Origin of the sequence: Kineococcus arenarius subsp. arenarius, from assembly GCF_050871845.1 — a bacterium.
In the GTDB taxonomy this organism is placed as follows: domain Bacteria; phylum Actinomycetota; class Actinomycetes; order Actinomycetales; family Kineococcaceae; genus Kineococcus.
Window position 1 is genome coordinate 1 of the sequence record NZ_JBJLSE010000020.1, and the last position, 49,495, is coordinate 49,495.

Here is a 49,495-nt window from a genome sequence, read left to right on the forward strand (position 1 = left end):
GCATCCTGAGCCTGGATCCCTCATCCACGTGGACGTCAAGAAACTGGCCCGCATCCCCGATGGGGGCGGCTGGCGTGTCCACGGCCGCCGCGAAGACGTCCGCGGCCGCGGCATCGGCTACGACTACATCCACGCCGCCGTGGATGATCACTCCCGATTCGCCTACGCCGAGGTCCTGGCCGATGAGAAGGGCGCCACCTGCGCCGGGTTCCTGCTGCGCGCCGCAGCTGCCTTCGCCACCGCCGGCATCCAGCGCATCCAGCGGGTGCTGACGGACAACGCCTTCGCCTACCGGCAGTCCTTCGCCTTCCGTGAGGCGGTCACCGCGATCGGAGCGCGACAGAAGTTCACCCGCCCGCACTGCCCCTGGACCAACGGCAAGGTCGAGCGCTTCAACCGCACCCTGGCGCAGGAGTGGGCCTACCGGCAGCCTTTCACCAGCAACATCCAGCGCACCACGGCCCTGAGTCCCTGGCTGATCCACTACAACACCACCCGAGCCCACTCCGCCCTGGCCGGGCAGCCCCCGACCAGCCGCCTGTCACCAACGTGATGGCCGAGTACACCTAGCGCCGCAGCCGCGGCTCGTCGCCGTCGCGGTGCTCGGTGCCGTCGTTGGGCGCGGGACGCTCGGGCGCCAGCGGCGCGTCGGACCCCTCGATCTCGGCGACCTCCTCCGTGCGCCGGCCGCCGCGCGCCAGCGCGCTGACCCCGGTGTTCAGCACGGCGACCAGCGGCACGGCGAACAGCGCCCCGACGATGCCGAGGACGGTCGCACCGGCCGCGACGGCGAGGATGACGGCCAGCGGGTGCACCGCCACGGCCCGGCCCATGAGGAACGGCTGCAGCACGTGGCTCTCGATCTGCTGCACGGCGATGACGACCCCCAGCATGATCAGCGCGGTGACGGGGCCCTGCGCGACGAGCGCGACGAGGACCGCCACGGCCCCCGAGAGCAGGGCGCCGACGATGGGGATGAACGCGCCGAGGAACACCAGCAGGCCCAGCGGCACCGCCAGCGGGACCTGCAGGACCGCCGCTCCGATCGCGACGCCGGCGCCGTCGGCGAACGCCACGACGATCGTGGCGCGCATGTAGTGCGTGAGCGTGACCCAGGACTGGCGGGCGGCGCCGTCGAGGCGCTCGCGCGCCGGCGGCGGGAACAGGCGCAGCAGCCACGACCACAGGCGCCGGCCCTCCAGCAGGTAGAAGAACGTCGCGAACAGGGCGATGAACAGCCCGGCGACGACGTGCCCGGCGGTGGTGACGACCCCGGTGGCGCCGGAGACGATGGTGTCGCGGTTGGCGGCCAGCGCGTCCTGGGCCTGGTCCACGTAGCCGGACAGGGCCGTGGACGACACCTGCAGCGGCCCGCTGGCCAGCCACTCCTCGACCTCGTCGATGCCCTGGCTGGCGGAGTCGGACAGGTCCGCGAAGCCGTCGGCGGCCTGGGTGCCGATGAGGGTGAAGAGACCGGCCACGACGGCCAGGGTCAGCAGCATCGTCAGCGCGGTCGCCAGCGCCCGCGGCACCCCGCGGGCGTCGCCCCAGGCGACGAGGGGGTTGAGCAGGGCGGTGATCAGCAGCGCCACCAGGACGGGGATGAGCACCGTGGAGACGTAGCTGAGCCCGTACGCGACGACGACGACGGCCGCGGTGATCGCCACCACCCGCCAGGACCACTCCGCGGCGGTGCGCAGGGCGGGGCTGACGTAGGGGTGGTGGGGGCGCGGGTGCAGGGCGTCGGCCGGTTCGGGGTCGGGGCGCTGCTCCACCAGCGCGTCCGCGCGGTCGGCGGCCCGGTCGGCGGTGCGGATCCGTGGCATGCGCCCCATCGTGCTGTCCGCGGTCGGGACGGGCGCGTCGAGCGCTGCGGGCGGGCGGCGGGGTGCGGGCGGCGGGGTGTGGGCGGGGCGGAACGGACGTAGGTTCGGCGGGTGAGCAACCGGGACTCCACCGCGACGACCGCCGCCCTCCCCCTCGAACCCCCCGCGCACCTGCCGCGCACGCTCGGTGAGCTGCGCTCGTCCGGGCACGAGCACGTCGGCGTCAAGGCGGAGCTGCGCCGCAACCTGCTGGCCCGCATGCGCGCCGGCGAGGACCGCTTCCCCGGCGTCCTGGGCTACGAGGACACCGTCGCCCCGGAGCTGGAGCGGGCGCTGCTGGCCGGGCACGACGTGGTGCTCCTGGGCGAGCGCGGCCAGGGCAAGACGCGCCTGCTGCGCTCGCTGGTGGGCCTGCTGGACGAGTGGACGCCCGTGATCGAGGGCAGCGAGCTGAACGAGCACCCGTACGCGCCGCTCACGCCCGCCTCGCGCCGCCAGGTGCGCGAGCAGGGCGACGACCTGCCGGTGCGGTGGCTGCACCGCTCGCTGCGCTACGGCGAGAAGCTCGCCACGCCGGACACCTCGGTGGGTGACCTCATCGGCGACGTGGACCCGGTGAAGGTCGCCGAGGGCCGGGCGCTGGGCGACCCCGAGACGATCCACTTCGGCCTGGTGCCGCGCACCAACCGCGGGATCTTCGCGATCAACGAGCTGCCGGACCTCGCCGAGCGCATCCAGGTGTCGCTGCTGAACGTGCTGGAGGAGCGCGACATCCAGGTGCGCGGCTACCAGCTGCGCCTGCCGCTGGACCTGCTGCTGGTGGCCAGCGCCAACCCGGAGGACTACACCAACCGCGGCCGCATCATCACGCCGCTGAAGGACCGCTTCGGCGCGGAGGTCCGCACCCACTACCCGCTGGAGGTGGAGCTGGAGGTCGACCTGGTGCGCCAGGAGGCGCAGACCGTCGCCGAGGTGCCCGAGCACCTGCTGGAGGTGCTGGCCCGGTTCACGCGCGCGGTGCGCGAGTCCCCCGCGGTGGACCCGGCGTCGGGGGTCTCGGCGCGGTTCTCCATCGCGGCGGCGGAGACGGTGGCGGCGGCGGCGCTGCGCCGCTCGGCGCTGGCCGGGGAGGACGGCGAGCCGGTGGCCCGGGTGGGCGACCTGCACACGGTCGTCAGCGTGCTGGGCGGCAAGGTGGAGTTCGAGCAGGGCGAGGAGGGCCGCGAGGCGGAGGTGCTGGAGCACCTGCTGCGCACCGCGGTCGCGGAGACGTACCGCTCCAGGCTGGGGGGCGCGGAGCTGTCGGGGTTCAGCGCGCTGGTCAGCGAGGGACGCACCGTGGAGACCGGTGACCTGGTGCCGGGGCGCCGGCTGCTGGAGCAGGTGGGCACCGTCCCCGGTCTGGCGCAGGTCCTGGACCGCCTGGGGCTGGGTGACGAGCCGACGGCGGAGCGGGCCGCGGCCGGCGTGGAGTTCGTGCTGGAGGCGCTGCACCTGACCCGGCGCCTGGACAAGGTGGTGCTGGAGGACGGGCGCACCGTGTACGGCAGCTGAACCCTCCCAGTGACAGCCCTTCACTGTCCGTGAGTCCCGGCCTGCTCCCGGGGGACCCGGTGTGCCCGAACGGGTGCAGCTCGTTTGCTGTGCGCACCACCCGGAAACCAACCTCTCCCTGTCACCCGGCTGTCACCGAGAGCAGCGTTTCCCGGGTGTCCTGACGCCGCGGCCCCGCGCCGCCGCCAGCGGCTCGGACAGAGAGACCCCGATGAGCAGCCCCAGCAGTTCCCCGCACGCCTTCACCGTCCGCGCCTGCGCCTTCCGCGCGGTCCCGCCGTTCGTCGCCCTGGCCCTGGCCGCCGGGATCGCCGGCCCGGCCGCGGCCGCCGCGCCCGTGCAGGTCGAGCGCGCCGAGCGCGGGGTGGACGACGCCGTCGCGGCCGGGACGTGGACCCCGACGACGTCCGCCTCCCCCACCACCGCGCCCACCGAGACCGCCGCGCCCACCGAGACCGCCGCGCCCACCGCCTCCCCGACGACGGGCACGGCCACCGGCGGCGGCTCGGGCACCGTGACCCCCGCCCCCACCGGCGACACCACCGCCCCCGCCGCCGTGCGCTCGCTCACGGCGAAGGGGTCCACCAGCAGCATCACGCTGAGCTGGAAGAAGAACTCCGAGCAGGACCTCGCCGGCTACCGCGTCTACCGCGCCGTCGACGGCGCCTTCCAGCTCCTGGCCACCACCACGTCGGCGAAGTTCACCGACAAGGGCGCCCCCGCGGGGTTCACCAGCACCTACCGCGTCACCGCCGTGGACCGCACGGGCAACGAGTCCGCCCCCGTGGACGCCACCGCCCTGCGCCGCGACAAGACCGACCCGGGCACCCCGACCGGCCTGGTGGCGACCGCCGCGACCGACGGCATCGCCCTGGACTGGGCCGACGGCACCGACGCCGACCTCGCCGGGTACGTCGTCTCGCGCGCCACCGGCACCAGCAGTTCGTACAAGGCCCTGACCGGCACGCCCGTGACCGCCTCGGCGTGGACGGACACCACCGCCGTGGCCGGCACCGCGTACACCTACCGGGTCACCGCCGTCGACCTCAGCGGCAACGACTCGCGCGCCGCGTCCACGAGCGCCGTGCTGCCCGACGGCGTCGCCCCCGCCGCGGTGCGCTCGCTGAAGGCGAAGGGCTCCACCAGCAAGGTGTCGCTGAGCTGGTCGAAGAGCTCGGAGAAGGACCTCGCCGGGTACCGCGTCTACCGGTCGTCCACCGCCGACGGTGCGTTCGAGCTCGTCGGCACCCCGACCTCGGCGAAGTTCAGCGACAGCACGGCGCCCGCCGGGGTGTTCTCGCACTACCGGGTCACCGCGGTCGACGTCAGCGGCAACGAGTCGGCCGCCGCCACGGTCAGCGGGCTGCGCGAGGACCGCACCGCTCCCGCCGCCCCCGCGGAGCTGACGGCGACGCCCGACCTCACGAGCGCCGCCGTCGTCCTGGACTGGGCCGACGGCGCCGAGCCCGACGTCGCCACCTGGGTCGTGCAGCGCGCCACCGGGACCAGCGGGTCCTTCAAGACCCTGGCGAAGACGCTCACCGCCTCGACGTTCACCGACACCACCGCCGTCGCCGGCACCGCGTACACGTACCGGGTGGCCGCCGTGGACCTCAGCGGGAACACCGGCGCGCACACCGCGGTCACCGCGACGCTGCCCGACGAGGCGGCGCCCGCCGCGGTGGGCTCGCTGAAGGCGACGACCTCCAGCAGCGGTGTCACGCTGAGCTGGTCGAAGGGCCCGGAGAAGGACCTCGCCGAGTACCGCGTCTACCGGTCGGCCACGGCCGACGGCGTGTTCGAGCCCGTCGGCACCACCACGTCGGCGAAGTTCCGCGACGGCAGCGCGCCCTCCGGCGTGTTCTCGTACTACCGGGTCACCGCCGTGGACCACAGCGGCAACGAGTCCCTGCCCGCCGCGGTGAGCGTGCTGCGCACCGACCGCGTGGCGCCGGCGGCACCGGCCGGTCTGGTCGCCACCGCGACCGCGGACGGCGTGGCGCTGGACTGGGCCGACTCGACCGAGGCCGACCTCGCCGGGTACGTGGTGCAGCGCGCCACGGGCACGAGCACGGCGTTCGAGACCCTGACGGCGGCCGTGCTGACCACGTCGGCGTTCACCGACACCACCGCCGCGGAGGGCACCGGGTACACGTACCGGGTCCGCGCCGCCGACCTCAGCGGGAACCTGTCGACCCCCGGCACCGGTGTCGCCGTGCTGCGCCCGGACACCGCCGCCCCGGCCGCACCGCAGGGCCTGAGCGCCACCGCGGCCACCGACGGCACCGCGCTGGTCTGGAGCGCGGGCACCGAGGCGGACCTCGCCGGTTACCTGGTGTTCCGCGCGCAGGCCCCCGAGGGGCCGTGGGCGCAGCTGACCGCGGACGCCGTGACGGCCGCCGCGTACACGGACACCACCGCTCCCGAGGGGGTCCTGGCGCACTACCGCGTCGTGGCCGTCGACACGGCCGGGAACGCCTCGGCTCCCGCGACCGCGCAGGCCCTGCGGCCGGTGGCCGCTGCGGTCCCGGACGCCGACCTCACGGTCGCCGCCGACGGCAGCGCCGACTTCACCACCGTCGCCGCCGCTCTGTCCGCCGCGCCCGCCGGCACCGCCGCCGACCCGACCGTCATCGCGATCCGACCCGGCACCTACCGCGAGCTCCTCACCGTGGACCGGCCGTACACCACCCTGATCGGCACGACCGGCGACGCCTCCGACGTGGTCATCACGTACGACAACGCCGCGGGGACGCCCAAGCCGGACGGCTCGGGCACCTACGGCACCACGGGGAGCGCCACCGTGCTCATCAAGGCGAACGACGTCACCGCGAAGAACCTCACCATCGAGAACTCCTACGTCGAGACCGGCGCGGGCAGCGAGCAGGCGGTGGCGCTGAAGACCACCGGCGACCGCCTGGTGTTCGACAACGTGCGCCTGCTGGGCGACCAGGACACCCTGTACGCCGACTCGCCGAAGGCCGGGGCGCTGGCCCGCTCGTACTACGTGAACTCCTACGTCGAGGGCGACGTCGACTTCGTCTTCGGCCGCGGCACCGTCGTGTTCGACCGATCCACGCTGCACGCCTCCACCCGCGGCAGCAGCAGCAACAACGGATACCTCACCGCGGCCAGCACGGACAAGAGCCTCGCCTACGGCTACCTGATCACCGATTCGACCGTGACCAGCGACGCGCCCGACAGCACGTTCCACCTGGGCCGGCCGTGGCAGCCCAGCGGTGACGTGAACGCGGTGGCCCAGGTCGTCATCCGCGACACGGAACTGCCGGCTGCCATCAAGTCCTCCCCGTGGACGGACATGCAGGACGCGTCGTGGCGGGAGGCCCGGTTCGCCGAGTACCGGAACACCGGCGCCGGCGCGACGGTGAGCGCCGACCGCCCGCAGCTCAGCGACCTGGACGCGGCGAAGTACACGAAGTTCACCTACCTCGCCGGGACCGACGGCTGGAACCCCACCGGGGAGGCCGCCCCGGCCGACACCACCGCCCCCGGGTCGGTGGCCGGGCTGACCGCCGCGCCGAGCGACAGCTCCGTCACCCTCACCTGGACGGCGGGGACCGACACGGACCTGGCCGGGTACGCCGTGTACCGCTCCACCGCCGAGACGGTGGAGCCGACCGCGGCGAACCGCATCGCCACCGGCGTGACGGGCACCTCCTACACCGACCGCACCGCGGCCAACGGCAGCACCTACCGGTACGTGGTCACCGCCGTGGACACCAGCAGCAACGAGTCGCCCGCGTCCGCACCGGTCACGGCCGCCCCGGTCGGGGTCCCGCTGCCCGCCCACGACGTCCTCGTCGCGGCCGACGGGACGGGCCAGTACACCAGCGTGCAGGCCGCGCTCGACGCCGCACCGGCGGGCACCGCGGCGGAGCCGACGGTCATCGCCGTCAAGCCGGGCGTCTACCGCGAGATGATCACGATCTCGAGGAGCGGCGTGACGCTGATCGGGACCACCGGCACGGCCACCGACGTGGTGCTCACCTACGACAACGCCGCCGGCACCACGATCCCGGGGACGACGTCGGCGTACGGCACCGGCAAGAGCCAGTCGGTGATGGTCAAGGGCAGCGACGTCACCGTCAAGGACCTCACCATCGAGAACTCCTTCCAGGAGACCGGCGCGAACAGCGAGCAGGCCGTCGCGCTGCAGACCACCGGGGACCGGCTCGTCTTCGACAACGTCCGCGTGCTCGGCAACCAGGACACGCTGCTGGTCAACTCCCCCGACGCGAACGTCGTCGCCCGCTCCTACTTCGTGAACTCCTACGTCGAGGGCGACGTCGACTTCATCTTCGGCCGCGGCACCGCGGTGTTCGACCGCAGCACCATCCACGCCCTCTCGCGCGGCTCCAACTCCAACAACGGCTACATCACCGCGGCCAGCACCTCGGACCAGAACCCGTACGGGATCCTCATCACCGATTCCACGATCACGAGCGACGCCCCTGCCGGGACGTTCTCGCTGGGCCGGCCCTGGCGCGGCTGGAACGACGGCTACACGAAGAACGGCGTCGTGTACAACTCGCGCGGTCAGGTGACGATCCGGGACACCGAACTGCCGGCGGCGGTCCGGACCACCCAGCCCTGGGTGGACATGTCCCCCAACCTGTGGACCGACGGGCGCTTCTCCGAGTACCGCAACACCGGCGCCGGAGCGGTGGTCACCGACCCGGCGACGCGTCCGCAGCTGAGCGACGAGGAGGCCGAGCGGTTCACCGCGCGCGCCTACCTCGCCGGCACCGACGGCTGGGACCCCACCGCCGCCTGACGCGCGGCACGCAGCTCCGCAGGACCGCAGCACGACCACGAGGCCCCGCCCGGACCACCGGGCGGGGCCTCTCGTCGTGCACGGCGCCGCGCCCGGCGCCCGTCAGGGCAGGGACGTGGTGGGCACCAGACCGGAGACCCCGTTCAGCAGGGTCCGGTCGGCCGGACGAGCGTCAGACCGTGCGCGAGCGCCGCCGCGGCGATCAGGTGGTCGACGACACGAGGCCGGGGCTGCTGGCCGGAGGCGACGACGTCGGCCACGACGCGGGAGCACGCCGCCGGCTCGACGGGAACAGACCCGCGTGCCACCCTGTTCACCAGGTACCCCCCAGGGGTACGGGGCGAGCGATGGAGGAGGCGGCCGTGGCCGGCTACGACGACGACAAGGAGCAGGTGCTCAAGCGCCTGCGCCGCATCGAGGGCCAGGTCCGCGGCCTGCACCGCATGGTCGAGGAGGACACCTACTGCATCGACGTGCTCACCCAGGTGTCCGCGGCCACCAAGGCCCTGCAGGCCGTGGCGCTGCAGCTCCTCGACGACCACCTGGCGCACTGCGTCGTCGACGCCGCCCGCCAGGGCGGTGAGGCCGCCGACGCCAAGGTCAAGGAGGCCTCCGACGCCATCGCCCGCCTCGTGCGGTCCTGACCGACCACCCGCCCCGCAGCACCAGCGACACCCAGGAGGAACCGTGAACCAGCAGTCCTACGAGGTCACCGGCATGACGTGCCAGCACTGCGTGAACGCCGTGCGCACCGAGGTCGGCGCGATCGAGGGCGTCACCTCCGTGGACGTCGACCTCGTGACCGGCGGCGCCTCCACGGTGACCGTGATGTCGCAGGCCCCGCTCGACGAGGCGGCCGTGGCCGCGGCCGTGGACGAGGCCGGGTACGAGCTCGCCGGGAGGCGGCCGTGAACGGCGAGCCCCCCACCTCCGCGGGCTCGCCCGTCGCGCTGCGCACGGTCGAGCTGGAGATCGGCGGCATGACGTGCGCCTCGTGCGCGGCCCGGGTGGAGAAGAAGCTCAACCGGATGCCGGGCGTGGAGGCCAGCGTCAACTACGCCACCGAGAAGGCCCGCGTGGCGCTGCCCGAGGGCACCGACGTCGCCGACGCCATCGCCGTGGTCGAGGCCACCGGGTACACCGCGGCGCTGCCGCCGGCCCTCGAGCCGGCCCGGCCCGCTCCCGGTGGCACCGCGGCCGCCCCGGCGGCCGGTGGCGAGCGCGACGCGGCGCAGACCCGCACCGCCGAGCTGCGCCACCGCGTGCTCGTCTCGACGGCGCTGACCGTCCCGGTGGTGCTGCTGTCGATGGTGCCGGCCCTGCAGTTTCCGAACTGGCAGTGGCTGGCGCTGACGCTGGCCGCACCGGTCGCGGTGTGGGGCGCCTGGCCGTTCCACCGGGCGGCGTTCACCGGCGCCCGGCACGGCGCGGCCACCATGGACACCCTCGTCAGCCTGGGCGTGCTCGCCGCGTTCGGCTGGTCGCTGTACGCGCTGTTCCTCGGCCACGCCGGGATGCCGGGCATGCGGATGGAGTTCTCCCTGCTGCCCGCCCGCGGCGGCGCGGAGGAGCTGTACCTCGAGGTCGCCGCCGCGGTGACCGTGTTCCTGCTGACCGGCCGCTACCTGGAGGCGCGCGCCAAGCGCCGCTCCGGCGAGGCCCTGCGCGCCCTGCTGGACCTGGGCGCCAAGGACGTCGCCGTCCTGCGGGACGGGCGCGAGGAGCGCGTGGGTGTGGACGCCCTGGCCGTCGGCGACGAGTTCGTCGTGCGGCCGGGCGAGAAGATCGCCACCGACGGCGTGGTCGTCGAGGGTTCCGGCGCGGTGGACACCGCCCTGCTGACCGGCGAGCCGGTGCCCGTGGAGGTCGGCGTCGGCGACGCCGTCACCGGCGCCACCGTCAACGCGGGCGGGCGCCTGGTGGTGCGCGCCACCTCCGTCGGCGCCGGCACCCGCCTGGCGCAGATGGCGCGGATGGTGGAGGACGCGCAGTCCGGCAAGGCGGCGGTGCAGCGCCTCGCCGACCGCGTCTCCGGCGTGTTCGTGCCGGTCGTGCTGCTGATCTCGCTGGCCACGCTCGTCGGCTGGCTGCTCACCGGGCACGGCGCGGAGGCCGCGTTCACCGCGGCGGTCGCGGTGCTCGTCATCGCCTGCCCGTGCGCGCTGGGCCTGGCCACCCCCACGGCGCTGCTCGTGGGCACCGGCCGCGGCGCCCAGCTCGGCGTGTTCGTCAAGGGCCCCGAGGCGCTGGAGTCCACCCGCCGGGTGGACACCGTCGTGCTCGACAAGACCGGCACGATCACGACCGGCCGGATGGCGCTGGCCTCGGTGCACCCCGCCGCCGGCGTCGACGAGGCGGAGCTGCTGCGCCTGGCCGGTGCGCTGGAGGACGCCTCGGAGCACCCGGTCGCGGCGGCCGTGGCCGCCGGCGCCCGCGCTCGGGGGCTGCGGCTGCCGGCCGTGGAGTCCTTCGCCTCCACCGGCGGCCTGGGGGTCGCCGGCGTGGTCGAGGGCCGCGCCGTCGTCGCCGGCCGCGCGTCCTGGCTGGAGCGGGAGTGGGCGCAGCCGCTGCCAGCGGAGCTGGCCGCGGCCCGCGACGAGGCCGAGGCGGCCGGCCGCACCGCCGTGGCCGTCGGCTGGGACGGCGCGGCCCGCGGGGTGCTCGTGGTCTCCGACACCGTGCGCCCCACCAGCGCCGAGGCGGTCGCCCGGCTGCGGGGGCTGGGCCTGCGCCCGGTGCTGCTGACCGGCGACAACACCCGCGCCGCGCACGCCGTGGCGGCCCGCGTCGGCATCGACGAGGTGATCGCCGAGGTGCTGCCCGAGGGCAAGGTGGACGTGGTGCGCCGCCTGCAGGCCGAGGGCCGCACGGTCGCCGTGGTCGGCGACGGCGTCAACGACGCCCCCGCCCTGGCCGCCGCCGACCTGGGTGTGGCGATGGGCACCGGCACCGACGTGGCCGCGCGCGCCGCGGACCTGACCCTGGTGCGCGACGACCTGCTCGTGGCCGTGGACGCGCTGCGGCTCTCGCGGGCGACGCTGCGCACGATCCGGGCGAACCTGTTCTGGGCGTTCGCCTACAACGTCGCCGCGATCCCGCTGGCGGTGGCGGGGTTGCTGAACCCGCTGCTGGCGGGGCTGGCGATGGCGCTGTCGTCGCTGTTCGTGGTGACGAACAGCCTGCGGCTGCGCCGGTTCCGGCCCACCGCGGGCTGACCGCGAACCGGTCGGGAGCACCGTGGACGACCTCCTCGCGCGGTTCAGGGCCGCCTGCGACCGGCACGCCGGCCGCGGCGGCCCCGAACTGCGGGCGACCGCGCTGGCCGCCGCGTGCCGCGACGTGCTGGCCGCGGACGGCGCCACGATCAGCGTGACGAGCGGCGGCCGGTGGCACCTGCCGATCGGGGTGAGCGACGGCGCGGCCGCCGCCGCGGAGCGCTGGCAGTTCACGATCGGGCAGGGCCCCGGCTTCCGCGCGTGGGCCGAGGGCGCCCTCGTCGTGGCCGGTGAGGCGTCGCTGCGGCGCACGTGGCCCGCGCTGCACGACCAGCTGCACCGCCGCACCCCCTTCCGCAGCGCGATCGCCGTGCCGCTGCGGCCGGGCCCGGGACCGGCCGGGGTCCTCGACCTGCACCTGCGCCGGCCGGAGCCGGCGGCGTCCTGGGACGCGGAGCGCGCGCAGCTGGTGGCCTCGCTCATCGGCACCGAGCTCCTCGGCCCCGCCACCGGCCCGGGCGAGCCCGCCTGGCTGGACGCACCCGCCGCCCGGCGCCGCCAGCGCGTGTGGATGGTGATCAGCATGTGCCGGCAGGTGCTGGGCCTGCCCGACGCGGACGCCCTGGCGCTGCTGCGCGCCCGGGCCTACGCCCGGGACCGCACCCTGGAGGAGCTGGCCGACGACGTCGTCGAGGGGCGCACCCCCGTCCGGGCGCTGCACCACAGCGCCGAGGACTGACCCGCCGCCCCGCCCGCGCGCCGGGCGGGGCGGGGCGGGGCGGGCGCCCTCACGCCGGCTGCAGGCGCAGCAGCAGGTCCCCGGCGTCCACGGACTGCACCGGGTCCACCGCGACGTGCACGACCGTCCCGGCGCGCGGGGCGGTGATGGCGGCCTCCATCTTCATCGCCTCGATGGTGGCGAGCACCCGCCCGGCCTCCACGGCCTCGCCCACCGCCACGGCGAGGGTGACGGTGCCGGCGTAGGGGGCGGGCAGGTGCGTGGGGTCGCCCGGGTCGGCCTTCTCCGCGGTGCGGGTGCGCACGTCCACGGAGCGGTCGCGCACCTGCACCGGGCGCACCTGCCCGTTGAGGCTGGCCAGCACCGTGCGCATCCCGCGCTCGTCCGGGTCGGAGACCGCCTCCAGCACCACGATGAGCTGCACGCCCTGCTCCAGGTGCACGACGTGCTCCACGCCCGGGCGCAGCCCGTACAGCGCGTCGAGCGTGTCCAGCACCGAGGTGTCGCCGAACGCGGCGCGGTGCTCGGTGAACGCCTTCGTGGGGGCCGGGAACAGCAGCCGGTTCAGGGCCTCGCGGCGCCGCGGCCCCGGCGAGGCCAGGTGCTCGGCCTCCTCGGCCGGCACCTCCGCGGACGTCCTGCGGGCGGTGCGCCCGGCCAGCGCCTTCGAGCGGAACGGCTCGGGCCAGCCGCCCGGCGGCGTGCCCAGCTCCCCGGCGAGGAAACCCACCACCGAGTCCGGCAGGTCCACCCCCGAGGGGTCCTCGGCGAACGCCGCCACCGCCTCCGGGGTGTCCACACCGGCCGCGACCAGCTGCAGCGCCAGGTCGCCGACCACCTTGGAGCTGGGGGTGACCTTCACCAGCCGGCCCAGCACCCGGTCCACGGCCGCGTACGCCGTCTCGATCGCCTCGAACCGCTCCCCCAGGCCCAGGGCGATGGCCTGCTGGCGCAGGTTGGACAGCTGCCCGCCGGGGATCTCGTGCTCGTACACGCGCCCGGTGGGTCCGGCCAGCCCCGACTCGAACGGCGCGTACACGCGGCGCACCGCCTCCCAGTACGGCTCCAGGTCCATCGCCGAGCGCAGGTCCAGCGGCGTCTCGCGCGCGGTGTGCTCCGTGGCGGCCACCAGCGCCGACATCGACGGCTGACTGGTGGTGCCAGCCATCGAGGCCACCGCCACGTCCACGGCGTCCACGCCGGCGTCCACCGCGGCCAGGAGCGTGGCCAGCTGACCGCCGGCGGTGTCGTGGGTGTGCAGGTGCACCGGCAGGTCGAACTCGCGGCGCAGCGCACCGACCAGTTCCCGGGCCGCCGCCGGGCGCAGCAACCCGGCCATGTCCTTGACCGCCAGCACGTGCGCACCGGCCGCGGCGAAACGCTCGGCCAGCCGCAGGTAGTACGACAGGGTGTAGAGGTCCTCGGCCGGGTCCGAGAGGTTCCCCGTGTAGCACAGTGCCGCCTCGGCCACCGCCCCACCGGCCTCGCGCACCGCGCGGATCGCCGGCTCGACCTGGCCGGCGTCGTTGAGGGCGTCGAAGACGCGGAACACGTCGACTCCGGTGGCGACGGCCTCGGCGACGAACGCGTCCGTCACGGCCAGCGGGTAGGGCGTGTAGCCGACCGTGTTGCGCCCGCGCAGCAGCATCTGCAGGCACACGTTCGGCACCGCCTCGCGCAGCGCGGCCAGCCGCGCCCACGGGTCCTCGCCCAGGAACCGCAGCGCCACGTCGTAGGTGGCCCCGCCCCAGCACTCCAGGCTCAGCAGCCCGGGCAGGGTCCGGGCGACCGTCGGGGCCACCGCCAGCAGGTCGGCGGTGCGCACCCGCGTGGCCAGCAGGGACTGGTGGGCATCGCGGAACGTGGTGTCGGTGACGTGGACGCGGTCCTCGGCGCGCAGCCAGGCGGCGAAACCCTCCGGGCCCAGCTCGTCCAGGCGCTGCTTCGAGCCCGCCGGCGGCGCCGCCGCGGCGAGCCCGGGGTCCAGGACGGGCAGCTTCCGGCGCGGGTGCACGCTCACCGGCGCCGTCCCGTGCGGGGTGTTGACCGTGACGTCCGCCAGGTGGGTCAGCAGCCGCGTCCCGCGGTCGGCGGGGGTCCGCGCGACCGCCAGCTCGGGGTGCTCGGCGATGAACGAGGTGTCCACCCGCCCCGCGGTGAAGTCGGGGTGGTCCAGCACCGCCTGCAGGAACGAGATGTTCGTCGCGACACCGCGGATGCGGAACTCCGCCAGCGCCCGGCGCGCGCGGGCCACGGCCGTGGGGAAATCCCGGCCCCGGCAGGTCAGCTTGACGAGCATGGAGTCGAAGTGCGGGGACACCTCGGCACCGGCGTTGGCGGTGCCGCCGTCCAGGCGCACCCCGGCGCCACCCGCGGAGCGGTACGCGGAGATCCGGCCGGTGTCGGGGCGGAAACCGTTCGCGGGGTCCTCGGTGGTGATGCGGCACTGCAGCGCCGCACCGTTGACGCGCAGCGCCTCCTGGTGCAGCCCCAGGTCCGCCAGGGACTCCCCCGCGGCGATGCGCAGCTGCGACTGCACCAGGTCGACGTCGGTGACCTCCTCGGTCACCGTGTGCTCGACCTGGATGCGCGGGTTCATCTCGATGAACGCGTGCTCCCCGGCCCGCTCTCCCGCGGTGGCCACGAGGAACTCCACGGTGCCGGCGTTGACGTACCCGATCTCGCGGGCGAAGCGCACCGCGTCGGCGTGCAGGGCACGGCACACGTCCTCGTCGAGGTTCGGCGCGGGAGCGATCTCGACGACCTTCTGGTGCCGGCGCTGCAGGGAGCAGTCGCGCTCGAACAGGTGCACCACCTCGCCGGTGGCGTCGGCGAGGACCTGCACCTCGACGTGCCGGGGGCGTTCCACGGCGCGCTCCAGGAACACGGTGGGGTCGCCGAACGCGCCGTCGGCCTCGCGCATCGCCGCGGCCAGCGCGTCGGGGAGCTCACCGGGCGTGCGCACCAGGCGCATGCCGCGCCCGCCACCACCGGCGACGGCCTTGACGAACACCGGGAACCCGACGGCCCCCGCGGCCGCGACGAGCTCGTCGGGGTCGGCGGAGGGGGCGGAGGACTCCAGGGTCGCGATGCCCGCCGCGCGCGCGGCGGCCACCGCCGACACCTTGTTCCCCGCCAGTTCCAGCACCCGCGCCGGCGGCCCCACGAACGCGATGCCGGCCTCGGCGCACGCCCGCGCCAGCTGCGGGTTCTCCGACAGGAACCCGTACCCGGGGTAGACCGCGTCGGCTCCCGACTCCCTCGCCACCCGGACGATCTCCGCGACGTCCAGGTGGGCGCGCACCGGGTGACCGCGCTCACCGATGAGGTACGCCTCGTCCGCCTTGGAGCGGTGGATCGAGTTGCGGTCCTCGTGGGCGTAGACCGCGACGGTGCGCGCCCCCAGCTCGTACGCGGCCCGGAAACCCCGGACCGCGATCTCCCCCCGGTTCGCCACCAGCACCTTGCGGAACACGGCCTGCCTCCTTCGTGGGTCGGTCCGGGCCCGGGCCGACCCTGACGGGCCGCCCGGCCGGCGTCAAGGCCGCAGCTCGAGGGGGTTGTCGGCGCTGGAGGTGGTGCGGGTGTCCAGGTGGCCGCGGCCCCACGAGGCGTCGCTGCCGCGGTGCGTCGCGAGCAGCCCGGCGGCGAAGTCCTGGTCCAGGTCGCGCAGCACGGTGTGCAGGTGGTTCCCGCCGGCCACGGCGTTGACGGCCTCCACGAGGAAGCGCGGGGTCTGCACCCGGAAGTAGTGCGGCGCACCGCGGCGCTGGGCCCCGGCCCAGGCGAAGTGCACCGACCCGATCCCGGCGGCCCGCACCGCCGCGCGGTGCTTGAGCCAGGCCTCCTCGGGCAGGCGCGCCAGGTAGCAGTCCAGCAGCCGCCACAGCAGCTCCTGCTGCTGCGGGCCCAGCGCGTCCCCCGCCAGGCCGGACGGCTCGTCGCGGCTGAACCGCAGCGCCACCCGGTCCTCGTCGGTGATCGTGTACTGCGGCATCCCCAGGTCGTAGTGGTCGGGCTGCTCGAAGGCCCCGATGCGCGGCACCTGGCGGGTGACGAAGTCGGCCGGCGCGACGTCGTGGATCACCGCGGCGGCGCGCTGCGCGTCGTCCAGGGACGCCAGCAGCTCGAAGGCGGTGCCCTCGTCGTCCGCCAGGGGCTTGAGCACCCCGTCGTACTCGGTGGGCTGCTGCCCCAGCGCCACCGGCGTCGCGCACACCCACCGCTCGTCGACGACGGTGACGTTCAGGCACACGTGGTGGCCGAGGAACCGCAGCGTCCAGGTGTCCTCGAAACCGGGTCGGCCGAAGAACGTGACGAAGTAGGAGTCCGAGGTGCGCCAGGCCTGCAGGGCGGGCCCGAGGAAGTCGTGCTCGTAGTCGCGCAGCACGTGCTCCAGCTGCGGGATCGCCAGGACCTTGGTGAAGGTGCGCATCGGCAGCGCGGTGCGCACCAGGTCCCACAGCAGGACCTTCTGGTGGCGGTCCAGCCGGTGCAGCGGGACCCCGGTGCGGTCCGGGCGCGGGATGATGTCCCAGTCCAGGCGGCGCGGGTCGTCGAAGTCCTCCACGACGGCGGCTGCGCGCTGCTCCGGGGTGAACGTGTCCAGCAGGCCCATCGCGGTCACCAGCATCCGGGTCGCGGTCCGCGGGGCCTCGTAGGCCGCCGCAGCGTCGGTGGGCTCGCCGCCGGGCGCGCGGGTCGGTGCGGTGATCAGGTCGTGCGTCACGAGGTCTCCTCCAGGTCTCGCGGGGTGGTCCCGTGGCGCCCCAGGCGTCGCGGGGTGGGGTGCCGCTGACCGCGGCCGGCGGCGAGTTCGGCGCCCAGCGCGTCGCACAACCGCTGCACGAACCCCTCGGGGTCCTCCGCGGCGTCGCGCGGCTCGGGCACCAGGACGTCCACGAACCCGGCGCGCCGCAGCGCGCTCGCGTCGATCCCCTGGCAGCGGGCCAGCTCGGGAGCGTGCGCGGTGTCGCGGTGCACCACCGCGCTGGCGCCCTCCGGCGGCAGCGGCGCCAGCCAGCTGTGGCTCGCCGCCAGGACCCGGTCCGCCGGCAGCAGCGCGAGCGCCCCGCCGCCGGCGCCCGCGCCCAGCAGGACCGAGACGGTGCGGGTGCGCAGGCGCACCAGGTCCGCCAGGCACCGGGCGATCTCCCCGGCCAGGCCCTGCTCCTCCGCGGCCGCGGACAGCTCGGCGCCCGGGGTGTCGACGACCGTGACCAGCGGCAGCCCGAGCTCCTCGGCCAGGCGCATCCCGCGGCGGGCGGTGCGCAGGCCCGCCGGTCCCAGCGCCGTCCCGTGCGCCTGGGCGTACCGGTCCTGCCCGACGAGGACGCAGGAGGTGCCGCGCAGGCGCACCAGCGCCAGCAGCAGCGCCCCGCCGCTCTCGCCCTGCCCGGTGCCGCGCAGCGGCAGCACGTCGTCGGCGGCGGCCAGCACCTCGCGCAGCCCCGGCCGTCCCGGTTCGCGCGAGCGCTGCACCACCCGCCACGGGTCCGGCGCCGCGGCCGGGTCCGGCTCGACGGCCGGGCCCGGGACGCGGGTCGGCACCGGTGCCGGCGGGTCGCCGAGCACCGCCAGGGCGCGCGAGGCGACGGACCGCAGCCGGTGCAGCGGCACGACGGCGTCCACGAGCCCGTGCCGCAGCAGGTTCTCCGCGCTCTGCACCTGCGCGGGCAGTGCGGCGCCGGACAGGGCCTCCTGCACGCGCGGCCCCAGGAAACCCACCAGGGCACCGGGTTCGGCGGTCGTCACGTGCCCCAGGGAGGCCCAGGAGGCGAGCACGCCGCCGGTGGTGGGGTGGCGCAGGTGCACCAGGAACGGCAGTCCAGCGGCACGGTGGTCGGCGACGGCCGCCGTCACCGGCACCATCGCCAGGAACGCGGCCGTGCCCTCCTGCATGCGGGTGCCGCCCGAGGCGGGCGCCACCAGCAGCGGCAACCGCTCGGCCGTGGCCCGGCGCACGGCGGCCACCAGACGGGCGGCGGCAGCGGACCCCACGGAGCCGGCGAGGAACGCGAACTCCGAGACGGCCACGGCCACGCGGCGCCCGGCGACCGTCCCCGCGCCGGTGAGGACCGACTCGTCGGCCCCGCAGCGCGCCTGGGCCTCCAGCAACCGGCGCCGGTAGGCCGGGTCCGCGCCGGACAGGTCCACGGGGGCGTCCCAGGAGCGGAAGCTGCCGGGGTCCAGCACCGCCGCCAGGACGTCGCGGGCGCCGGGGCGAGCCGTCCGCGCCGCCGGCGGGGCGCTGGTGGTCACGCTCACGAGTCCTCCCCCAGCCAGCGGCGAACGGCGGCCGCGTCGGCGTCCAGCACCGGCGGAGCCCGGTGCTCGCGCCGGGTCGTCTCGGCGCCGTCGGCGTCGAAGAAGCGCAGCGGGACGCCGGGCAGGGTGATGGTGCCCAGGGTGGCGTGCTCGACGTCCAGGAGCAGTCCCTGGCTGGCCGTCTGCTCCCAGGAGTAGACGTCCGCGACGTCGCGGACCCTGCCGGCGGGGACACCCGCCTCGGCGAGCCTGTCCAGCAGGTCGGCGGCCTTCCAGTCGGCGAAGACCTCCTCGACGACCCGGACCGTCTCCTCGCGGTGGCGGACCCGCTCGGTGTTGCTCGACAGCCCGTCGGCGGCGGCGTCCAGCCCGAACGCCGCGCAGAACCTGCGCCACAGCCCCTCGCTGCCGACCGCGATCTGCACCGAGCCGTCGGCGCAGCGGAACAACCCGTACGGGCTGATGGAGGGGTGGTGGTTGCCCTGCGCCCGACCCACCTCACCGGCCACCGTCCACCGCGTCCCCTGGAAGGCGTGCACGCCGACGACCGCCGCCAGCAGGGAGGTGCGCACCACCTGCCCGCGGCCGGTGCGCTCGCGCTGCACCAGGGCGGCCAGGACGCCGTTGACACCGGTCAGCCCGGCCAGCAGGTCCGCGATGGGCACCCCGACGCGCTGCGGGTCCTCCGGCGCCGAACCGGTCAGCGACATCAGCCCGGCCTCGCCCTGCGCGATCTGGTCGTACCCGGCGCGCCCGCCCTCGGGACCGTCGTGCCCGAACCCCGTGATGGACAGCACCACCAGCCGGGGGTTGAGTTCCAGCAGTTCCCCGGCGCCGAACCCCAGCCGGTCCAGGACGCCGGGGCGGAAGTTCTCCACCAGCACGTCGGCGCGGCGCAGCAGCCCGGTGAGGACCTCCCGGCCGTCGGCGGACTTCAGGTCCAGGGCGATGGACTCCTTGTTGCGGTTGCACGAGAGGAAGTACGTGGACTCCCGCTGCCCCTGCCCGTCCGGTTCGGCGAACGGGGGTCCCCAGCCGCGGGTGTCGTCCCCGGCGCCGGGGACCTCGACCTTCACCACCCGGGCCCCCAGGTCGCCCAGGACCATCGCCGCGTGCGGGCCGGCCAGGGCCCGCGAGAGGTCCACGACGACCGTGCCCGCCAGCGGCCCGGCGCCCGGGCGCTCGCGCGTCGCGGTGCTCACGCGCCCTTCCTCCCGCCGGCGTCGACGATCGGCGTGCGCAGGACGCCGAGCCGCTCGACGTCCACCTCGACGACGTCCCCGGGCTGCAGCAGCCACGGGGGGTTGCGCACGTAACCGACGCCCTCGGGGGTGCCGGTGGCCACCACGTCGCCGGGGTGCAGGGTGAGGGTGCGGCTGACGAGCGAGAGCAGCGTGCCGACGTCGAACACCATGTCGCGGGTGTTGCCGTCCTGGACGGTCTCGCCGTTGACGCGGGTGCGCACCGCCAGGCCGTCGCGCAGGTCGCCGACCTCGTCGGCGGTGACCAGCGGACCGGTGGGTCCGCTGCGGTCCGCGTTCTTGCCGAGCGTCCACTGCGCGGTGAGCTTCTGCGCGCGGCGGGCGGTGAGGTCGTTGAACGTGGAGTACCCCAGCACGGCCGCGCGGGCGTGCTCCGGGTCGGCGTCGGCCAGGTCCTCGCCCACGTAGGCCAGGACCTCGCCCTCCCAGTCCAGGCCGCCCTCGCCCTGCGGGACCGGTGCGGGAACCTCCCCGGCGGTCAGCGACGCCGTCCACCTGCCGAAGACGGTGGGGAACTCCGGCGGGGTGAAACCCCCCTCGGCGGCGTGCGCGCGGTAGTTCAGCCCGATGCACAGCACCCGCGCCGACGGGGGCACGACGGGACGCAGCTCGACCTCCTCGACCGCCACCGCCGGGCCGTCCCCCGGCCGGCCGGGCACGGCCCAGCGGCGCGGTGCGGCCCAGAACTCCGCGAGGCTCGTCAACGGGCGGACCGCCCCGTCGAGCAGTTCCCCGACGAGCACCTCGGCGCTGCCGGGCCGGGCGAATCCGACGATCTTCACGATCGACCTCCGTGGTGGTTCTTCGGCGTCCAGGGGGCGGCCGGCACGCAGGGGGTGCACCGCACGGGGACCGAGCGTCCCGGCGCGGCTCGTCCTCGAGCCGTCCGGCGACTGTGGCACCCGGCGATCGGCAGCGGAACGCCCCGTCCCATTGGACGGGACGCCCGGGGCGGGACGAGCCGGGTGGGGTAGCGTCGCGGAGCCGGGTGGAGCGGCCGGCGCGCAGGGCTGCGCGCGGCGCCCGGGCCCCCGGCAGCCCGGCGACGGGCACACCGACGAGGAGGTCACCGCGATGCCGCCGTCCCCCGAAGCACCGGCGCCGGGAGCACCGGCGCCGGGAGCACCGGCCCCCCGAGCACAGACCCCGCCGGCGCGGCGCGGCCACCGCCCCGCGAACGGGGACCCGGTGGTGGACAGGGCGTTCGCGCTGCTGGCGGCGTTCGGCGCCGACCGGCGCGCGCTGACGCTGGCCGAACTGTCGCGCCGCAGCGGGGTGCCCACCAGCACGGCGCACCGGCTGGCGGGCAGGCTGCTGGCCTGGGGGGCGCTGGAGCGCGACGCGGACGGCCGGTACGTCGTCGGCCTGCGGTTGCTGGAGGTCGCGTCGCTGGCGCCGCGCGGGCACGGCGTGCGCGAGGCCGCCATGCCGTACATGGCGGACCTGGCCGAGGCCACGCACCAGCACGTCCTGCTGGCGGTCCCCGAGGACGACACCGCGCTCCTGGTGGAACGGCTCTCGCACCGCTCGGCCCCCGAGGTCCACTACCGCGTGGGTGGACGCGTCCCGCTGCACTCCACGGGTGTCGGGGTCGTGCTGCTCGCCCACGCCCCGGCGGAACAGCGCGAGCGCCTGCTGCAGAACCCGCTCGTGCACGAACCCGAGGGGGTGCCCGCCGACCCGGCGCAGTTGCGCCGCCGGCTGGCGGAGGTGCGCCGGCAGGGTTTCGCGGAGTTCCGGCGCTCGTCCCCCGGCCCGGTCCTGGCCGTGGCGGCGCCGGTGTGGAACTCCGCCGACCGCTGCTGCGCGGCCGTGTCCGTGCTGGTGCCGGACTCCGGGGTGAGCGCGGGTTCCCTCGTCCCCGCGGTGCAGGCGACCGCGCGGGCCGTCTCGCGCGCGCTGGGCGCCCCGCGGGCGTCGGTGCGTCCCGCGACCGTGCACGGCGGCTGACGCCGCGCACGGTCGCGGGAGGGTGCGGGTGCCCTCAGGCCACCGTCGTGAGGCGGCGGCCGCCCGGGGCGGGCGCGGTCCCGGTGGCGCGGGCGAGCGCGGCGGGGACCTCGCCGAGGTCGCAGCCGCGCCAGGCGACGTGCTGGTCCGGGCGCACCAGCACCGCGGGCGCGCCCCACACGCGGGTGAAGGTTCCGCCGACGGTGGGGTGGCGCACGGTGCGCACCTCCAGCGGTGCGCCGGTGGGCACGGCCCCGGGGGCCGGGGCGGCGGGGAACGCGTCGGCGTCGAGCAGGAGGGTGAAACCCGGCCCCAGGACGTCGTAGAGGGAGGTGCGCTCGTCGAGCCACGCGTGCGGCAGCAGGCACCCCGGGACCGCGCAGGGGTGGTAGGCCACGGGGTCGGGCGCCGGCGCCGGCTCGGGGTCCGGTGAGCACAGCGGCGACCCGGTGTACGCGTAACCCAGCACCAGGCCCAGCGCGTGGAACTCGCTCTCCTTGACGGCCAGGGCGCGCGCCGCCCGGTCCCGGGCCCGCTCCCCCGCCTCGCCGTCCTCCTCGAGGTGCGGGTCGAGCAGGTCGTCGGCCAGGAGCGTGCCGTTGCGCGCGGCCTCGTCGACGGTGCGCCGGGCGACGGGCCGGCGCTCGGCCTCGTAGCTGTCCAGCAGCTCCTCCCCCGCCCAGCCGTCGAGGACCGCGGCCAGCTTCCACGCCAGGTTCGCGGCGTCGCCCACGCAGGTGTTGAAACCGTGCCCGCCCCAGGGCGGGTTGGCGTGGGCGGCGTCGCCGAGCAGGAAGGTGGCGCCGCGGCGGTAGGTCGGCGCCAGCAGCATGCGCGCCGTCCAGGGGTCCTGGGCGACGACCTCGACGTCGACGTCGGCCCCGACCAGGGCGCGCAGGACGTCCTCGACGGGCACGTCCGCGAACTTCGGGGCGTCCGGGTCGTACCCCTGGACGATGGCCCACCACAGGTCGCCGAGGTCCAGCCGCCCGAGCATGCCGGCGTACTCGGCGCCGGTGACCCAGTACTGCACCGCCGGGTCCAGGGCGACGGCCCCGGCGGTGCGGCGCGAGCGGAACACCACGCCGAGGTTCGACTTGGCGGCCGAGGAACCCTCCAGGCGCACGCCCAGGTCCGCGCGCACGGCGGAGGACACGCCGTCGGCGCCCACCAGGTAGCGGGCCCGGACGTGCGCGCGGTTCCCGGAGCCGTCCTCCACGGTGACCAGGGTGCCGTCCTGCGCGCCGGCAGCGGTGGACGAGCGGGCGAAGCGCGCGCCCAGGTGCAGGGCGGTGCGCTCCTCGCGGGCCACCGCCGTGCGCAGCACCTGCTCGACGACCGGTTGCGGAACCTGCTGCCCGCACTCCGGCTGGGGTTCGTAGCGCCCGTCCTGCAGCTGGAAGGCGCCGGTGAACCGGGTGAGTTCCCGGCCGGCCAGCGAGGTGCAGAACAGGACGCTGTCGGAGTAGGACACCGGCAGCGGTGCGGCGGCGCGCAGCTCGTCGGCCAGGCCGAGGCGGCGCAGGTGCGTCATGGTCCGGGCGTTGGTCGTCTTCGAGCGCGGGCGGGTCCAGTCGATCTCGACGCGGGGTTCGAGCACGACGGAGCGCACCCCGCGCCGGGCCAGGTCCAGGGCCAGGAACAACCCGCTGGGGCCTCCCCCGGCGATGAGGACGTCGACCCGCTCGGGCAGGTCCGCGAGGGAGGTGGGGATCACGATGCTCCTCCGGTGGCGCCCAGGGGCTCGCGCGGTCCTCCGGCGGGCACCGCCGGCCCCTCGGGGGCGCGCCGCCGCGCGGGCACGAAGAGGACGACGAGCGCGCCCGCGAGGGCGGTGGCGGCGAACGCGGTGGTCGTGGCGCTGAGCGGCTCGTCACCGGCGACGGCCCAGGCTCCGAAGGTGGGACCGACGATGGCGCCGAGCCGGCCCACGCCGAGCGCCCAGCCGAGGCCGCTGGCGCGGTGGGCGGCGGGGTAGTACCGGGAGATGAGGTCGTTGAGCACGTTCTGGGTGCCCAGCCCCCCGAAGCCCGCGAGCAGCACGAGGACGACCAGCAGCGGCGTCGGCGGCCGCAGGGAGATAGCCAGCAGGGCGGCTGCGGCTGTGAGGTAACCGGTGAGCACCAGGGGTTTGGGGCCGACGCGGTCCGCGACCGCGGAGGCGGCGAGGGTCCCGACGACCGCCCCGGTGCAGTACACGCCCAGCAGGACGATGGACGAGCCGAGCCCGTACCCGGACCGGGCCATCACCTGCGGCAGCCAGGTGCTGATGCCGAACACCGTGAGCAGGCTGAAGAACGTCGTGCCCCAGATCAGCAGGGTGGGCCAGCGGTCTCGGCCGCTGAGGAGGCTCCTGAGGGGGTTGTTCCCGCCCGCCGCTCCGGGAGCGGTCGCGGGGACCTGCTCGGGCGGCAGCCCGTAGCGCGCGCGCAGGGCCGCGGCGAGCTCGTGCCGGCCGCGCGCGGCGTGGAACGCCGGCGACTCCGGCTGCAGCTTGACCAGCACCGGGACCAGCAGCAGCACCGCACCGCCGGCGACGTACACGGGGCGGAAACCGTGGGCGGGCACGACCTGGGAGGCGACGGTGGAGGCCAGCAGCATGCCCAGCGGCGGGCCGGTGAGGACCAGCCCCAGCGTGCGGGAGCGGTTGCGCGGGTGGGCGAACTCGGAGGCGAGGGCCACGGCGGTCGGCAGCAGCCCGCCCACCCCGAAGCAGGTGAGGGTGCGGAACACCACGAACACCTCCAGCGTCGGCGCCAGGCCCGTCACGAGCGTGCCGGCCGAGAACAGCGCCACGCTGGAGATGAAGATGCGGCGGCGGCCGACCACGTCGGTGAGGGTCCCGGCGACCAGCGAACCGGCGAGCATGCCGGCCAGGGCCAGGCTGCCGATGTGCCCGCCCTGCTCGACGGTGAGGGAGAACGGGGGCTGCCCGATGAGGCTGGGCAGCGTGGCGCCGTAGGCCAGCAGGTCGTACCCGTCGGCCATGAGGCACAGCCAGCACAGGACGAACAGGGGTGCCCGCGAGCGGGCGGTCGGGGTGGGGGCGAGCGACACTGCGGCCTCCTGGGACGGACGGGTGGGGTCGTCCGGTCCGCCTCGCGGTGACGGCGGCTCCGGCGTCAGCCCGACCGTGGCACGCGTCACCGACCCCCAGAAGTGCGGCGCCCGCTCAATGGGACGGCAATCCGCGGTCGGCGGCGGACGGCGCCGTCCCGGTCCCCGGGACCGCCCGGTCGTGCACGGGGTGCGGTCCGGATCGGCGCTGCCCGCGTAACCTGGAGCTCCTGCCGGTTCGACCAGGGGATCCCTTGAGCACACCGTCACGACCGCGGCCGGGCTCCGTCGCACCGTCGGCCACCGACCCCGCCACGACCGGGACGGCACCGGCTCCCGGCCCTCCCGTGCCGTCGGTGCACGTGCGCGCTGCGCTGACCTGGCTGGTGATCTTCCCGAGCGTGGCGGCGGGTCAGGTCCTGCTGGAGCCGCTGACCGAGGGCTGGCCCGCCCTGCTGCGCACGGCGCTGCTCACCGCGCTCGTCGTGCTGTTCGCCGTCCACGTCGGCGTGCCCCGGCTGCTCGGGCTGCACGCCCGCGCCACCGCCCGTGCCCGCGGGCCGGAGGTGCCGCACGCGCTCCCGCGACGGGCGGCACCCCCGGAGGTGGGCGTCAGGAGTTCTGCGGGAAACCCAGGTTCAGCCCGCCGTGGGAAGGGTCGAGCCAGCGCTCGGTGACGACCTTGCCGCGGGTGAAGAAGTGCACGCCCTCGGTGCCGTGGGCGTGGGTGTCGCCGAACAGGGAGTTCTTCCAGCCGCCGAAGGAGTAGTACGCCACCGGCACCGGCACCGGCACGTTGATGCCGATCATGCCGACCTGGACCTCGTTGCGGAACCTGCGGGCCGCGCCGCCGTCGTTGGTGAAGATGGCCACGCCGTTGCCGTACCTGTTGGCGTTGATCATCTCCATGCCGTCGTCGTAACCGTTCACGCGCAGCACGGACAGGACGGGACCGAAGATCTCGTCGGTGTAGATCGACATGTCCGTGGAGACCTTGTCGAAGAGGGTGGGGCCCAGCCAGAAGCCGTCCGCGTCGCCGTCGGGGACGACCTCGCGGCCGTCGATGACGAGCTCGGCGCCCTCGCGCACGCCCGCGTCGACGTACCCGGTGACCTTGTCGCGGTGCGCGCCGGTGACCAGCGGGCCCATGTCGCAGCCGCGACGGCCGTCGCCGGTGCGCAGCGTCGCCACGCGCTCCTGGATCTTCGCGATGAGCTCGTCGGCGATCGAGTCGACCGCCACCAGCGCGGACACCGCCATGCAGCGCTCGCCCGCGGAGCCGAAACCGGCGTTGACGGCGGCGTCGGCGGCCAGGTCCAGGTCCGCGTCGGGCAGGACCAGCATGTGGTTCTTCGCCCCGCCCAGGGCCTGCACGCGCTTGCCGTGCGCGGTGCCCGTCTCGTAGACGTACTGCGCGATCGGCGTCGACCCCACGAAGGAGATCGAGGCGACGTCGGGGTGGGTCAGCAGCCCGTCGACGGCGACCTTGTCGCCGTGCAGGACGTTGAACACCCCGTCCGGCAGCCCGGCGTCCTTCCACAGCTGCGCGATGAAGTTCGCCGCCGAGGGGTCCTTCTCGCTGGGCTTGAGCACCACGGTGTTGCCCGCGGCGATCGCGACGGGGAAGAACCACATGGGGACCATGGCCGGGAAGTTGAACGGCGAGATGATGCCGACCACGCCGAGGGGCTGGCGCACCGAGTACACGTCGACCTTCGTGGAGGCGTTCTCGGTGAACCCACCCTTGAGCAGGTGGTTGATCCCGCACGCGAGCTCCACGACCTCCTGCCCGCGGGAGACCTCGCCCAGGGCGTCGGAGAGGACCTTGCCGTGCTCGGCGGTGATGATCTCGGCGAGCTCGCCCTTGCGGGCGTTGAGCAGCTCGCGGAACTTGAAGAGCACCGTGGTGCGCCGGGCGAGCGAGGTGTCCCGCCAGGCCGGGAACGCGGCGCGGGCGGCGGCCACGGCGGCCTCCACGTCCGCGGGCGCGGCCAGCGCCACGTTCTTCGTGACGCGGCCGGTCGCGGGGTCGTAGACGTCAGCGAACCGGTCGCCGGACCCGGCGGTCGGGGCACCGCCGATCCAGTGCTCGACGAGCGGGTGGTCGCTGCGCTGCGGCGCGGCGCTGCCAGCGGCGGCGGTGGAGCTGGCGGTCGTGGTGGTCACGAGGGAGCCTCCTCGGTCACGGTTCGGCGGACCGCGCCATCATGCCACCGCGGGACCCCCTTTTGTAAAGACAAGCTGTCATGCAGGCCCTACGGCAGTCGCGCCCAGGGGCGTGGCGCCGCAGCGGCACCGGACGTAGCGTCAGGCGCATGAGCGATGCGGGGAGCCGATCCTGGGCGCGGCGGCGCGGCGGGCGCTACCGGTACGGCGAGTGGGCCGGCGGCCCCGACCCCCTCGCCCCGCCCTACGACGTCCGCGCCGCCGTCGACCGCGTCGGGCAGGAGGTGCTGGGCGGGGGGTCGCTGCGCGAAGCGCTGCGCGACCTGCTGCGCCACGGCCCCGACGGTCGCTCCGGGCTGGAGGAGCTGCGCGCCCGCGCCGCCCGCCTGCGCCGCGAGGCCGCCCGCCGCGGCGACCTCGACGGTGCCCTGACGAAGGCGCGCGCCCAGCTGGACCAGGCCCTGGCCGCCGAGCGCGAGGAGCTCGCCACCCGCACCGGCGACGACCCCCGCGCCGACGACGCCCGCTTCGCCGAAGCCCGCCTCGACGCCCTGCCCCGCTCCACCGCCCAGGCCGTGCGGGACCTGGAGGACTACGACTGGGCGTCCGAGCAGGCCCGGCAGCAGTACCGGCAGGTCCTCGACGGGCTGCGCGACGACGTCCTCGGCCAGCAGTTCCGGGGGGTGAAGCAGGCCCTGCAGAACGGCGACCCGGCCGCGCTGCAGGCGGTGAAGGACATGGTCGCCGACCTCAACGACCTCCTGGCGAAGCGGGCCCGCGGCCAGGACACCCGGGCCGACTTCGACGACTTCATGTCGAAGCACGGCGAGACGCTGGGCGCGGACGCGGAGGGCGTGGAGGACCTCGACGGCCTGGTCGACCTGCTCGCCCGCCGGGCCGCCGCCGCGTCCCGCCTCATGCGTTCGCTGTCCCCCCAGCAGCGCGAGGAGCTCGGGCAGTTGGTGCAGCAGGCGTTCGGCGACGACCTGGACCTCCAGGCCCAGGTGGCGCAGCTCTCCGACAACCTGCGCGCCCTGCGCCCCGACCTCGACGCCGGCCGCGGCGAACGCGTCCGGGGCGCCCGCGGCAGCGAGCCCCTCGGCTACGGCGAGGCCGCCGACGCCCTGCAGGACATCTCCGAGCTGGACGACCTGCTCGACTCCCTCGGCCAGGAGCACCCCGGCGCCACCCTCGACGACGTCGACGTCGACGCCCTGGAACGTCAGCTCGGCCGCGGCGCCGCCGACGACCTGCGCCGCCTGAAGGAGCTGGAGCGGGAACTGCAGCGGCAGGGCTGGCTCACCCGCTCCGGGCAGGGCCTCACCCTCTCCCCCAAGGCGCTGCGCCGCCTCGGGCAGTCCGCCCTGCGCGACGTGCTGAACCGCGTCACGAGCGGCGGCCGCGGCGACCACGAGAACACCAGCGCCGGTGCCGGCGGCGAACCCACCGGTGCCACCCGCCGCTGGGAGTTCGGCGACGAGCAGCCCCTCGACGTGGTGCGCACCGTCTCCAACGCGCTGCGCCGCACCCGCCCCTCCGCCGGCGGCGCGGTGCGGCTGAGCTGGGAGGACTTCGAGGTCGTCGAGACCGAGCGCCGCGCCTCCGCAGCCGTCGCCCTCTGCGTGGACCTGTCGTTCTCCATGGCCGCCGAGGGGCGGTGGGGGCCCATGAAGGAGACCGCGCTGGCCCTCAGCCACCTGGTGTCCACGAAGTTCCCGGGCGACGCCCTGCAGATCATCGGCTTCGGCCTGCACGCCGCCCCCATGACCCTCGGCGAGCTGGCCGAGGTCGAACCCGACTTCGTGCAGGGCACGAACCTCCAGCACGCCCTGAGCCTCGCCCGCCGCCACCTGCGCCGGCACCCCGACGCCGAGCCCGTCGTCCTCGTCATCACCGACGGCGAGCCCACCGCCCACCTCGACGACAGCGGCGGCACCCCCGAGGCGGTGTTCCAGTGGCCCCCCACCAGCGCGACGATCCGCGCGACCGTCGCCGAGGTGGACCACCTCACCCGCTTCGGCGCCACGATCAACCTGTTCATGCTCGGCGAGGACCCCGGCCTGCGCCGCTTCGTCGAGGCCGTGGCCCGCCGCAACGGCGGGCGCGTCCTGAGCCCCAGCCCCGAGCGCCTCGGCCAGTTCGTCGTCGACGACTACCTCCGCTCGCGGTCGGGGCGCTCCTCCCGGCGGCGCGCCTCGTAGGGTCCCGGTCCGGGCGTTACCGGGCGTGAGCAGGCGTGACCGGGCGTGGCGGACGACCGGTCGCACCCCTCCCGCCCGGGTCGTGAGACCTTGAGGCATGGCCGAACGCACCGCCGAGCAGCTGGAGCCGGACTTCCTCGACGTCCGGCGACGGTCACCGGTCACCGCCGACACCGTCCGGCGTCAGATCGCCGACCCGGACTCGCCCGTCCTGGTCGACTTCGACCACACGATCTTCGCCTGCAACAGCACCGAGCTCTTCATCTCGCGCTGCCGGCCGTCCCTGGTGGTCGCCGTGATCGACTTCCTGGTACGGGTGTGCCTGCCGTGGCGGCTGGTACCCGGTCGCCGCGGTTACCGCGTCCGCGACTACCTCTGCGTCGTCCTCATCGTCGTCCTGACCCCCTGGAACGTGCCCCTGTGGCGCAGGGCGGCACCGGCTCTCTTCGAGCGGTACCGCGCCACCGGAGTCTCCGCCTTCTTCGCCGACGTCGACCGCTCGCGGCTCACGATCATCTCCTTCGGCATGGCCTTCGTGATCCGGGGCCTGCTGAGGGGCAGCGAGCACGAGTCCACCGCCCTGCTGGCGACACCGCTGCTCCCCCGGCCGTCCTGGTTCACCGGGGGCAAGACGACGACAGCGGTCGGGGGCGTCGGCGAGGGCGGGGTCGCCCGGGCCGTCTTCGTGTCCGACTCGCTCGACGACGCCGACCTGCTCGAGGTGTGCCGCTCGGGTCTGCTCATCCGGCCGCAGGGCCCCCCGATGTCCGCCCGCGAGCGTCTCTACCTCCCGCTGCGCTACACGGCCCAGGTCAAGTACTCGCGCTGGTACACGCTGGACCAGTTCCTCCTGGTGGACGCCCTCGTCATCGCCATCGCCGTCACCCGTGACGTGACGAGCCTGGTCCACTTCGCGGTGATCGTGCCGCTGCTGCTGCTGTCGGTGATGTCGGTCTACGAGATCGGCTACTTCGAGAACGACATGCACGCCGCGAAGTTCGAGGAGCGCCCGGTCCTCGACCCGAGCGTGTCGCGGTACCGGGACTACCCCATCCGGGTCCAGGCCTGGATCTGGAGCGCGGCCTCCGCGGCGGCCGGCCTGGGTGCGGCCGTCCTCCTCGGCGAGCTCGACGCCGACGAGCTCCTGCGGGCCGGCACCTCGTGGGCGCTGCTGCTGGTGGTGCTGCGCGCGGTGTTCTACCTCTACAACCGGATGAAGACCGGGGCGCGGGTGTTCGTCTACCCCGTGCTGCAGGTGCTGAAGTACGGAGCCGTCTTCCTGGTCTTCGTCCCGACCGCCCTCGGGGTGGCCCTGGTGATGGGCCAGATCACGGCGATGTGGGCGACCTACGTCGTCTACCGGCTCGGCGGGCGCAAGGGGGCCCTGGACCGTGACCTCTTCGCTGTCGCGGCGTTCCTGGTCGGTGCCGGCCTGCTGGGCATGGCGAGCGTCACGCACGGCAGGGTGCTCGAGGACGACGGCCGCGGGTTGGAGAACCCGGTCCCCCTGGTCGCCGCCCTGCTGTGGTCGCTGGCCCGGGCCGGCAAGGCGCCGGTGATGCGCGCGGTCAGGGCCGGGCTCGTGTCCCGCTCCTGACCGCGCGCACCCCACCGGCCCACCACGGCGACTGCGCTCAGGCGAACGCCGCCCGCACGGCGTCGAGCACCGCGTTCGCCGCCGCGAGCGCCCCCTCCTCGTCGGAGGCGACAGCGTTCGGCAGTGCCGTCACCGCGATCGTCACCGCGCGCCCGTCCTCGGTCGCACCGCCGCGCGTCTCGAACCCGGGGATGTCCCCGCCGTGCCCCCACAGGAGCGTGCCGTCCGGCAGGGGTGAGCTGGACAGCCCCAGCCCGTAGCGCGCCCCCTCCCACAGGTCCGGGGACGGGACCGTGGTGCGCATCTGCTCCAGCGCGTCCGCGGACAGCAGGTCGCCGGACAGCAGCGCGAGCGTGAACCGGTTGAGGTCGCTGGGCGTGGCGACGAGCGCCCCGGCCGCCCACCCCCACGACGGGTCGAGCAGCGTGATGTCCCGCCACGGCTGCGCGGCGGAGTCGCGGTGGAACGCCACGGGGTGCTCGCCGCGGAACCCCTGCTCCCCAGGGTGCGGGAAGAAGGTCTCGCACAGCCCCAGCGGCTCGGTGATCCTGGTTCGCAGGAGCTCGGCCAGGGGCCGGCCGGCGACCCGCTGCGCGAGCAGCCCGGCGACCACGTACCCGGTGTTGCTGTACGCCCACTCCTGCCCCGGCGCCGCCGTCGCGGGCTGCTCGGCGACGAGGTCGAGGAGCCGGCGGGGCTCGTAGTAGCGGTCGCGCAGCTCGAACCAGTCGGCGGTGCCGAAGTGGCCGGTGTAGTTCGGCAGGCCCGCGGTGTGCTGCAGGACCTGCCGCACCGTGATCTCACGGCCGTCGCCGCCGGGACCGCGCAGCAGCCCGGGCAGGTGCGTCTCGACCGGTTCGTCGAGGCCGACCAGGCCCTCGTCGACGAGCTGGAGCACGATCGTCGCCACGTACGTCTTGGTGTTGCTGCCCACCCGCACCCGGCCGTCCACGGGCACGCGCGCCCCGCTGGTCGCGGTGAGGTCGTGCACCCGTCCGTCGGCGTCGCGCACGCTGGCCAGCGCGGAGGGGAAACCCACCTCGTGGACGAGGCGGTCCAGGTGCTCCTGCAACGGGTGGCGCCGCCGCGGGCTCGCGGCGGCTGCCGGTGCGGCGGCGGTCCCGGCGACGAGGGCGGCGCCCCCGAGGACGCTGAGCACGGATCGGCGCGAGGGCGCGGGAGGGGTCGTGACGGTCACGTCGGGCTCCTGACGTCGGTGGGTGGGTGTTCCCATCCGACCGGAGCGGGGCGTCGCGTTCGAGGGGGTGCGCGGGCGTCTCGGTGCGGGGGTTTCCCCTACCGGGGCGCTCCAGGCCGGGGCCGGGTCCTCGCCCGGGTGGTGGGGTGGTCCTGCCGTGCCGCGGCGCGCGGAAAGCCGGTGGGGGTGCGGAGGCCGGCGTCCGGAGCCCGCGCTCCGCGCTCACCCGACGCGGTGCACCGAGCAGCGGGCGGAGAGCCGGCCGCAGCACCCCCACCGGCCCACCACGGCGACCACGCGGACGCCACGGAACCGGCCGGTTCAGCCCAGGGCGGTGGCGAGGTCCGCGATGAGGTCGTCCGCGTCCTCCAGGCCCACGGACAGGCGCACCAGGTCGTCCGGGACCTCCAGGAGGGAGCCCGCGACGGAGGCGTGGGTCATCTTGCCGGGGTGCTCCACGAGGGACTCCACGCCGCCGAGGGACTCGGCCAGGGTGAACAGCTCGGTGCCCTTGCACACGCTCAGGGCGTCCTCGACGCTCGCGGTGCGGAAGGAGATCATCCCGCCGAAGCGGCGCATCTGCTTGGCGGCGACGTCGTGGTTGCGGAACTCCGGCAGGCCCGGGTACAGCACCTTCGTCACGCGCGGGTGGGACTGCAGGAACTCCACGATCCGCTCGGCGTTGTCGCAGTGCCGGTCCATGCGCACCGCGAGGGTCTTCAGGCCGCGCTGCACCAGCCAGGAGTCGAACGGGCCGGGCACGGCGCCCATGGAGTTCTGGTGGAAGCCGATGCGCTCGGCGATGGTGCCGCCGCGGCCGTCGTCGCCGTCGCGCACGACGACCGCGCCGCCGACGACGTCGGAGTGGCCGCCGGCGTACTTGGTCGTGGAGTGCACGACGAGGTCGGCGCCCAGGAGCAGCGGGGTCTGCAGGTAGGGGGTGGCGAAGGTGTTGTCGACGACGAGCAGCGCGCCGGCGGCGTGGGCGATCTCGGCGATGGCGGCGATGTCGCCGATCGTCAGCAGCGGGTTGGTGGGGGTCTCCAGCCACACCAGGCGGGTGGCGCCGGGGCGCACCGCCTCGCGCACGGCGTCGAGGTCGGCGAGGTCGGCCGGGGTGTGCTCCACGCCCCACGGCTCGGCGACCTTCTTCACCAGGCGGTAGGTGCCGCCGTAGGCGTCGTTCGGGATGACGACGTGGTCGCCGGGCTTCAGGAGCGCGCGCAGCACGGTGTCCTCGGCGGCCAGGCCGGAGGCGAAGGCGAAGGCGGCGTCGCCCTGCTCCAGGGCGGCGAGCTGCACCTCCAGGGCGGTGCGGGTGGGGTTGCCGGAACGGGAGTACTCGTAGCCGGTGCCCAGGCCGGTGCGCAGGCCGCCGACGCCGTCCTGCTTGTAGGTGGACACCTGGTAGATCGGGGTCACGACCGCGCCGGTGGCCGGGTCGGCCTCCTGGCCGGCGTGCAGGGCGCGGGTGGAGAAGCCGGGCGTCGCGGGGGTGCCGCCGGTGGGGCTGTCGGGAGTCGTCACGGTGCGCAAGCCTACGCACGGCGGGGAAGGTCGCGGCGTTCCCCGTGGTTGGACGGAGCACCACGAGGGAGGAGCTGGTCTTGCTGTTCGGCAACCCGTACAAGACGCGCATGGTGACCCGCGAGGAGGCGCTGCCCGGTTCGTCGGCCCGGCGCTTCGAGGTCCCGTCCACCCACGCCGTGCTCGGCACGCCCCTGGAGGGCCCCTGGCCCGAGGGCACCGAGGTGATCTCCTTCGCGATGGGCTGCTTCTGGGGCGCGGAGCGCATCTTCTGGCGCCAGCCGGGCGTGGTGACCACGGCCGCGGGTTACCAGGGCGGCTTCACCGAGAACCCGACGTACGAGGAGTCGGTGACGGGCCGCACCGGCCACGCCGAGACGGTCCTGGTCGCCTACGACCCGTCGGTGACCGGTCCGGAGCAGCTGCTGAAGGTGTTCTGGGAGAACCACGACCCGACGCAGGGGTTCCGGCAGGGCAACGACCGCGGCACGGAGTACCGCTCGGCGGTGTACACCACGACCGCCGCGCAGCTCGACGCCGCGCGGCGCACCCGCGAGACGTTCCAGCGCGAGCTGACCGACCACGGCCACGGGGAGATCACCACGGAGATCCGCCCGGCGGCCGAGGCGGGGCCGTTCTGGTACGCCGAGGAGCACCACCAGCAGTACCTGCAGAAGGTCCCGAACGGGTACTGCAACCACGGCCCGAACGGGCTGACCTGCCAGATCGGGCTGGTCGGCACCGCGGAGTGAGCGCCCGGTGAACGGCACGGGGGTGGTGCCGCGCTCTCGCGGCACCACCCCCGGTGCGTTCGCGGCCCTCGGGACCGCGACGCCCCCGTCCCCCCGGCGGGGCGCGCCCGGGGATCGTCCCAGAACGCGCAGCCGCCGGGGAGGGCCCTGGAACCCCCCTTTGGGGGGCGCAGCGCGCTGCGCTGGCTAGGCTCCGCCGTGAAGGAGGTCACCCGAGTGGATCACGACCCCGCGCACGGCGCCCCGGAGCCGTCCCGCGAGCAGGCGCTGCGCGTCGCCGCGGTGGACGACCACCCCGCGCTGCTGACGGGCCTGCGCGTGGAGCTGGCCGGGCACGGCGTGCACCTCGTCGCCACCGCCCCGACCGTGCCGGACCTGCTGCGCGCTCTGGGCACCGCCGGTGAGGCCCCCCCGGCGGTCGTCCTGCTGGACCTGCGCCTCGGGGACGGCTCGCGCCCGGGCGGCAACGTCGCGGCGCTGGTGGGTGCGGGCTGCCGGGTCCTGGTCTACACCGAGGGCCGCCAGCACGCCGAGGCGTCCGAGGCGCTGCACACCGGCGCGCAGGGCGTGCTGCTGAAGGACCGCCCGGTGGCCGCGCTGGCCGCCGCGCTGCGGTCCGTCGCCGACGGCGAGACGCTGCCGTCCGCGGAGACCGCCGCGGCCCTGCAGGTCGACGCCGACCTCGCCGGGCACCTGTCCCCGCAGGAGCGCCGCGTCCTGGAGCTGTACGCCGGGGGGATGCCGGCGCGCTCGGTGGCGCTGCGGCTGGGGGTGACGCTGGAGACGGCGAAGAGCTACCTCAAGCGCATCCGGGCGAAGTACGCCGCCCTGGACCGTCCCGCCTACACCCGCATGGAGCTGTACCGCCGGGCCGTGGAGGACGGTGTGCTCACGCCCCTGGGCGCCCCGGCGGCGCCCCGCACGCCGCCGGGCGACCGGCCGGCCGACGCGGGCGGTCCGCCGCCGGGCCGGTGACGACGCGCAGCGCCCACCGCCTCGTCGCCCTGGTGCTGGCGCTGGCGGTGCTGTCGCTGGTGCCGACGGTGGTCTCCGGCAGCGCCGCGCACGGCCCGCGGCCGCCCCTGGCGTGGACGGTGCCGGTCGTGACCGCCTACGGGGTGCTCCTGGTGCTGCTGCTGGCGCAGGCCGCGCACGGCCGGCCGCGCCCGTGGCTGCCGTGGGCGCTGGTCGTCGCCGGCGACCTGGCGCTGGTGACGTGGGTGCTCGCAGCGCCCGGCCGGGCCGAGCAGGCGCCGTGGGTGCTGTCGCTGTCGCCGCTGACGGTGGGGGCGGGTGCGGTGGCCACCGGGCTGGGCGCCGCGGCGGGGCTCGGCCTGCTCCACGTGGGGCTGCGCGCCCTGGTGCAGGCCAGCGGGGCGTGGGTGGTGCCGCCGACCGCTTTCGTGCTGGACGCGCTGCTGGTGCTCGTGGTGGTCCCGGCGGCGTGGGTGGCGGTGGCGGCGGTCCGCTCCTCGGGGGCCCGGGTGGAGCGGGCGCGGGCGCGCGCGGAGGAGGCCGCGGGGCGCGAGGCCGCCGCGCGCGCCGAGGAGCTGGAGAACGCGCGCTGGGACGCCATCGTGCACGACGACGTCCTGGCCGCCCTGACGACGACGGCGCAGGCGCAGGACGCCGCCGGGCGAGCGGAAGCGCGCCGCGCCGCCCGCGCGGCCCTGGCTCGCGTGGAGGGCGAGCACGGGCCCGGCGCCGCACCGCCGGCGGTGCTGCCGGTGGGGCGGGTCTGGGACGCGGTGGCCGGTGCGGCGCTGGCGCTGCACCCGGGCGCCGTGCTGGACGCCCCCGTGCCGGCGGGCGAGCGGGACGGCGGCGCCGGGGTGGACCCGGACGCGGCCGAGGCCCTGCTCACCGCGGCCACCGAACTGGTGCGCAACGCCGTGCGGCACGGCGGGGCGGGGACCGCGCCGGCGGTGCGGCTGCGGGGGCGCCTGTGCACCGGTGCGGCCGGTGAGCGGCTGCTGGTGGAGGTGCGCGACGCGGGCCGGGGGTTCCGGGCCGGCGCGCCGGGCGCCTGGCGGCTGGGGCTGGCGGTGTCGGTGGGCGAACGGGTGCGGGCCGTCGGCGGGGACGTGCGCCTGCGGTCCTGGCCGGGCACCGGCACCTGCGTGCTGCTGGCGGTGCCGGTGACCGCACCGCCGGCGCCACCGCCGGCCCCGTCGGCGCGCGGCGCGCGGCGCGGGACCGCCCGGTGAAGGGGGTGCAGCGCGCCTGCGCCGTGGGGGCCGGGCTGTGGCTGCTCTCGCACGCCCCGCTGCCGGCGCTGCTGTCGGTGCGGGTGCACGAGCGCCCCGCGCTGTCCCTGCTGGCGGTCGCCGTGGTCCTCGGGGTGTCCGCCGCGCTGCTGCGCCCGCTGCTGGGCGGGCCGACGCGGCTGCGCGCCGGGCCGGCGTGGGCGGCTGCGGCCGTGGCGCCGCTGTCCGGCCTGGCGGTCATGCCGTGGCTGCCGGTGGAGGCGTGGCGCACGTACGCGAACTGGTGGCCCGGCGCCACGCAGGTCCTGGTGGTCGCCCTGGTGGTGCGCCGGCGCCGGCCGGCGGCGCTGGTCGCGGAGCTGGCCTCGGCGACCGTCGTCGCCGCGTCCGTGCTGCGTGCCGGGGTGCCGGACCCCTGGGCGTGGATCGCCGCGCTGGAGCAGCCGGCGCTGCTGTGGTTCAGCGCGGCCCTGGGGGTGCGGGTGCTGTTCGACCGCACCGCCCGCGAGGTCGAGCGCTACGAGGCGGCGGCCGCCCGGTCCGCGGCGGCCGAGGCCGCGGCGGCCGCCCGGGCCGGCAGCGCGGCGCAGCGCCGGGCGGACCTGGACCTGGGGGCCCTGCCGCTGCTGCGCCGGGTCGCAGCCGCCGACCCCGCCGACGACGCCGGGTGGGCGCAGCTGCCGCGGGCGGCGGTGGGCCTGGAGCGCGGGTTGCGCGACGACCTGCGCGCCCGGGCGCTGCTGGACGAGGAGGTCCGGGCGCGGCTGCGCGCGGCCCGGGCCCGCGGGTGCGCGGTGGACGTGGTCGACGACCGCGCGGTGCGCGGTGGGGACGAGGAGTTCCTGGCGGGGGTTCGCCGGGCGCTGGCGACGGTGCTGCCCGCGTGCACCGACGGCACCGTCACGCTGCGCCTGCCGCCGGACGGGCGGTCGGCCACCCTGGCGGTCGAGGCGGAACCGGCGACCACCGCCGCCGTGGCGTGGGCGCTGGGGGCCCGCCTGCCGGCGGACCTGGCCCTCGACGTGGACGTCGACGCGGTCGGCGGGTCGCTGTGGGCGGAGCTGCGCGGACGCTGACCGGCCCGCCACCCGTGGGGTGGCGGGCCGGTGGCCGTCCGGGGCCGGGGACCCGGCCGGTGCTCAGGCGTCGAAGCCGTGCACGGCCAGGTAGCCGCGCAGCCGGCGCGCGGCCAGTTCGGGGTCGGCCAGCACCCCGGCCTCGTCGGCCAGTCGGAACGTCTCCGCCTGGTGCACCGCGCTGCGGGCGGAGTGCAGCCCGCCGACCATGGCGTACCCGTCCTGGCGCCCGTCGAGCCAGTTGAGGAACGCGATGCCCGCCTTGTAGTACGGCGTGGGTGCGCCGAACACGTGCCGGGCCAGGGGCAGCGTGGGGTCCAGCGCCGCGTGGAACCCCGCGGTGTCGTCGGCGTCCAGCCGGGCCAGCGCGGCGGCGGCGGCCGGGGCGATGCCGGCGAAGATGCCGAGCAGCGCGTCGGAGCGGTGCTCACCGTCGCCCGCGATGAGCTCGGGGTAGTTGAAGTCGTCGCCCGTGTACAGGCGCACCCCGGCCGGCAGGCGGCGGCGCAGTTCGCGCTCGTGCCCGGCGTCCAGCAGCGAGACCTTCACCCCGTCGACCCGGTCCGCGTGGGCGTGGACGAGCTCGACGAACGCGTCGGTGGCCGCGGCGACGTCGCGCGAGCCCCAGTAGCCGGCCAGCGCGGGGTCGAACACCTCCCCCAGCCAGTGCAGCACCGCGGGACGCTGCACCTGCGCCAGCAACCGCCCGTACACGGCGGCGTAGTCCTCGGCGCTGCGGGCGCTGGCGGCCAGGTGCCGGCTGGCCATGAGGATGACCTGGGCGCCGGCGTCCTCGACGACGGCGATCTGCTCCTCGTAGGCGGCGACGACGTCCGCGACCGGGTGCACGCCGGGGGCGAGCTGGTCGGTGCCGGCACCGGCGGCGATGCGCCCGCCGACGGCCGCGGCCTCGGACGCGCTGCGGCGCACCAGCTCCGCCGTGGCGGCCCAGTCCAGGCCCATGCCGCGCTGGGCGGTGTCCATGGCCTCGGCCACGCCCAGGCCCAGGCTCCACAGGCGGTGCCGGAAAGCCAGGGTCGCCTCCCAGTCCAGGTCCGCCGGCGCGCCGGGCACGGTCTCGGAGCCGGTGCGCGGCACGACGTGGGCGGCGGCGAACGCGATCCGGCTGGTGGCCGGGCCGCCGGGGACCTCCCACGCGACGGGCTCGTGCACGGCGTGCTCGACGACCTCGACCCCGCCGCCGGGGCTGCGCCGCGGCAGCCGCAGGACGGTGCCGGTGCGGCGGCGTCCCGCGGCGGTGGCCGGGCGGGCCTCGGCGGGGGCGCTCACAGGGCCAGCTCCGCCAGTTCGATGCGCCGGCCCTGCGCGGAGGAGGCCAGGCCGGCCTCGGCCAGGCGCACGCCGCGAGCGCCGGAGGCGAAGTCGTAGGGGTGCGGGGCGTCCTCGACGACGTGGCGCACGAACTGCTCCCACTGCACCTTGAACCCGTTGTCGAACCCGCCGGGCTCGTTGTCGGGCACCTCGAGCCAGTCGTCGCGGTAGCGGTGCTGCTCGGGCAGGTCGGGGTTCCACACCGCGCGCGGGGTGGCGCTGCGTGGCTGGACGCGGCAGCCGAACAGGCCGGCGACGGCGCTGCCGGCGGTGCCGTCGACCTGGAACTCGACGAGCTCGTCGCGGTCCACGCGCACGGCCCAGGAGGAGTTCAGCTGGGCGATGATCCCGCCCTCCAGCTCGAAGATGGCGTAGGCGGCGTCGTCGGCGGTGGCCTTGTACGCCTCGCCCTTCTCGTCGTGGCGCACGGGCACGTGGGTGACGGCGCGGGCGGTGACGGCCTCGACCGGGGCGATGACCTGCTCCAGGACGTAGTTCCAGTGGCAGAACATGTCGGCGACGATGCCGCCGCCGTCCTCGGCGCGGTAGTTCCAGCTGGGGCGCTGGGCGGGCTGCCAGTCGCCCTCGAAGACCCAGTAGCCGAACTCGCCGCGCACGGAGAGGATCTCCCCGAAGAAGCCGGAGTCGACCAGGCGCTTGAGCTTGCGCAGGCCGGGCAGGAACAGCTTGTCGTGCACGACGCCGTTCTTGACGCCGGCGGCGGTGGCGGCCTCCGCCAGGCGCACGGCGGCCTCGACGCTCTCGGCGGTGGGCTTCTCGGTGTAGACGTGCCGGCCGGCGGCGACGGCCGCGAGGATCGAGCGCTCGCGCACCGCGGTGAGCTGCGCGTCGAAGTAGACCGGGTAGTCGTCGTCGGCCAGCGCGTCCTCGAGGCTGGTCGTCCAGCGCTCCAGGCCGTGGCGCTGCGCGATGTCGCGCAGCTTGCTCTCGTTGCGTCCCACGAGCAGCGGCTCGAGCTGCACGCGGCTGCCGTCGGAGAGCTCAACCCCTCCCTGCTCGCGGATCGCCAGGACCGAGCGCACCAGGTGCTGTCGGTAGCCCATGCGTCCCGTGACGCCGTTCATCACCACTCCGAGGCGCTGCGTCATCGCTGCTCCTCCTCCTCACCGGGTCGCGCCCCTGCTCGGGGCGTGCGTGGAAAGCGCTTGCCTGAGGCTAGGCCCCCGAACCGCCCCCGTGCAAGGACCTGCGGCGGACGCAGCCGTGGTGAACACCACGTCCTTGAGCCCTGGACCACCCCGGAACCTCCACACGACGGCAGCGCGACGTTCCCGCGAAGGCGCACAGCCCGCGCACCGGCGCTGCTAGGTTCGCCGCACTCGCTAGCCGTTCGGGGGATCGGCGGCACGGTTCTCGACGTTCTCCTTCGACGCACCACGCAGCACCCCCCAGGACCATCCGGAGGTGGGCGCGTGGGCGTCTTCCGCACGATCGTCTTCCCCGCCCTGCGCCTGGTGGTGTGGGCGGCCATCGCCGTCGCCCTGCTGTGGCTGGCGTTCGGCCGCGGCGCGGCCGCCGAGCGGGAGGCCGCCGCCAGCCCCTCCGCGGTCCTGGAACCCGCCACGGCACCGGTCGTGCGCGGCGACGTGGTCAACACCGTCTCCCTCACCGGGACCATCGCCGCCGACCCCTCCACCACCGTGAAGTCCACCGCCGCCGGCGAGGTCGGCAGGGTGCGCGCCGAGGTCGGCCAGGCCGTGCAGAAGGGCACCGCGCTGTTCACCGTGCTCGTGCCCGTGGAGGAGACCGCCGCGGCCCCCGCGGCGGACGACCCCGCCGCGGCGCCCGCCGCACCGGCCGCTCCCCGCACCCGGACGGTCACCGTGACCGCCCCCGGGCCCGGCACCCTGGCCACGCTCGACGTCCTGCCCCAGCAGCAGGTCACCGTCGGGCAGGAGGTCGCCACCGTCTCCCCCGGCACCCTGAGCGTCTCGGCACCGCTGACCCAGGAGCAGCAGTTCCGACTGCTCGCCCCGCCCACGACCGCTCAGGTCACCGTCCCCGGCGGCCCCGGCACCTTCGAGTGCACGGACCTGCGCACCGGCACCCCCGAGGCGGCCACCGCCGCGCCCGACCCCACCGGCGGCTACGTCGACCCCTACGCCGACCCGGCGCAGTCCACCACCGGCGCCACCGTCTCCTGCCGCGTGCCCGACGGCGTGCAGGTCTTCTCCGGGCTCTCCGCCACCGTCGACGTCACCGCCGGTTCGGCCACCGGGGTGCTGCTGGTCCCGGTCACCGCCGTGCGCGGGCGCGTCGGCACCGGCACCGTCTGGGTCACCGACGAGACCGGCGCGCAGACCGAGACCGAGGTGACCCTCGGCCTCACCGACGGCACGAACGTCGAGGTCACCGGCGGGCTGGAGGAGGGCGCGCAGGTCCTGCAGTTCACCCCCGGCGGCGACCAGGTCACCGACCCCTACGCCGCCGGCGGGATGTACGGGGGGTACTGAGCGATGACCGCCACGCTGTCCCTGCACCAGGTCAGCCGATCCGTCGCCCTGCCCGACGGCAGCACCCTGCGCATCCTCACCGGCGTCGACCTGGAGATCGCCGCCGGCGAGCACGTCGCCGTCGTCGGCCGCTCCGGCTCGGGCAAGTCGACGCTGCTCAACATCGTCGGCCTGCTCGACGCACCCACCTCGGGGACGTACCTGCTGGACGGGCGGCCCGTGGACGGGCTGTCCGCCCGCCGCACCGCGCGCCTGCGCGGCGAGACGTTCGGGTTCGTGTTCCAGCAGTTCAACCTGCTGCCCGGGCGCACCGCCACCGAGAACGTCGCCTCCCCGCTGCTGTACGCCTCCGGCCGGGAGTTCCTCGCCCGCAAGCGCACCGCCCGCGCCATGCTGGAGCGGGTCGGGCTGGGCGGGCGGCTGGACACCATGCCGGAGAAGCTCTCCGGCGGCGAGCAGCAGCGCGTCGCCCTGGCCCGCAGCTTGGTGCGCCGCCCGCGGGTGCTGCTGGCCGACGAGCCCACCGGCGCCCTGGACGTCGACACCGGCTCGGCCGTCATGGACGTCCTGGAGGAGCTCGTGCGCGACGAGGGCACCACCCTGGTCACCATCACCCACGACCTGTCGGTGGCCGCCCGCGCCGACCGGCAGTTCCGCCTCGACCACGGCGTGCTCAGCGAGATCACCCGCGACGCGCTCGTCGCCGCCACCGCGCACCGGGAGACGGTGTGATGGGCCGCTGGCTGCTGGGACCGGTGGCCGCGGTCACCGAGGCGTGGGGCGAGGTGCGCGTGCACCGCACCCGCGTGGTGCTCTCCCTCGTCGGGGTGTTCCTCGCCGTGTTCGCGATGACCACCATCACCGCGGCCGGGAACATGGGGCGGCAGATGATGCTGGAGAGCAGCGAACGGTCCTCGGGCCGCGCCGCGACGCTCCAGGTCTCCGCCTACCCGATGGGCCCGAGCACGGCGCAGAGCGCGGAGCAGGCGCAGCTGGCGCTGCGGCAGGCCGCCGAGCGGCACGAGGTCACCTGGTGGGGTTTCGTCTCGCAGGGCTCGGGGCAGCTGACGGTGCGCTTCCCCTCCGGCGCGCAGCTCGTCCCCTTCTCGGCGGTCGACCCCAGCTACGGCACCATGCACCGGGCCCTGCCGGACGAGGGCCGCTTCCTCGACGCCGGGGACGACGCGGCGTACTCACCCCGCCTGGTCGTCAACGGGGCGTTCGCGGAGCTGCTCGGCGGTTTCGACGAGCGGACGCCCCCGACGGTCGCCCTGGGCGGCGACCGGCCGGTGACCGCCACCGTCGTGGGCGTCATGGAGGTGCCCTACTCCGACCCGGAGGCGCCCGCCGCGTACGTGCTGAACTCCGCCGCGCAGGCGTGGGGCCTGGCCGACCCCGCGATGAGCGGGCCGCCCGCCCTGGAGCTGTGGGTGCCCGACGCGGACGCGGAGGCCCTCGCGGCCGTGCTGCAGTCCGAGGTGCAGGCGAGCCTGCCGGGGTACTCCGTGGGCGCCTACCGCTCCGACGCGGGTGAGGCGCTCGGCGTCGTCGACCTCGTCCTGGCGTACGGCGTGCGCGGGGTGGGCGTCTTCGCCCTCGTCCTCGGCGGCATCGGCGTGCTCAACGTCGGCCTGGTCACCGTGCGCCAGCGCATCCGGGAGATCGGCGTGCGCCGCAGCTTCGGCGCCACCGGCGGCCGGGTGTTCTTCGCGGTGCTGCTGGAGAGCGTGGCGGCCACCTTCGTCGCCGGCGTGCTGGCGGTGGGGGCCTCGGTGCTGCTGGTGTCGAACTTCCCGCTGGAAGCGGTCCTGCCGGTGGGGACGGCGCTGCAGGACGTCCCGCCCTTCCCCGTGTCCGCCGCCGTGGAGGGCCTGCTGGCCGCCACGGCGGTCGGGGCGCTGGCAGGGATCGTGCCGGCCACGATGGCGGTGCGGGCGAAGGTCATCGACGCCATCCGCTACTGAACGTCCGGGGACCGCCTCAGTGGCGGGTGGCCAGGTACGCCAGCAGGTCCTGGCGGGTGATGACGCCGGCCGGCTTGCCGTCCTCGACGACCACGGCGGCGTCGGCGCGGGCGAGGACCTCGCGGGCCTCCTCCACCGACTGCCCCGCCCCCACCAGCGGCAGCGCCGGGCCCAGGTGCGAGGACACGGCGTCGGACATCTTCGCCGTGCCGTTGAACAGCCGGTCCAGCAGGTCCCGCTCGGTGACCGCCCCGGCGATCTCCCCGGCCATGACGGGCGGCTCGGCACCCACCACGGGCAACTGGGAGACGCCGAACTCGCGCATGATCTCGATGACGTCGTGCACCGTCTCGCTGGGGTGGGTGTGCACCAGCGCCGGCAGCCCGGCCGACTTGGCCCGCAGGACGTCGCCGGCGGTGCCGTCCTCGGAGGAGTCGAGGAAGCCGTAGGAGGCCATCCAGTCGTCGTTGAAGATCTTGCCGAGGTAGCCGCGGCCGCCGTCGGGCAGCAGCACGACCACCACGTCGTCGGGCCCGAGGTCCTTGGCCGCGCGCAGGGCCGCCACGACCGCCATGCCGCACGAGCCGCCCACCAGCAGGCCCTCCTCGCGCGCCAGGCGGCGCGTCATCTGGAAGGAGTCCGCGTCGGAGACGGCGATGATCTCGTCGGGGACCGAGGGGTCGTAGGCGGTGGGCCAGAAGTCCTCCCCCACGCCCTCCACGAGGTACGGGCGCCCGGTGCCGCCGGAGTACACCGAGCCCTCCGGGTCGGCGCCGATCACCCGCACCGGGCCCTGCTCCTTGAGGTAGCGGCCGGTGCCGCTGATGGTGCCGCCGGTGCCCACACCCGCCACGAAGTGGGTGACGCGCCCGTCGGTGTCCGCCCAGATCTCCGGGCCGGTGGTCTCGTAGTGGCTGCGCGGGCCGTTGAGGTTGGCGTACTGGTTGGGCTTCCAGGCGCCCTCGATCTCGCGCACCAGGCGGTCGGAGACGGAGTAGTACGACTGCGGGTCCTCCGGCGGCACCGCCGTGGGGCAGACCACGACCTCCGCGCCGTACGCCCGCAGGACGTTGCGCTTGTCGGCGCCGACCTTGTCGGGGCAGACGAACACGCACTGGTAGCCGCGCTGCTGGGCGACCAGGGCCAGGCCCACGCCGGTGTTGCCGCTGGTGGGCTCCACGATGGTGCCGCCCGGCTTCAGCGCCCCCTCGGCCTCGGCGGCGTCCACCATGCGGGTGGCGACGCGGTCCTTCACCGAGCCGCCGGGGTTGAGGTACTCCACCTTCGCCAGGACGGTGCAGGCGAGGCCCTCGGTGACGCGGTTGAGCTTGACGAGCGGTGTCCCGCCCACGAGGTCGACGACGGACTCGGCGTAGCGCATGGCGCCATTCTCGCCCACCGCTGCGGCCCACCGCCCCGCCCCCGGGCTCACAGCCCGCGGCGCAGCTCCAGGACGGCCTCCAGCGCGGCGGCGAGCACCGGCGGGTCGCCGTGGGCGAGGACGTCGGCACCGGTGACGGCGAGCTGGTCGCCCAGCCCGTGCAGCGCCAGGTGGGGCAGCTCGCGCCGGGGGCGCCCCTCGGCGTCGGCCGCCAGGTCGGCCAGGACCTGCGCGGTGCGGCGCACGAGCTGGGCACGGGTGGACCCGGCACCCTGGCGGGGGCGGTCCAGCTGCGACAGGGGCGTGGCCCGCACCCGGTCGGCCTGCAGGGCCAGGACGCGCGAGAGCTCGGCGCGCACGGCCCCGGGGGCCGGCGCGCCGAGCTCGTCGGGCGTGCGGTGCGCGTTCAGTCGTCGCCGCGCAGGATCGCGATGAGGCGCAGGATCTCCAGGTACAGCCACACCAGGGTGACGACCAGGCCGAAGGCCGCGCGCCAGGACTCGTTGACGGGCAGGCCGTTGCGCACGCCCTGCTCGACGTAGTCGAAGTCCAGCACCAGGAACAGCGAGGCCAGCACGACGCCGAAGCCGCTGACGAGGATCGGCAGCAGCCCCCCGCCGGAGTAGACGCTCGTGCCGCCGAAGACGGCGAAGCCGAGGTTGACCAGGGCGAAGACGAGGTAGCCCAGGCCCGCGATGGTCAGGACCTTGGTGAACCTCGGGCTGTTGCGGATGATGCCCGTCTTGTAGGCGAGCAACATCGCCGCGAAGGCGCCCAGGGTGCCGAGCACGGCCTGCCCGACGATGCCGTCGTAGAAGGTGGAGTACGCGTGGGAGATGGCCCCCACGAACACGCCCTCGACGGCCGCGTAGGCGAACATCACGCCGGGGCGGACCTTCTTGGACAGCTGCGCCCACATCGCCAGCACGAACCCGACGAGCGCGGCGCCGATGGCCAGGCCCAGCCCGACGTTCGCGAACCAGGCGCCCGCAGCGCCCAGCGCGAGGACACCACCGAGCATCGCGGTGCGTACCACGACGTCGTCCAGAGTCATCCGGCGCGACTGCACCGGGGTGGCGGACGGCTTGCGGTACCAGTCCTCCAGCGTGCTCGCCGAGGCGTCCGCGGGCGCGGTGCCGGCCGGGCCGAAGGTGGCGTACCCACCGTTCTTGAACTCGTTGCTCCGGGCGAAGACCGGGTTCTTGCTCTGCATGGCTCCCTCCTGGGGGCGAGTCGTTGCCGGTTCAACGCACCGCCGGGCACGGGCGTTCCCGGCGCTCCCGGCACGACCGGGAGCGCCGCGCGGTACCCGGGACGGGACTCGAACCCGCACGCCGCGAACGGCCCGGGGGTTTAAGCCCCGTGCGCCTGCCAGTTACGCCACCCGGGCGGGGACGACGGAAGCAGGGTAGCCACCGGGCCGGCTCACCCCGCGCTCAGCGTCGCCACCCGGGCCACCACGGCGTCCAGCATGGCCGCGGTGAGCCGTCCGGTGGAGGTGTTCTGCTGGCTGACGTGGTAGCTGCCCACCAGGCGGACGGTGCCGGCCGGTGAGCCCAGCTCCGCCTCGGCGCCGTGCCCGAAGCGCGGCTGCGGGCGCGGCACCTCCCACCCCGCGCGGCGGGCAGCCCCCAGGGCCGCCGACCAGGCGAAGCCCCCCAGGACCAGGACCACCCGCACGTGCCCGGCGAGCGCGGCCAGCTCCGCGTCCAGCCAGCCCGCGCAGGTGTCCCGCTCGCCGGGCGTGGGCTTGTTGTCCGGGGGTGCGCAGCGCACGGGCGCCACGATGCGGGTGCCGAACAGCTCCAGGCCGTCGGCGGCGTGCACGGACGTGGGCTGCGAGGCCAGCCCGGCGCGGTGCAGCGCGGCGATGATCCAGTCGCCGGAGCGGTCGCCGGTGAACATGCGCCCGGTGCGGTTGCCGCCGTGGGCGGCGGGCGCCAGGCCCACCACGAGGGCCCGCGGCTCGTCCACGCCCAGGCTGGGCACCGGCCGCCCCCAGTACGGCTCGTCGCGGTACGCGCGGCGCCGGGTGCGGGCCACCTCCTCGCGCCAGCCCACCAGGCGCGGGCAGGCCCGGCACACGCACGAGCGGGCCACCACCTCCCGCGCCCCGCCCGCCGCGGCGGCCAGGTCGCGCACCTGGGCGGCGTCGTGCGCGACCGGCGTGCCGGGGGCGGAGGGGTCGCCCGGCCAGCCGGTGCCCGGGGGCACCGGTGAGGCGAACGGCGCACCGGTGGCCGGGTGCGGCAGGTCCACCGCACCGGCCCGGGCGGCTGCCGGCACGTCGGCCGACACGGTCAGCGGGCGACGTCGACGGCGAGGTTGTCCAGCAGCTCGCCGTAGATGCGGTCCAGCCCGCGGGGGGCGAAGGTGCGCTCGAAGAAGCCGCCGATGCCGCCGGCCCCCTGCCACTGGTGCGTGACCACGACCTCGGCGGCGTCCGGCCCGTCGGCCTCCACCCGCCAGGTCGTCACCAGCGAGGAGTTGCGGTCCTTCTCCACCAGCCCGTGCTTGTCGGTGGCGCTGACGTCGGCCAGCACGTCGCGCACCCGCTTCTTCGTGGCGTGCAGCTTCCAGCGCACCTGCGTGCCCGGCCCGTGGCCGCCGGAGAGCACCTCGTAGTCGCTGAACTGCCCGGGCAGCAGGCGCGGGCGCGTGCCGGTGTAGTCGGCGAGGGCGGCCAGGACCTGATCGGCGGGGGCGTCGATGCGCCGGGTGGTCGTCGCGCTGACGGTGCTCATCGCCTCAGCCTGCCAGCGCCGGTGCACCCGCCGCACGGCGAGCCGGCGGCGGCGGCCGGTGCGTGCGGTCCGTCACACCCCGGGCCCGCCCGCGCCCACCCCCGCGGCGGACAGGGCGGCGCCGTCCAGGAGGTCGTGCTCGCTGGTGACGACCTCCGCCACCCCCGCCACCTCGGCCAGGTGCTCCAGCACCGTGCGCCACACCAGCGCCCCGGCGGCGATGACGTCGACGCGGCCGGGGTGCAGGAACGGCATCGCGGCGCGCTCGGCGCGCGGGGCGCCGAGCAGGCGCTCGCACGCGGCCAGGACCTCGGCGAGCGGCAGCCGGGCGCCGTGCAGCACGCCGGGCTCGTAGGCGCTCAGGCCCAGCGCCGCGGCCGTGATCGTCGTGGTGGTGCCGGCGACGCCCACGAGGGTGCGGGTACGCGCCAGCGGCACCACCCGCTCGACGTCCCGCAGGGCCGCGACCACGTCGGCGCGGGCGGCCGCCACCTCCCGGGCGGTGGGCGGGTCCGAGCGCAGGTGGCGCTCGGTCAGCCGCACGGATCCGACGTCCACCGACAGCGCCGCCAGCGGCTCGCCCTCGCCGAGGACGAACTCCGTGGAGCCCCCGCCCAGGTCGACGACGAGGAAGGGCGCCCGCCCCGCGCCGGGGAGCTCACCGGTGGCGCCGGCGAAGCTCAGCCGCGCCTCCTCGTCCCCGCTGACCACCTCCGGGTCGACGCCCAGGCGCGCGCGCACGCCCGCCGCGAACTCCTCGCGGTTGGAGACGTCGCGGGAGGCGGAGGTGGCGACGAAGCGCACCGCGCCGGGCGCGACGCCGTGCCGGCGGCAGGCGTCGGCGACCTCGTCCACGGCTGCGAAGGTGCGGGCGAGCGCCTCGGGGGCGAAGGCGCCCGTGGCGTCCACGCCCTGCCCCAGCCGCACGACGCGCATCGTGCGCTCGACGTCGCGCAGGGTCCCGGCGGCGGTGTCGACGTCGGCGACGAGCAGGCGCAGGGAGTTCGTGCCGCAGTCGACGGCCGCGACGCGCTGGACGCTCACGCGTCCCCGGCCGCGCTCGGGCTCGCGCCCCCGCCGTCGAGGTGCCCGTGCGGGCAGGTGGCCGGCCAGCCGCCGAGGGCCCGCAGGCGCTCGAGGGTCTCGTCGCCGAAGGGGTTGACGCCGGGGCCGGCGGCGAGCGCGTGCCCGGCGAGAGCGTGCAGGCACTTCACGCGGGTGGGCATGCCACCCGCCGAGACGCCGGCGATCTCGGGCACGTCGGAGTCGCCGAGCGCGGCGCGGCGGCGCAGGTAGTCCTCGTGGGCGGCGGCGTGGGCGGCGGCCAGCTCCGCGTCGGCGGCGAGCCGCTCGCTCATCTCCCGCATCAGGCCGGAGGCCTCCAGGGTGCTGATCGCGGACGCCGCGAAGGGGTCGACGAGGTAGTAGGTGGTGGGGAACGGCGTGCCGTCGGGCAGTCGCGGGGCGGTCTCGACGACCTCGGGCCGCCCGCAGGAGCAGCGGTGGGCGATGCCGACGACCCCGCGCGGCACCCTCCCCAGCAGCTGGGCGATGCCCTGCAGGTCCGCCTCGGTCGCGGGCTCGTGCGGGGTGGGGCTGCTCATCGTCCTGTTCCGGGGTCAGTGGTCGGTGGTCGGTGCGTCCGCGAGGCCCGGGGTGGTGGCGTCCGCGGCGCCGGGGGTGCTCGCCACGCGCAGCGACTCCCAGATGTTCTCGTACCAGGCGACCGAGGACTGCGCCACGGCGGCGGCCGCCTCGGCCGGGGCCACCGCGTCGGCGCCCTCGCCGCCGGCGACCAGGTACGGGGTCTCACCGGGCAGCACGTACTGCAGGCGGCTGCGCGCCTGCGTCACGACGTAGGCGTCGTCCTCCCAGCGCGCCACCTGCTCCTGCGCCGCGGCGAGGTCCTCGCGCTGCTGGCTGATGCTCGCCTCCAGGCGACCGATCTCCGAGCGCTGCTCCAGCCACTTCTGCCAGCTGGGCAGCAGGAACACGGCCAGCACCAGCACGAGCGCGCTGAGCACCAGGACGCGGGGGCCGCGGGTGCGGCGGCGGTCGGCGGCCGTGGTGGTGGCGCTGCTGCGGCCGCGGGCCGCGGCCGCCGGACGGCTGGAGGGGCGGGCCGCCGCCGGGCGCTGGGCCCGGGCCGCGCTCACCCTGGCCGAACCGGACACGCCCCGCGCGGCCGTCGTCGTGGGCCGCGGCGAGCGC

The 49,495-nt window shown here is 75.8% G+C and carries 39 protein-coding genes and 1 tRNA gene; 18 read left to right on the forward strand and 22 right to left on the reverse strand.

Annotated elements, in window-relative coordinates; genetic code table 11:
- Positions 1 to 553 (forward strand): integrase core domain-containing protein (locus ACRYM0_RS07410; protein ID WP_432503598.1); only part of this gene is annotated, 553 nt, incomplete at its 5' end.
- A gap of 13 nt (positions 554 to 566) precedes the next feature.
- On the opposite strand, the gene ACRYM0_RS07415 is transcribed toward ACRYM0_RS07410, so the two are convergent.
- On the reverse strand, positions 567 to 1,826 hold the full coding sequence (locus tag ACRYM0_RS07415; protein WP_432503601.1) for an AI-2E family transporter: 1,260 nt from the start codon (positions 1,824 to 1,826) through the stop codon (positions 567 to 569).
- Between the two features lie 111 nt (positions 1,827 to 1,937).
- Between ACRYM0_RS07415 and ACRYM0_RS07420 the strand changes: the two genes are divergently transcribed.
- The 6 genes from ACRYM0_RS07420 (at position 1,938) to ACRYM0_RS07445 (ending at position 12,129) form a co-directional block, all read left to right on the forward strand.
- Positions 1,938 to 3,380 (forward strand): sigma 54-interacting transcriptional regulator, encoded by a 1,443-nt coding sequence (locus tag ACRYM0_RS07420; protein WP_432503602.1) that lies wholly within the window; start codon positions 1,938 to 1,940, stop codon positions 3,378 to 3,380.
- 211 nt (positions 3,381 to 3,591) lie between these two features.
- Complete coding sequence (locus tag ACRYM0_RS07425; protein ID WP_432503604.1) at positions 3,592 to 8,175, forward strand: pectinesterase family protein; 4,584 nt, start codon at positions 3,592 to 3,594, stop codon at positions 8,173 to 8,175.
- 362 nt (positions 8,176 to 8,537) lie between these two features.
- Complete coding sequence (locus tag ACRYM0_RS07430) at positions 8,538 to 8,819, forward strand: metal-sensitive transcriptional regulator (RefSeq protein WP_432503605.1); 282 nt, start codon at positions 8,538 to 8,540, stop codon at positions 8,817 to 8,819.
- Positions 8,820 to 8,862: 43 nt separating this feature from the next.
- Positions 8,863 to 9,087, forward strand: a complete 225-nt coding sequence (locus ACRYM0_RS07435) for a heavy-metal-associated domain-containing protein (protein WP_432503607.1) — start codon at positions 8,863 to 8,865, stop codon at positions 9,085 to 9,087.
- A 68-nt stretch (positions 9,088 to 9,155) separates the two neighbouring features.
- Positions 9,156 to 11,390, forward strand: a complete 2,235-nt coding sequence (locus ACRYM0_RS07440; RefSeq protein WP_432503664.1) for a heavy metal translocating P-type ATPase — start codon at positions 9,156 to 9,158, stop codon at positions 11,388 to 11,390.
- 22 nt (positions 11,391 to 11,412) lie between these two features.
- On the forward strand, positions 11,413 to 12,129 hold the full coding sequence (locus ACRYM0_RS07445; RefSeq protein WP_432503609.1) for a GAF domain-containing protein: 717 nt from the start codon (positions 11,413 to 11,415) through the stop codon (positions 12,127 to 12,129).
- Positions 12,130 to 12,178: 49 nt separating this feature from the next.
- Here ACRYM0_RS07445 and ACRYM0_RS07450 read toward each other — a convergent pair whose 3' ends face one another.
- The 5 genes from ACRYM0_RS07450 to ACRYM0_RS07470 form a co-directional block, all read right to left on the reverse strand.
- On the reverse strand, positions 12,179 to 15,604 hold the full coding sequence (locus tag ACRYM0_RS07450; RefSeq protein ID WP_432503612.1) for a pyruvate carboxylase: 3,426 nt from the start codon (positions 15,602 to 15,604) through the stop codon (positions 12,179 to 12,181).
- 63 nt (positions 15,605 to 15,667) lie between these two features.
- Entirely contained in the window at positions 15,668 to 16,858 is a 1,191-nt protein-coding gene (locus ACRYM0_RS07455) for a DUF3500 domain-containing protein (protein ID WP_432503614.1), read from the reverse strand.
- Complete coding sequence (locus tag ACRYM0_RS07460) at positions 16,855 to 18,396, reverse strand: carboxyl transferase domain-containing protein (protein ID WP_432503616.1); 1,542 nt, start codon at positions 18,394 to 18,396, stop codon at positions 16,855 to 16,857. The genes ACRYM0_RS07455 and ACRYM0_RS07460 overlap by 4 nt, the downstream gene beginning before the upstream one ends.
- A complete protein-coding gene (locus ACRYM0_RS07465; RefSeq protein ID WP_432503618.1) occupies positions 18,393 to 19,598 on the reverse strand; it encodes a CaiB/BaiF CoA transferase family protein in 1,206 nt (401 codons plus the stop codon). The genes ACRYM0_RS07460 and ACRYM0_RS07465 overlap by 4 nt, the downstream gene beginning before the upstream one ends.
- Complete coding sequence (locus ACRYM0_RS07470; RefSeq protein WP_432503620.1) at positions 19,595 to 20,440, reverse strand: fumarylacetoacetate hydrolase family protein; 846 nt, start codon at positions 20,438 to 20,440, stop codon at positions 19,595 to 19,597. Before ACRYM0_RS07470 ends, ACRYM0_RS07465 begins: the two co-directional genes overlap by 4 nt.
- Before the next feature lie 409 nt (positions 20,441 to 20,849).
- Between ACRYM0_RS07470 and ACRYM0_RS07475 the strand changes: the two genes are divergently transcribed.
- On the forward strand, positions 20,850 to 21,608 hold the full coding sequence (locus ACRYM0_RS07475; protein WP_432503621.1) for an IclR family transcriptional regulator: 759 nt from the start codon (positions 20,850 to 20,852) through the stop codon (positions 21,606 to 21,608).
- Positions 21,609 to 21,642: 34 nt separating this feature from the next.
- Here ACRYM0_RS07475 and ACRYM0_RS07480 read toward each other — a convergent pair whose 3' ends face one another.
- Together ACRYM0_RS07480 and ACRYM0_RS07485 are read right to left on the reverse strand one after the other, a co-directional pair.
- Complete coding sequence (locus ACRYM0_RS07480) at positions 21,643 to 23,325, reverse strand: FAD-dependent monooxygenase (protein WP_432503624.1); 1,683 nt, start codon at positions 23,323 to 23,325, stop codon at positions 21,643 to 21,645.
- The gene (locus ACRYM0_RS07485) at positions 23,322 to 24,665 is read right to left on the reverse strand and encodes an MFS transporter (RefSeq protein ID WP_432503626.1); all 1,344 of its coding nucleotides are present in this window, start codon (positions 24,663 to 24,665) and stop codon (positions 23,322 to 23,324) included. Before ACRYM0_RS07485 ends, ACRYM0_RS07480 begins: the two co-directional genes overlap by 4 nt.
- A 362-nt stretch (positions 24,666 to 25,027) precedes the next feature.
- On the opposite strand from ACRYM0_RS07485, the gene ACRYM0_RS07490 reads away from it, so the two are divergent.
- Positions 25,028 to 25,342 (forward strand): hypothetical protein, encoded by a 315-nt coding sequence (locus tag ACRYM0_RS07490; RefSeq protein WP_432503627.1) that lies wholly within the window; start codon positions 25,028 to 25,030, stop codon positions 25,340 to 25,342.
- On the opposite strand, the gene ACRYM0_RS07495 is transcribed toward ACRYM0_RS07490, so the two are convergent.
- Entirely contained in the window at positions 25,278 to 26,747 is a 1,470-nt protein-coding gene (locus ACRYM0_RS07495; RefSeq protein WP_432503666.1) for a CoA-acylating methylmalonate-semialdehyde dehydrogenase, read from the reverse strand. The genes ACRYM0_RS07490 and ACRYM0_RS07495 overlap by 65 nt on opposite strands.
- 233 nt (positions 26,748 to 26,980) lie before the next feature.
- Here ACRYM0_RS07495 and ACRYM0_RS07500 point away from each other — a divergent pair, with 233 nt between their 5' ends.
- Both ACRYM0_RS07500 and ACRYM0_RS07505 read left to right on the forward strand, forming a co-directional pair.
- Complete coding sequence (locus ACRYM0_RS07500; protein ID WP_432503628.1) at positions 26,981 to 29,032, forward strand: vWA domain-containing protein; 2,052 nt, start codon at positions 26,981 to 26,983, stop codon at positions 29,030 to 29,032.
- 97 nt (positions 29,033 to 29,129) lie between these two features.
- Positions 29,130 to 30,629, forward strand: a complete 1,500-nt coding sequence (locus ACRYM0_RS07505) for a hypothetical protein (RefSeq protein ID WP_432503630.1) — start codon at positions 29,130 to 29,132, stop codon at positions 30,627 to 30,629.
- Between the two features lie 37 nt (positions 30,630 to 30,666).
- Here the strand turns inward: ACRYM0_RS07505 and ACRYM0_RS07510 are convergent, their stop codons facing one another.
- Positions 30,667 to 31,863, reverse strand: a complete 1,197-nt coding sequence (locus ACRYM0_RS07510) for a serine hydrolase domain-containing protein (protein ID WP_432503632.1) — start codon at positions 31,861 to 31,863, stop codon at positions 30,667 to 30,669.
- A gap of 285 nt (positions 31,864 to 32,148) precedes the next feature.
- Complete coding sequence (locus ACRYM0_RS07515; RefSeq protein ID WP_432503634.1) at positions 32,149 to 33,354, reverse strand: cystathionine gamma-synthase; 1,206 nt, start codon at positions 33,352 to 33,354, stop codon at positions 32,149 to 32,151.
- Positions 33,355 to 33,464: 110 nt separating this feature from the next.
- Between ACRYM0_RS07515 and msrA the strand changes: the two genes are divergently transcribed.
- The 4 genes from msrA (at position 33,465) to ACRYM0_RS07535 (ending at position 37,389) form a co-directional block, all read left to right on the forward strand.
- Positions 33,465 to 34,106, forward strand: coding sequence for a peptide-methionine (S)-S-oxide reductase MsrA (gene msrA, locus ACRYM0_RS07520; protein ID WP_432503668.1), 642 nt, complete (start codon positions 33,465 to 33,467; stop codon positions 34,104 to 34,106).
- A 216-nt stretch (positions 34,107 to 34,322) separates the two neighbouring features.
- Positions 34,323 to 35,081 carry a sigma factor-like helix-turn-helix DNA-binding protein gene (locus ACRYM0_RS07525; RefSeq protein WP_432503636.1) on the forward strand — a complete coding sequence of 253 codons (759 nt, stop codon included), beginning with the start codon at positions 34,323 to 34,325 and terminating at the stop codon, positions 35,079 to 35,081.
- A complete protein-coding gene (locus ACRYM0_RS07530; RefSeq protein WP_432503639.1) occupies positions 35,078 to 36,313 on the forward strand; it encodes an ATP-binding protein in 1,236 nt (411 codons plus the stop codon). Before ACRYM0_RS07525 ends, ACRYM0_RS07530 begins: the two co-directional genes overlap by 4 nt.
- A complete protein-coding gene (locus ACRYM0_RS07535; RefSeq protein WP_432503641.1) occupies positions 36,310 to 37,389 on the forward strand; it encodes a hypothetical protein in 1,080 nt (359 codons plus the stop codon). The genes ACRYM0_RS07530 and ACRYM0_RS07535 overlap by 4 nt, the downstream gene beginning before the upstream one ends.
- A gap of 63 nt (positions 37,390 to 37,452) precedes the next feature.
- On the opposite strand, the gene ACRYM0_RS07540 is transcribed toward ACRYM0_RS07535, so the two are convergent.
- Both ACRYM0_RS07540 and ACRYM0_RS07545 read right to left on the reverse strand, forming a co-directional pair.
- Entirely contained in the window at positions 37,453 to 38,610 is a 1,158-nt protein-coding gene (locus ACRYM0_RS07540; protein WP_432503670.1) for a dihydrodipicolinate synthase family protein, read from the reverse strand.
- A gap of 65 nt (positions 38,611 to 38,675) precedes the next feature.
- A complete protein-coding gene (locus ACRYM0_RS07545; protein ID WP_432503643.1) occupies positions 38,676 to 39,830 on the reverse strand; it encodes a Gfo/Idh/MocA family protein in 1,155 nt (384 codons plus the stop codon).
- Between the two features lie 324 nt (positions 39,831 to 40,154).
- On the opposite strand from ACRYM0_RS07545, the gene ACRYM0_RS07550 reads away from it, so the two are divergent.
- The 3 genes from ACRYM0_RS07550 to ACRYM0_RS07560 are packed head-to-tail and all read left to right on the forward strand — an operon-like array spanning position 40,155 to position 43,159.
- A complete protein-coding gene (locus ACRYM0_RS07550; RefSeq protein WP_432503645.1) occupies positions 40,155 to 41,195 on the forward strand; it encodes an efflux RND transporter periplasmic adaptor subunit in 1,041 nt (346 codons plus the stop codon).
- Between the two features lie 3 nt (positions 41,196 to 41,198).
- Positions 41,199 to 41,927, forward strand: coding sequence for an ABC transporter ATP-binding protein (locus ACRYM0_RS07555; protein WP_432503646.1), 729 nt, complete (start codon positions 41,199 to 41,201; stop codon positions 41,925 to 41,927).
- Entirely contained in the window at positions 41,927 to 43,159 is a 1,233-nt protein-coding gene (locus ACRYM0_RS07560) for an ABC transporter permease (protein WP_432503672.1), read from the forward strand. Before ACRYM0_RS07555 ends, ACRYM0_RS07560 begins: the two co-directional genes overlap by 1 nt.
- 16 nt (positions 43,160 to 43,175) lie before the next feature.
- On the opposite strand, the gene ACRYM0_RS07565 is transcribed toward ACRYM0_RS07560, so the two are convergent.
- The 9 genes from ACRYM0_RS07565 to ACRYM0_RS07605 all read right to left on the reverse strand — a co-directional run.
- Positions 43,176 to 44,540 (reverse strand): cystathionine beta-synthase, encoded by a 1,365-nt coding sequence (locus ACRYM0_RS07565; RefSeq protein ID WP_432503648.1) that lies wholly within the window; start codon positions 44,538 to 44,540, stop codon positions 43,176 to 43,178.
- Positions 44,541 to 44,587: 47 nt separating this feature from the next.
- Entirely contained in the window at positions 44,588 to 44,899 is a 312-nt protein-coding gene (locus ACRYM0_RS07570) for a hypothetical protein (RefSeq protein WP_432503650.1), read from the reverse strand.
- Positions 44,900 to 44,946: 47 nt separating this feature from the next.
- On the reverse strand, positions 44,947 to 45,753 hold the full coding sequence (locus ACRYM0_RS07575) for a Bax inhibitor-1/YccA family protein (protein WP_432503652.1): 807 nt from the start codon (positions 45,751 to 45,753) through the stop codon (positions 44,947 to 44,949).
- A 93-nt stretch (positions 45,754 to 45,846) separates the two neighbouring features.
- Positions 45,847 to 45,930 (reverse strand) — tRNA-Leu (locus ACRYM0_RS07580).
- 35 nt (positions 45,931 to 45,965) lie between these two features.
- The gene (locus ACRYM0_RS07585; protein ID WP_432503654.1) at positions 45,966 to 46,826 is read right to left on the reverse strand and encodes a uracil-DNA glycosylase; all 861 of its coding nucleotides are present in this window, start codon (positions 46,824 to 46,826) and stop codon (positions 45,966 to 45,968) included.
- Between the two features lie 14 nt (positions 46,827 to 46,840).
- On the reverse strand, positions 46,841 to 47,284 hold the full coding sequence (locus ACRYM0_RS07590) for an SRPBCC family protein (protein ID WP_432503656.1): 444 nt from the start codon (positions 47,282 to 47,284) through the stop codon (positions 46,841 to 46,843).
- Between the two features lie 72 nt (positions 47,285 to 47,356).
- Positions 47,357 to 48,328, reverse strand: a complete 972-nt coding sequence (locus tag ACRYM0_RS07595) for a Ppx/GppA phosphatase family protein (protein ID WP_432503658.1) — start codon at positions 48,326 to 48,328, stop codon at positions 47,357 to 47,359.
- Positions 48,325 to 48,888 (reverse strand): DUF501 domain-containing protein, encoded by a 564-nt coding sequence (locus ACRYM0_RS07600; protein WP_432503660.1) that lies wholly within the window; start codon positions 48,886 to 48,888, stop codon positions 48,325 to 48,327. The genes ACRYM0_RS07595 and ACRYM0_RS07600 overlap by 4 nt, the downstream gene beginning before the upstream one ends.
- A 15-nt stretch (positions 48,889 to 48,903) precedes the next feature.
- Positions 48,904 to 49,495, reverse strand: a 592-nt coding sequence (locus tag ACRYM0_RS07605) for an FtsB family cell division protein (protein WP_432503661.1), incomplete at its 5' end; no start/stop codon positions are given.

Coding starts and splice junctions, on each gene's coding strand:
- ACRYM0_RS07590 (WP_432503656.1), bottom strand. CDS start 47,284: ATGAGCACCGTCAGCGCGACGACCACCCGGCGCATCGACGCCCCCGCC.
- ACRYM0_RS07505 (WP_432503630.1), top strand. CDS start 29,130: ATGGCCGAACGCACCGCCGAGCAGCTGGAGCCGGACTTCCTCGACGTC.
- ACRYM0_RS07545 (WP_432503643.1), bottom strand. CDS start 39,830: ATGACGCAGCGCCTCGGAGTGGTGATGAACGGCGTCACGGGACGCATG.
- ACRYM0_RS07575 (WP_432503652.1), bottom strand. CDS start 45,753: ATGCAGAGCAAGAACCCGGTCTTCGCCCGGAGCAACGAGTTCAAGAAC.
- ACRYM0_RS07500 (WP_432503628.1), top strand. CDS start 26,981: ATGAGCGATGCGGGGAGCCGATCCTGGGCGCGGCGGCGCGGCGGGCGC.
- ACRYM0_RS07600 (WP_432503660.1), bottom strand. CDS start 48,888: ATGAGCAGCCCCACCCCGCACGAGCCCGCGACCGAGGCGGACCTGCAG.
- ACRYM0_RS07555 (WP_432503646.1), top strand. CDS start 41,199: ATGACCGCCACGCTGTCCCTGCACCAGGTCAGCCGATCCGTCGCCCTG.
- msrA (WP_432503668.1), top strand. CDS start 33,465: ATGGTGACCCGCGAGGAGGCGCTGCCCGGTTCGTCGGCCCGGCGCTTC.
- ACRYM0_RS07560 (WP_432503672.1), top strand. CDS start 41,927: ATGGGCCGCTGGCTGCTGGGACCGGTGGCCGCGGTCACCGAGGCGTGG.
- ACRYM0_RS07440 (WP_432503664.1), top strand. CDS start 9,156: ATGACGTGCGCCTCGTGCGCGGCCCGGGTGGAGAAGAAGCTCAACCGG.
- ACRYM0_RS07425 (WP_432503604.1), top strand. CDS start 3,592: ATGAGCAGCCCCAGCAGTTCCCCGCACGCCTTCACCGTCCGCGCCTGC.
- ACRYM0_RS07565 (WP_432503648.1), bottom strand. CDS start 44,540: ATGCGCTACGCCGAGTCCGTCGTCGACCTCGTGGGCGGGACACCGCTC.
- ACRYM0_RS07510 (WP_432503632.1), bottom strand. CDS start 31,863: ATGGGAACACCCACCCACCGACGTCAGGAGCCCGACGTGACCGTCACG.
- ACRYM0_RS07415 (WP_432503601.1), bottom strand. CDS start 1,826: ATGCCACGGATCCGCACCGCCGACCGGGCCGCCGACCGCGCGGACGCG.